This window comes from Arthrobacter sp. BB-1, from assembly GCF_006151685.1.
Taxonomy (GTDB): domain Bacteria; phylum Actinomycetota; class Actinomycetes; order Actinomycetales; family Micrococcaceae; genus Arthrobacter.
Genome location: NZ_VDEV01000030.1, coordinates 1 through 54,253, shown reverse-complemented (window position 1 = coordinate 54,253; position 54,253 = coordinate 1). Strand labels below are relative to the sequence as shown.

The following is a 54,253-nucleotide window of genomic DNA, read 5'->3' as shown; positions in this document are numbered from 1 at the left end:
CAAGGCAAAACCAAGACCGGTCCCGTCACCGCGGTGATCAGCGGAAACCGTCCCCTCGCCACGATGCAGGCGGAGGACCAGAGGTTCGGGTTCTACGACGGCCGCGCGAGCGACCTCAGCTCCGGGATGCCCGCCACCCTGATGCCGCTGGTCAGCAACAACTGGACGAAGCTCTTCACCTGGCAGGGCGTCGGCCCTATGCCGGAGCTGGAGCGGGCCAAGCTGCACGCCTACGTGGCGACCGCGCACGCCAACGGCTACCGCGTCCGCTTCTGGGCAACCCCGGACCAGGCCGGCGACGCCCGCGACGCCGTCTGGAACGAGCTCTACAACGCCGGCGTGGACCACATCAACACGGACGACCTTGAGGGGCTGCAGCAGTTCTTGACGGCCCGCACGCAGTAACCGCCGGCAGTAACCGCCGGCAGTAACCACCCCGCGCCAGCAGACAGGAAACATCGTGGCTTTGAAGACCCTTGCAACCACAACGACGACGGCGGCCCTCCTTGCGCTCGGCCTCCTGGCCTCCCAGCCGGCAAACGCCGCCGACAACGCCCCCAAGAATGCCGACGGGCACGAAGCCTTCAGCTTCGGAGTCATCGGCGACATCCCCTACGGCGAACAGGAAATCGCGAAGTTCCCGGCCCGCATCCAGGACCTCAACGCGGACCGCAGCCTCGATTTCGTGGCCCACGTCGGTGACATCAAGAACGGATCGTCCGTCTGCTCGGACGGGTACTTTGCCTTCATCCGGGAACAGTTCGACACGTTCGAGCTCCCGCTGGTGTTCACGCCGGGCGACAACGAGTGGGTGGACTGCCACCGCACCAACAACGGCGCCTACAACCCGCTCGAGCGTCTGGACAAGCTGAGGGAAGTGTTCTTCAACGAACCCGGCAAGACCCTCGGCGCCACCATGCCGGTCAAGTCCCAGGAGGCCCTCGGGCTTCCGGAAAATGTCCGCTTCACCGAGAACCGGGTTGCCTTTTCCGTGGTGAACGTCCAGGGCAGCAACAACTCGCTCCAGCCGTGGAGCGGCCTCGGCAAAACTGCCGTGACGCCCGAACAGCAGGCCGAAGTCGAATACCGCACGGAAGCAGTCCTGGACCAGATCCGCGCCACTTTCAGTGACGCCGCCCGGCGCAACGACAGGGCAGTGGTGCTGATGGCCCAGGCCGACATGTTCGATCCCTCGCTGCTGGCTGCCGCCACCGCCAACCCGGCGGCAGTTTCGGGCTTCCGGGAGATCGTGGACGCCATCGTTGAGGAAACGAACCGGTTCGACGGCCCGGTGTACCTCATCAACGGAGACAGCCACGTCTTCGCCGAGAACCAGCCCCTGGCGCCGGGGTCGCCGTGGCTGGATATCTACGGCCAGGATGCGGCAGCTGATGATCTTCAGCGAATCACGGTGGACGGCTCTGCCAACGCCACCAACTATGTGCGGTTCACGGCGTCGGGGAACAGCGCGGCCGGGCCGGTCCTGTCATGGGAAAAGGTTCCCTTCACGCAGTAGTCCCACACCACTGGAGCGGACGACGGCGGGACCTCCCGCCGTCGTCCGCTTGCCTTGTGGAGGGGTGCTGTGACGAAGCCTGCCCGCCCTGTTCAATGCCCTTGTTTCAGGTGGTTCTGCAGGACGTAGACGGTCCGCTGGGCGCACTGCTTGATCCGCCGGAGGTGGTCCGCCGCGACCAGCGGCAGGGCGACGGCCGGGTCCGTGCTCGCGGCCTCGCGGCGCAGGGACTGTTCAAGTTCGGCGGCATACGCTGCCAGCCTCTCCGCCCCCACCATCTGGCTGGAGGTCTTCAGGCTCAGCACCGCGTCCATGGAACCCGTCACGTCGCCGGTAGTGAGCGAAAGGCGCACTTTCTGCAACCGTTGGGGCATCTGCGCGATGAAGTTCTCCACGAAGACCTTCCACACTCCCTCGTCATCCTCGAGATCGTCGCGCAGGCGCTCCAGCACTGCGGGGTCCAGGAGTGGCCGGGCATAGGCGTCCGGCTGCGTCACCGGAGGGCCTCCGTGCCATTCATGACCGCCCCCTTCACAGCCGGAACACCCGCGGTGTTTTCCCGCAGGGCTTTTGAAGGACGGTACGTGCAGTCAGGGTGGAGGGCACGAGTGGTGGGTACTCGATTTTTCGCGCGTACTGTTCGCGCCCGCCGGCATCGTCGGTCCTTGCGCACCTCCGGTAGCCTGATGCAATGGTGGGTGGAATTGCCGAATTGGGTGCAGAGGCCATCCTGCTTGCCGGAGCAGGGCGGGCCATTCTGCTGCAGCTTGCCGAACCCGGGGTGGCGCGCGGCGTCGCCGAGCACAGCACGTTTACCGACCGCCCCGTCAACAGGCTCAAGGGCACGCTGACCTATGTCTATGCCGTGGTTTACGGCACCGACGAGCAGGTGAGGGAGGTCCGGCGCAGGGTGAACCGTGCCCACGTCCCCGTGCACGGGACCGCCGACGGCAGGTCACCCGGCTACAACGCCTACGATCCCGAGTTGCAGTTGTGGGTGACGGCCACGCTCTACGACACCGCCGTGACCATCATCGAGAAGATCTACGGACCGCTCGACGACGAATCCGCCGACGCCATGTACCGCGACTACGCGAAGCTTGGGACAGCCCTCCAGCTGCCCGAGCAGATGTGGCCCGAGGACAGGGCGGCGTTCGCCCGCTACTGGGACGGGCGGATCCGCGCACTCCGGGCCGACGAGAATGCGGTGCGCTTTGGCCGGGGCCTGCTGTACCCCAGGCATGCAGCGCTGTGGTACCGCGCCATCATGCCGTTCGCCAGGTTCCTCACGGCGGGCCTCCTGCCGTACCAGTTGCGCAGCGATTTCGGCCTGCCATGGAGCGACAGCCGTGAGCGGCGCTTCAAGCGCACCTTCCAGATCCTGGCCGTGACCTATCCGAAGCTGCCCCAGGGCATCCGGCACTGGTTCAAGGACTACTGCCTGGACCAGCTCAAAACCCCGTCCCGCCAGGCAGTGGATGCGTAGCTCCACACCGCTGGAGGACCGGCTCCACGAACGCGCCCGCGGAACAAGGTAAGGTTGCTTACTAACTTCTGATCTCCCGCAGGGAAGGGCCAAACGACATGGCTGCAGGCAAGAATCCGCCCCACACAGCTGCGGCCCAGACAGGGGTTAAAGGCGAAGTCCACCAGGACCGCTTTGTCGGCGGGCAGGACCTCACCCGGTGGGATACCCGGCCCGGCCGGCTCCTGGCGTCCATGGCCCAACGCATCAGCCGCCTGTTCGGGTCCCATGCGGTGCTGGTCCTCACCTTGGCTGTCGGGGCGGCGCTGGCGGTGTCGTTGGCCGCGGTTTTTGCGCAGGTCTACGAATCCGTCGTCGAAGCCGATGGCGTGGCCGGGCTCGACCATCCCGTCCTGGACGGCGCAAAAACGCTCAGGTCTCCGGGCCTGGACCTCCTCATCACCGCCTACACGGACATTGGCGGAACTGTCGGCATGCCAGTGCTGGCCTTGGCCGTCATGGCCGGGCTCGCGTTGAAGCGCCGGTCCCTGACCCCTGTCATCCTCATGCTCGTTGCCGGGCTGGGTTCACTGCTGATGACCATCGCGGGCAAAGAACTGGTGGGCAGGACCAGGCCGGACCTGGCAGATGCCGTCCCGCCCTACGAGTACTCGGCCTCATTCCCCAGCGGCCACTCCCTGAACTCGGTGGTGATCGCCGGGATCGTGGCTTACCTGGTTATCCTCCGGCTCACCACGGCCAGCGCCCGGGTACTTACGGCAGTGGTGGCGGCGGTTTTTGCGGCGACCATGGGGCTAAGCCGCGTCTACCTCGGCCACCACTGGCTTACCGACGTGCTGGGCGCGTGGGCACTTGGAGCGGCCTGGCTGGCCCTGGTAATCACTGCCCACCGCCTCTACCTCACCACCCGGGTGCACCCAGCGGCCCAGGCTCCGGCGTCCAACCCCTGACCCGCCCAGCCATACCCTGCCCTGCTAATCCGCAGCGTGCCCAGGGACAGGCCGCCCCATGCCCAACCAGGTAGCGCTAAGTGTCGTTTTGAAGGGTCAAAACGACAATTAGCGCTACTTAGTTGGGAGGGGTCAGCTGATGAGGACCTGGGTGGAGCTTTCCTTGAGCTTGGCGTTGGCCCACTTGGCCTGGCGGAGCGTTTCCGGGTGGCACCTCTTCGCCACCTCAAGCAGGCCGGTGTGCTTGATTCCCTGTGCGGCCTGCGCCAGCATCTCCCAGTCCAGGGATACCCCGGAGGCCTTGAGGTAGATTTCCCGCAGGTCCTGCAGCAGGAGCAGCCCGGCGTCCTTGTCGCGTCCCAGGAGTTCGCTGCCCTTCTCCCGCAGCTTCATGCCCACGTTGCTTTCATCCGCAGGCTCCGGATCCAGGTCCTGGCCGTAGTCGTTTGCGACGGCGGCCAACTGCCGGAGGTGGTCCCGCGACCAGTCCGCCAGGTCGCGGGCCAGGTAAAAGACTTCGTGGTCCACCTTGTGGCGTTCCGAAACGTGCAGCAGTGCGTGCACCAAGTCTGTCTCGGAACGGTGCAGTTCTTTCAGGACCAACCCGATCTTCACTGCGCACCCCCGGCTGCCGGCGCCTCCACAGGGGCGGATGCGGTGATGGCCGGTGCGGGCGCCGGGCCGTCCCCGGTCCCGACCCGGACCAGCCTGGCCGCAGCCGTCTTGAAGATGGGCTGTTTGGAGGCTGCGTCCCAGTCCGTGATGGTGAGCTCGTTGGCTGCCCGCCCGTGGCCCGCCGGTTCCTTCCCGCCCGCAGTGTCCCAGTAGCCGTAGTGGAACGGCAGGAAGACCACCCCGCGCCGGATTCCGCTGACCCTGGCCTGGGCACGCACCGTGCCCCGGGGAGTGGTGATGTCCACAACGTCTCCTTCCGCGACTCCATACGTGCCGGCGTCGGCCGCGGAAACCTCAGCCCATACCTCCGGTGCCGCTGACTGCAGCTCCGGCGCCCGTCCCGTCTTTGTCCTGGTGTGGAAGTGGTAGAGCGTGCGGCCGGTGATCAGCTGCAGCGGGAAGTCCTCGCTGGGCAGCTCGTGCGCCGGCAGGTACTTGGCGGCCTTAATGATGGCTTTCCCTTCGGGGTTCAGGCCCTTGTATTCGTCCGGCTCCACGGGCGCTCCAGTGACCAGGTCCCGGCCATACGTCTCGCAGTAGTCAGGCTGGGCCCAGAATTTGCCGTCAGCGTAGAGCCGTTCTGTCCCCTCGGGGTTGGCGGAATTGCAGGGCCATTGGATTCCGGTCCCGCCGCGCAGCTTCGCGTAGCCCAGCCCGGTGTAGTCGCACGGACGGCCCCGGCTGCATTCCTTCCAGGCCTCGAAGGCCGCTTCCGGGTTGTCCCACTTCACCAGCGGCCTGCCGTCCTTGTCCTTGAGTTCCATCCGCCGCGCGTAGTCCAGGAAGATGTCCAGGTCCGGCTTCGCTTCGCCCGGCGGGTCCACTGCCTTCTCCGAGAGGTGGACTGTGCGGTCCGCATTGGTGAAGGTTCCGGTCTTTTCACCCCAGGTGGCGGCGGGAAGGACCACATCGGCCAGCTGCGCGGTTTCGGAGAGGAAGATGTCCTGGACCACCAGGAACAGCCGGTCCTGGGAGAGGATGGACCGGATGCGCGCCAGTTCCGGCAGCGACACCGCTGGGTTGGTTCCGCTGACCCACAGCATCCGGATGGAGCCGTCCTCCGCGTAGCGCATCATCTGCATCACGTGCGTTGGCGGTGACTGGTGCGGGATGGCCATCGGGTCAACGTTCCACACCCGGGCCAGGTCCTCGACGTGGGAGTCATTGGACCAGTTGCGGAAGGCGGGAAAGTCGCCGTCCGCGCCGCATTCGCGGGTGTTCTCTGCGCTGGGCTGCCCGTTCATCTGCAAAATGCCGCAGCCCGATTTGCCCAGCATGCCCCGGATGATGTTCAGGTTGTTCACCTGGACCGCGGCGGCCGTTGCCTGGTGGGACTGGTAGAAGCCCTGCAGCACAGTGGAGAGGAGGCGTTTAGCCTGGCCCAGGATCCGTGCAGCTTCGCGGAGGTCTTCTTCCGGCACGTCACAGATTCCAGCCACGACGGCGGGGGTGTAGTTCTTCACCCGTTCCACCAGGTCCGGGTACCCCACTGTGTGCTCCCGGATGTAGGAAGAGTCCACCCACCCGTTGGCGATGATCTCGTGGAGCAGGGCATTCATCAGCGCCACGTTCGTTCCCGGCCGCGGTGCCAGGTGGACTGTTGCTGCCTTCGCCACGGGCGTGGGCCGGGGATCAACGCAGATGATCTGCGGCGGGTTTGGTCCTGCGAGGCGGTCCAGGATCCGGGTCCAGAGCACGGTCTGCGTTTCCGCCATGTTGTGGCCGAAGAGGGCGATGACGTCCGCGTGGTCGATGTCCGTATAGCTGCCGGGCTGCCCGTCGCAGCCGAACGATTCCTTCAACGCCTCAGCCGCCGTCGCCGTGCACAGCCTGGTGTTGCCGTCCACATGGCTGGTGCCCAGTCCGCCATGCGCAATCAGGCCCAACGTGTAGTACTCCTCAGCGAACAGCTGGCCCGTGGTGTAGAAACCGATGGCGCTCCCGCCCTGTTCCGCCATCAGCTCCTTGCTCCTGGCCACAACACGGTCCATGGCCGTGTCCCAGTCGGTTTCCACCAGGCGCCCGTTCTCACGGACCAGGGGCGTGGTCAGCCGGTCCGGGGACGCATTCGCCTGCCACCCGTATAGGTCCTTGGGCCCTAGCCTGCCCCGGTTCACCCGGTCCCCGGCCCGCCCCCTGACCCCGGCAATCTTCCCGTCCTTCACGGCGATGTCCATCGCGTCACCGTTGGAGTGGAGCAGGGAGGCCGCCTGGACCCACCGGTCCACGCCAGAGGGTTCCAGGCCCTCCGCAAGATGCGAATCCACGCGCACGGGCCACTCCTGGCCCGGGCCATACGGGGTCCGGGTTCCCCACGGTTCGGTGATCCTGTCCACTCCGGCCACAGCAGTCCTCCGGTCATCCAGCTGGAACACTCGGCCCGGGCGGCGCCGGAGCCACTTGTGCCCCGACTCTACGGAGGCAGGCGATGCGCCACAAGAGCCCGGGCCCGGCCACCCTGGACAGCTGCTCTTGGCCCTATTGCTGTACCGGCTTTTCGGACGGTCCAGGCCGAAGGGCCCACGCAGGGCCCCACTGGTGTATTCAGTGCGGAAGAGTCCGCGGGACTGCAGGATGGGAACCACTTCGTCCGCGAAAGCCTCGAAACCACCGGGCAGCCACGGCGGCATGATGTTGAACCCATCCGCTGCCCATCTTCGAACCAGCGCTGGATCTCGTATGCAACCTGCACCGGTGTTCCGGCAAAGACGTAATGCCCGCGGGCACCGGCAAAACGGTGCAGCAGCTGGCGGACCGTGGGGTTCTCCCGGTGGATGACGTCGAGGAGCAGCTGGCTGCGGCTTCCAGCCCGCCCCACTTCAGCGAGGAGCTCCGGCGGGAAGGCCTTGTCCAGCGTTACGCCGTCCAGGCCGACGCCCAGCAGCTTGCGCAGGATGCCCAGCCCCGTACGCCGGCTGCGTCAGCTCGTCGAGCTCCTGCTTGAGGGCGCGGGCCTCCGCCTCGGTGGAACCCAGGTAGGGGCTCATGCCCGGCAGGGCCAGGAGCTGCTTGGGGTTCCGGCCGTTGGCGGCCGTCAAAGCCTTGATGTCGGCGTAGAACCCCTGGGCGCCATGCAGGGTCTGGTGGGCGGTGAACACAGCCTCGGCGTGCTGGGCTGCAAAAGCCTTCCCGTCGACGGAGGACCCGGCCTGCACGAACACCGGCCTGCCCTGCGGGGACCGCGGCGTGTTCAGCGGACCAGCTACCCGGAAGAACCCGCCCTCATGCTCAATCGGGTGGATCCGGGAGGTTTCGGCAAAACTCCGGTGCCGGCGTCGGCCACAACAGTCGCGTCCTCCCAGCTGTCCCGCAACGCCTGTTAGCGTGACGGGCGGCGGGGGCGGAAGCAGTTTGGTCTGTATGCTGGCCGAATGACGGCACCCCAGATCTATGTCAGCTTCCCCGGTACAGCCCGTGAAGCGCTTGGCTTCTATGCGGACGTTTTCGGCGGAGAGCTCTTCCTGCACACTTACGAGGACTTCGGCCGCACTGACGGGCCTGCCGGCGCCATCGCCCATGGGGTGCTCAAGGGCGTGGTTGCCGTGGCGGGTTCGGATACGGCAGAAGGCCAAAAGAGCGTCCGGCTTGAGGGCGTCATGCTCTCACTGCTGGGAACGGCGGAGCCGGAGGTCCTCCATGAGTGGTTCGACAAACTCGGCGCTGGCGGCCAGGTGGTCGACCCTCTCGGCCCCAAGCCCTGGGGCGCCTCGGACGGCCAGGTGATTGACCGCCACGGGCTCCACTGGCTCATCGGGTATGAATCGGGGCTCCAGCCTGCGGAGCCCGGCCAGGCCGGCGAAGCCTAGCCCCGTGCGTGTGCCTGGGCTGTCTCGGCGATCTTCTCCGTGGCGGCCCAGGAGGCGAGAAGCTTCAGTGCCTCCTCGGAGGGGCTGCCCGGGGTGGCGGGATAGACCGTGAGCGAATGCCCCGGGTCCTCTTCCAGCCCCAGGACCTGGTAGTTCAGGTCGAGCAGACCCACCACCGGGTGCCGGAAAAGCTTTGTCCCGGCGTAGTGCCGCCGGACATTGTGTGCTGCCCAGCGTGTGCGGAATTCGTCGCTGCGCATGGACAGTTCCCCGATAAGTTCCGCGATGCCCTTGTCATGCGGGTTGCGGCCCGCTTCCCGGCGCAGGATGGCCACGTTAGTGCTGGCCGCCCGCTCCCAATCCGTGTAGAAGTTGTGCGCCCGGGGGTCCAGGAAGATGAAGCGTGAATGGTTGGCCGGGCGCGTGGGGCCCCGGTACATGTCCGAGTACAGGGCGTAGCCGAGCGCGTTGGCGGCCACGATGTCCATCCTGTTGTTTCCGATGAAGGCCGGTGCTCCCGTGATTGCGTCCAAGAGGTACTGCAGTTCAGGGCGCGCCCCCGCTGGCGCCGCGCTCGCGGCACGTTTCCGGCCGGACAGGTTGGCAGTCCTTGCCAGGTCATACAGGTGGTCGTGCTCCGCACGGTCCAGTTCCAGGGCACCGGCGATGGCATCGAGGACGCTGTCCGAGACGCCCGTGAGGTTTCCGCGTTCCAGCCGCGTGTAGTAGTCAACGCTGACGCCGGCGAGCCTGGCCACTTCTTCCCTGCGGAGCCCGGGGACGCGGCGGCGCCCGCCGTAGGGTTCAATTCCTGCCTGCTCGGGCGTGATGCGCCCACGGCGGGTGGACAGAAATTGCCGTACCTCGGCTCGGGTATCCATAAAGGACACGTTACGACGAATCGGGTGCCAACCGAGGAGTATCACGGCCGAAGGTAGGACTGCCAAGACTAGGTACAGCAGGGCCACGCTGGCCGGCCCATTCCAGGGTTACATCGAGAACACCCCCCTGTAGCATCGAAATATCCCCCCAACAGACCTCAGGAGACCCATGACCACCGTCAAGGCCTATGTATCCCCGTCCTCGACTGAGGACCTCATTGCCACCACCATCGAACGCCGGGCCGTTGGCCCCAACGACGTCCTGATCGAGATCAAGTTCGCCGGCATCTGCCACTCAGACATCCACACCGTCCGCGGCGACTGGGGCCCGCAGCAGTACCCGCTGGTTCCAGGCCACGAAATCGCGGGCGTGGTCACCGAGGTGGGTTCCGCCGTCACCAGGCACGCCGTGGGCGACCGCGTCGGAGTCGGCTGCATGGTCAACTCCTGCAAGGAGTGCGCCAACTGCCTGGAAGGCGAGGAGCAGTACTGCCTCAAGGGCAACGTCGGCACTTATGGCGCCGTGGACCGCGACGGTACCATCACCCAGGGCGGCTACTCCACCCACGTTGTGGTGACCGAAGACTTCGTGGTCCGGATTCCCGAAGGCATCGAGCTCGACGTCGCCGCGCCGCTGCTGTGCGCCGGCATCACCACGTACTCGCCGCTGCGGCACTGGGGTGCGGGACCCGGCAAGAAGGTTGCCGTCGTCGGACTCGGCGGGCTGGGCCACATGGCCGTCAAGCTTGCCCACGCGATGGGCGCCGAGGTGACCGTGCTGTCGCAGTCGCTGAAGAAGCAGGAGGACGGCCTCAAGCTGGGCGCCGACCACTATTACGCCACCAGCGACGAGAACACCTTCAAGGACCTCGCCGGCAGCTTCGACCTGATCATCAACACGGTCAGCGCCTCGATCGACATCAGCTCCTACCTGCAGCTGCTGAAGCTCGACGGCGCACTGGTGAACGTCGGCGCCCCGGCCGAGCCGCTTCCCGTCAACGCCTTTGCCCTGATTGGCGGACGCCGCTCCTTCGCCGGTTCCATGATCGGCGGCATCCGCGAGACCCAGGAGATGCTGGACTTCTGTGCCGAGCACGGCCTGGGTGCCGAGATCGAGGTTATTCCGGCGGAGAAGATCAACCAGGCCTACGAGCGCGTCCTGGCGTCGGACGTCCGCTACCGCTTCGTGATTGACACCGCCACCCTCTAACCTGAGGCAGGCGTGCGGCGGGCCGGCTCCGGAAGGGGCCGGCCCGCCGTCGTCCGCTGCCAGGTGCACTGCCTAGGGCCGCAGGCTGGCGAGGATCTCTTTGGCAGGTCCGGCGATGGTGCGCCGGAAGCCGGTCCCGGCCCACAGGTTCAGCCAGTCCGGCTCCCCGGCAGCGGCGGCTGCGGCGCGCAGGGGAGTGGTGAGGTGGTGGATCTCCGGATACCCGTAGGGAGCCTCGCCGTCATGGCGGCGCATGAACCCGTTGTGGAGGCCGCGGGCGGTCCTTCCCGAGAAGGCGCGGGTGACGGCCGTGGTGGTGAACTGCTCCGAGGTGAGGGCTGTTCGATGGGCTGCCTTGGTGCCCGCTTCGTCGGCCCGCAGGAACGCCGTACCGGCCTGGACTGCCGCCGCGCCCCGGGAGAGAGCGGCCCGTGTATCCTCCGCGGTGACGATTCCGCCCGCTGCAACCAGGGGTGCGCCGAGGCCGGACAGCTCCGCCAGGATCTCATGGAGCGGTACGTCCGGGGCGGGGCCGGCGGCCTCGAACGTCCCCCGGTGGCCGCCGGCTTCCGGTCCCTGCACGCAGAGCGCGTCAACACCGGCGTCCAGCGCGCGCCCCGCTTCCGGCATGGACGTCACCGTGGCCAGGACGTAAACGCCCCGCGCCTGCAGGGCGGCAACCACTTCTGGGTCCGGAAGATCGAAAGTGAAGGAGACGACGGCGGGCGCCTCCTTCAGCAGGACGTCCACTTTGGCGTCCCAGCCGTCATCGTCGTGGCGAGGATCGCCGAGGGTAACCCCAAAGCGGGCGGCGTCAGGCGCCAAGGAGCGGGCATACCGCTCCACCTCGTCCGGGTTGGCCACCGACGGCTGGGGAACGAACACGTTGACCCCGAAGGGGGCTCCGGTGAGCTCCCTTGTTGCTTCGATCTCAGCGAGCAGGGCGCCGGCGCTCTTGTACCCTGCGGCAAGGAAACCCAGCCCGCCGGCCGAGCTCACCGCCGCCGCAAGCCGGGGAGTGGAGGGTCCGCCCGCCATCGGCGCCTGGATGACAGGCAGCGCCAAGGCGGAGAGGTCGAATCGGGATGTACCCCGGGGTCCAGGCATGGTGCTTCACCGCTTTCGTGTTGTGTTCCGACTGTATGTCAGGCGGCCGCACGGCTGCGCGGTGCCAGCTGATTCACCAGGCTCACCGCGCAGAGGAGCACCGTGGCTGCGCCGTAGGTGACGAGTGCCGGCACCAGGCCAAGCGGCGCGGCAAGCTGGCCCACCAGGATGACTGGAACGCTGAAGGCGAGGTAGGCCACGATGTACAGCGAAGCCACCACGCCTCCCCTTTCCTGTGCGGGCGCCAGCGGAATAATCAGCCGAAGGGCGGCGGTGAAGGCGGCGCCGAAGCCGAGTCCGCCGATGACCTGCCCGGCAATCATCACGCCGAGGCTGCCGCCGGCGATGCCTGCCAGCATCCCGGCCATCCCGGCAGCTGCGGCAACAATGCCCAAAATCAGTCCTTTCCGGGCAGCTGTCCCGGCAAGTGCCAGCCCGGCCACGGCGGCGGCTGCCGGGCCGATGAAGCTGCTGAACCCGTTCAGGAGTCCGCTGTCCAGCTGGAAGACGGTGCGGATGATCGACGGCGCCAGGCCCAGGGACAGGCCGCCCACCATCCAGGCGGCCGCGATGGCGGGGGCGGCTGCGATGAACTCCCGCCGTACGGCGGGCGGGACCGCGGCCTGGGGCAGGAGGGAGCGGAGGGCGCCGGGCATCCGCTGGCCGCCGTCGCGGGTAAAGGCTGCGACGGCGATGCCCAGGACGGTGATGGCGGCCAGGACGGTGAAGATCAGGACGCCCGGCCGGGGCACGAATTCGATGGCAACCCCCGAAAGCAGGGCGCCAACAGCCAGCCCGCCCGCCATTCCCACGCTGCCAAGGATGGTTCCGAGCTTCTTGCGGTGTGCCGGAGCGAGTTCCACCAGGGCAGCCGCGAAGGTACTCGTGGCCGCTCCCGTGGCGATGCCCTGGACAACGCGCGCGGCAATAACCACGCCGATATCGTCCGCCACCAGGAATGCGACGAGGGCAGCAAGCTGGATCAGCAGCGCCCCGAGCAGGACGGGGCGCCGGCCGACATGGTCGCTCAGGGAGCCAACGGTGAGCAGGGCGCCGAGGAACCCGGCGGCATAGACGGCGAAGGCCCAGGCCAGTTCCGGGGCGTCGAAGTGCCACTGCTGCTGGTAGTGCACCAGCAGGGGGACGGGTGCCCCAGCGGCAAGATACAGGCTGATGAAGGCGGCTGCGTTGCCGGTGAAGGCAACGCCTTCGGGCAGGACGTATTGGGGCTTGTGCATGGCGGGTGGTTGATCGGACAGGGCAGGGGCTGACGGCATGGGGAACTCCGGGGTTGGGGGCGCCGGGGGAGCGGCTGCTGCGGTGCGGTATCCATCGGGCGAGGACCGCTTCGCCCAAACTACTAGCTTTCTTTAAGAAAGTAAATAAGCTTGCTCTAAGATAGTTAGTGTCCTGAGGAGGAATGCCATGCCGCTTCGCACCAGTTGGTCAGGTGACAATTGCCCCATTGCCCGCGCAGCTGATGTCTTTGCCGATCCGTGGTCCCTGCTGGTGCTGCGCGAAGTCTTCATGGGGAACAGGAGGTTCGACGGCATCAAGAAAGCGCTGAAGGTGGCGGACAACGTCCTGAGTGAACGGCTGCGGCGCCTGGTGGAGGCGGACATCCTGGTAGCTGAGCCCTACAGCGCCGGAGTCCGGCCGCGGAATGAATACCGCCTCACGGCCGCGGGGGCGGATGCGCTTCCAGTCCTGCACGCCCTCACGGCCTGGGCCCAGCGGAACACCGATTCCCCGAGCGGAAGGGCCCTGCGGATCGTTTGCACCAGGTGCGGCTCCGAGTCCGCTTCCGGGACGTGGTGCCAGTCCTGCGGCAAGGACCTGACGGCGGAAACCACAGCCTGGGACCATCCCAAGACCCCCGGTGAGCTCATCGAGCTCGGCGCGGCGACCTAGGGCTTCATCATTCCGGCGGCGGTGCCCCGGGCAGGTAGCCAGCCCGGCTCTGGCAGCGGAAGTGTACTGCTCCGATGCGCCCATCAGTACAGGAAAATGTTGATCCACTCGCGGTTGTGCGCGTGGATCAGGACCAGGAACAACACAAAGTCGAACAACAGGTGGACGCTCACGATGTAGGACAGTGACTTGGTCACCGTGAAAAGCCGGGCCTGCAGCAGGGCAAACGGGAAGATGAAGAAGGGCGCCCAGGCGTGGAAGCCGAGTTCCCAGAGGAACGACGTGAAAAGGACCGCCTGCAGCAGGTTGGCCTGCCAGTCCGGGAGGTGCCGGCGCAGCAGGGTGAACGCGGTGCAGATGAAGAAGAGTTCGTCCCAGATGCCCAGCACGTTGGTGCCCAGGAAGAGCCGGGCGATGCCGTCCGGGTCGCTGACCGCCGGCCAGTTGTTGTAAACCCCGGTGCGGATCATGTACACGGGCATCAGGGCGTAGCCGATCACCAGGACGGCGGGCAGGTACCATTTTTCGGCGCGCGTCCACGGGGTTCCGGTCCTGATGGGGAACCGGATGGCGTGGTCCTTGGTGACGAAGCGTGAGACAGAGTAGGGGATGCCGACGGCGAGGACCATGGCCGTTCCCATCACCACCATATGCTCGGTGCTGATGTCCGTGGTGATGGGGACCAGGCTCATGGCCGTCAGCCCCACCCCGATCAGCGCAAAGTCAACCAGGAGGCGGCGGCCGATGAAGCCGGCCACGAAAAGCGCGGCGGCCAGGAGCAGGAATCCGAAGAGGCGGTCCTGCCACGCGAAGAGCAGGAAGCCCGACGCCGACACAAGGGCCGCAGGGACCACGGCTAGTGGCGTCGTTGCTGGCTTTTCCGCTCCTGCCGGACCGGTTTCGGCCCGCGCCTGTGGTTGCTGCCTCATGGTTGCCTTTGGTGCTTGGGTGGCGCGCTTCCGCCTGACCCCACAAATTTTACGTGCCGCTCACCAGAGCAGGGCAAGGTCCACCGCTACCGCGGGCCTCGCCGCCGCCCAGCCTGCCACCACCTCCGTCAGCTCCGGTTCCCGTCCCGCAAGCCCCAGCAACGTCCCCTCTGATTGCGCGGGCGGGTGGTCATGGCTTGTGTCCGGGGAGCCGTGGGAACACTCCGGGCACATGGCGCGGATGCCGGACCAGTCGTCCATGCCAAGGCCGCGGATTTCCAGGAGTTCGGACAGCTCCTGGAGGTCGTCCTGCGACGCTCCTGAAACCGCCGCCTGCCAGGTGGGCATGCCGGAGTCCTCTAAGCGCTGGAGCTGGTCAAACACGGCGACTTCGCGGTCGCCAAGCCGCCGTGTTCCCTTCGGCTCGCCATCGTGCAGGATAACGTCCCCGAAGCGGTGGCCGGACTCCGGGAGCGGGACGTTCGAGATCACCGCATGGGCGGGGCTCCTGCGCCGGCACCACACCACCTCCGGGGATCCGGCGGAGGGCATCACCTGGTGCGGAAGGCTGGGCTGGCCAGGGTTCAGCCTCACCGGTGCCAGCCCGAAATCACCGTCGATGGGCTCCGTGCCGCTTCCGAGCCCGTCCACGCCGTACGCAGTCCAGGCCCTTCGCGCGGTGGCCCAGTCGCCCAGTGCCGTTGCCGCAATGCCCAGGTTCCATGCCGCCGGATTTACGCCGTCGAACGCTTCGGCGTCTTCCGGCGTAAAGAGCTCAAGGGCGCGCGCGCTGCGTTCGCAGCTTTCGGCCCAGTTCCCCAGCGCCTTGGAGAGGAGCCCCGCGTAGAACCAGCTGAAATAGGAACGCGGGGTCAGCTCCAGCAGTTCGGCGGCAAGCGCCGCCGCCCGCTCCGCGTCACCGGCCTCGTCCGCAGCCGTCCAGTCCCGCCAGACCTCGCCCGGGCCGCGCCGCTTCCCAAGCCCCCGCCACGTGCGCATCCTCATGCCTCCAGTATGCCGGGCAGCAAGCTTGCGGGGCGGCGCTTAACGGAAGCGGACGACGACGGGAGGTCCCGGCGTCGTCCGCTTGCGTTGTGGGCGTGGCCGCTTAGGCGGAGGCCAGCGCCTGCCCCTCGCCGCGCAGGCTCAGGGTAAAGGTGTTGGGGCCGCTGCAGGTGACCGCGACGCGGCAGGTGGTGGTGTTGTGCCGCGCGGAAAGGTCGCTGACCGCGGAATCCAGAGTGTGGTGGAGCGTGGACCGGTCCCAGATTTTGAGGGTCACGGAGTCATTGGCATCGAACGTCATTATTCAACTTCCATTTCTTGCGGTTGGCGGCCTGGAATCTTCATTGCCCGGGCCGTGTCCTCGTCTATGAGGACGACTGCAGGTGGGAAAGCGCATTCCCCTGCCATAGTGGCGGTTGCCGGAAAGGTTGGCAACTGAATACGGTCCGATGTGACTAAGCACACCGGCCATCGGCGGACTGCGGATTTCTTTGGGTGCAGGGCCGCCGACACCTTCCATAGTGCCCAGTTGGCAGCAGCGCTCTCAACATTGTTGCGAGTGAATCTCATCACGTCCCGGGCGGCGTGGAGTGGTGCCTTCGCCGCCGGGAGGGCTCTCACTCGTCGAAGTAGGTATCGATCTGCTGCTCGCCGGAAATGGAGGCGATCACGGATGCTGCCACCTCGCGGAGTTTGATGTTGCGGGTGCTGGAGGCCTTGGTGAGGATTTTGAATGCCGTGTCCCGGCTGCACCGGTTCTCGGCCATGATGGCTCCGACGGCCATGTCGATGACCGTACGGGACTGCAAGGCGGTGGAGAGATCGGCCTTCGCCTCACTCAGCTGCGTGATGCGGAGGACCAGGCGCAGCGATCCCGCTGCCTGGCTGGCGAAGGTTTCCACAGTGGAGATGTCGTCGACCGAAAAGCCGTGGCTGCGGCCGGAATAGAGGTTCAGGACCGCTTCTGCGTCATCGCCCAAATCCAGCGGCACGGCGAGGATGGAGGCAACCCCCTCGGCCCGGGCCACCTTCACGTACGCGGCCCAGCGGTGCTCGGTTGCCAGCTCGGGGACCAGCAGCGGGCTCTTGCTGCGCAGGGCCGTAAGGCAGGGTCCGTCACCGAATCCGTTCTGCAGCTCGTCCAGGGCACGCGCTTTAGCGTCACTACTGGCCACCGCCTTGGGCCTTTTGTGGCGGATCACAGTGACTCCGGCGTGGACCGGGCTGCCTGGCGTGGACAGCCGGGCAGCGGCAACCACGGCAAGGTCGGTGAGGAAGCCGGCGATGTCCTGGCTGTCCAGGACGAGTTCCTGCAGGGTTCTGTCTATCTCCGCAGAATTGGGTGTGACAGGGCCCGCCGCCCCGTTCGCATGGGTTGTCATTGAGTGTCGCCTTCTGTCAGTTCCGTCATCGCCGTGGCGATCAAGCCCGCCTGCGAAGCCGGTATGTCCAGGGCTTCGTGGAGGAAGGCATCCAGGGACATCTCGTCGAGATCGCCGCCGATGCCGTAGTAGTACGTCCACAGTTTTCCCAGGGGCAGATCCGTATCGCGGAAGCGCTGGGCGACCCCCCGCCGCTGTTCAGCTGCCAGGTCCGGTTTTTCCGGGCCCTCGGCCCCGAGGGGATACATGTCCCGTCCTCAGCTCGCTTGGGCTGCAGGGAGATCGGCACCCTGCACAATATCCTGGGCGATCTCATGGACCCTGCGGTTGCTGGACTGGGCGGCCAAGCGGAGGATCTCCACGGCGCCGTCCCTGCCGCCGCGGTGCTGGAGCATGATCAGTGCCACTGCGGCATCCACCACCGCCCGCGATTTGAGCGCCGCCCGGAGGTGTTCCGGATGCACCTCTGCTCCGTGCAGGCGCAGCGCAATCCGGAGAATCCTGGACATGGATGCTGCATGCTGTTCAAGGAGCGCCACCGTTTCCTCGCTGAAGGCACTCACAGAGTGGGCATAACAGTTCAATCCTGCCCGGGAGGACGCGTCCGTGAGGATGGGGACAGCCAGGACGGACCGCACGCCCTCCTGGAGCGCGGCCTCCGCGTAGCCGCTCCAGCGCCCGTCGCCTTTCAGGTCCGGAACCCACACCAGGCGCTGCTGCCGGGCTGCTGTGAGGCAGGGGCCGTCGTCGAACGCGTATTGCGTTTCATCCAGCCGGCGGCCGCCCTCGCTGCTGCTGGCAACTGTTGTCAGTGCGCCGTCGCGCTCCACCGTAATGGTGCAGATCACCGGACCGTCCGGGGAGAGCAGGGACGCTGAGATGGTGGCAAGGCCCAGGAGGAATTCAGGAAACCCGGGACTTTCGAGCAGCAGATCCTGCATCCGGTCCGAAGCGGCAACAGAGCTTTCCTTGGCCATCAGGCCTCAATCCTTGGTGCGCCAGAAGCAACAGCCCTGGCTGTCGGCCGCCGCTCTCTGCGCGGCGGACCTGGGTATTCAACCTCCGGATCGTTTCTATCCCGAAAATCTCCTACTACCGACACTACGCCCCTGCGGGAGCTATTGAAATGCGGTGGCGGAGTCGCGCTATTCGTCCGGGTCCGGTTGCCGGGTGGTGCTGTCTTCGCTGCCGGCTTCACTGCTGTCTTCCCCGCCCGCTTCCCTGCCCGCCGGCTGCCCGCCTTCGCCGCCGACGTGCTGCCCGCCCGCGGAAGCAGGACCGTCGAAGTCGTCGGAGTAGGGCGCACGTGGCCGGGGGAGGTCGTCAATCAGTTCGTTTGCCGCCAGCGCCAGCAGGTCGCGCTGTATCAGGGGCAGGGAAAGCAAACCCTGCAGGTAGGCCTCCACCTCATATTCGCCCGCGTCGCCCGAGAGGCTGAAGTACTTCAGCCACAGTTCGGATACGGGGATATCGGCTGCCTTCATGGCTGCACGGAGCCGGCGCCGTTGTTCCGGTTCGTTGGGATCAAAGCCCATGGGCAGTTCCTAGGCTCCGGGGGACAGCGTCCCGGCGAGGACGCGTTCACTGATGTTGTGCAAGGCTGCCTGGTCTTCGCGGGCGTGCCTGATCAGCAGCTGGAGCGCAGCTTCGTGGCTTACACCCAGCCGCTCCATCAGCACCCCGCAGGCGCGGTTTACCAGGTCCCGCGTATAGAGGGACGCCTGCAGACCCTCCGTCATCCGGTGCGGAGCCTCGGTGGCCTGGATGTGCGAGAGCAACGTGGCCGCAGGGGCAGCGAAAAGCTGGAGCAGGTCGGCGCTGCCCGGGTCATAGATGTTGGGAGCGGCGGCATAAAGCTTCAGCACGCCTATGGATGCACCGCCCGCCATCAGGGGTGCGCTGACCACTGACAGTACGGGCAAGCCTGCTACCCGGTTGCGCCACTCGGGCCACCGGTCCTCGCTTGTGAGGTCCGTGGCCAGTACTGTCTCCTCGGCTGCCCATGCGGTCAGGCACGGGCCTTCGCCGCACTCGTACTGGATGGCGTCCGCCTGGCTCACGATTCCGTCTGTGTAGCCGCTGCTGGTTCGGCGCCCGCGTGCATCCAGGAGGGAGACGCCCGCTCCGATGGTGCCGGGAACGGACTCCTTCGCAGCCCGGGCCAGGAGGCGGACGGCGGTGTTGGCTTTTTCCTCCGTGAGCAGCAGCCCCTGTATGCGAGCAATGACAGTGCTGAGCTCATCAAGGGGAAGTTGCGCCATGGTTTCAGCATAAAGCCAAGGGCCCATCCCCCGGCCCCTGTTCGTAGTTAGTCAGGGGAATGGATGTAGTCTGGGGGGAAGCGTTTGGAAGTGGGCGTGTTCACGCCGCATGGAAATTGTCAGCGGTTGAAGCCCAACTTCAGGGACGTGCCATGGACGCCTTACCCACCACCGCAACAGCGGCGGAGCCCCACACCGCCGCGTTTAAGGACGGGATCGTTTCCCGCCTTCAGGACCTCGTCCTGGAGGCCGGTGACGCCCAGGACTTCTACCGGGAACTCGCCGTTTTCTCAGCCTCCCTGCTGGCTCCGCCCGGCGTAGACATCTTCTGCAACGTCACTGTTGTGCGCCGCAAGAGGCCTATCACGGTCGCCTGGAGCACGCCCCGCGCAACGGCGATGGACGAACTGCAGTACGCCTTCGGGGACGGGCCCTGCCTGGCTGCAATGCGAAGCGGCGCCACCGTCTACGTCCAGGACGTCTCCACGGAGCCCCGGTGGCCGGACTACACCCACGCTGTTGCGGCCCACGGTGTCTCGTCCATCCTGAGCGTCCCCCTGCAACTGGAGGAGGACTCATCAGCCGCCCTCAACATTTACTCTTCTGCGGCCAACGGATTCTCCATCGAGGACATTGCGCGGGCCGGGATGTTCGGAGAGCAATCCGCCAAAACCCTGAAGCTTGAGCTGCGGCTGGCGCACCTGCGGGAGGCCAAGGAGGACCTGGAAGCGGCAATGAAGTCCCGCACGGCCATCGATGTGGCCGTCGGGGTGATCATGGCCCAAAACCGCTGCAGCCAGGAGGACGCAATGACCATCCTGCGGAAGGCGTCGAACAGCCGCAACATCAAGCTGAGGGAAATTGCCGCCGGCATCATCGCCTCCGTTTCGCCGACTCCGCGCCTGCGCACGCACTTCGACGAATAGCCCCGGTCCCGTTATGGAAGCCATCCCGTCCCGCTGCCCCAAGGGGTGGTGGGGCTCCCGCCGGGTTCAGCAAGCGGGACAGTAGGATTGATCCATGCCGAATTCCATGGAAAACGAGCCGATAGAGCAACTCCAGAGCATTCTGGTGGGTGCAGAAAATGCTGTGGAGTTCCTTACCGGGCTTGCCGGCCTCGCTGCGGCTGCTGTTTCCGAAGTTGCAGGTGACGACGTCGAATGTGCAGTGACCCTCAAGCTGAGGCGCAAGCCCACCACGGTTGCGGGGAGCAGCCAGCGTGCCATGGAACTGGACGAGATTGAGCAGGCTGTGGGTGACGGTCCCTGCATCCAGGCCTTGCGCGAGATGTCCCCGGTGATCATCGACGACGTCTCCGAGGATCCGCGGTGGCCGGAGCTCACCCGCAGGTTCGCGGAAGCGAACGTCCGCAGCTCGCTGGGAGTGCCGCTGGACATCAACGGCGAGGCCAGCGCCGCGCTCAACTTCTTTGCATCAAAGCCCGGCGTCTTCACCGCGAACGTCTACGACAAAGCCGTGGGGTTTGCCGGCGCCGCGCACAACACGCTCCACCTCTCAGTCCGCATCGGGACGGCACAAAGCCGCGCCGAGGACCTGGAAGCAGCCATGCAGAGCCGGACGGCCATCAACCTGGCGTGCGGGGTCATTATGGCGCAGAACAGGTGCTCGCAGGCGGAAGCGATGGAGATCCTCACCAAGGTCTCCAGCAACCGCAACCGTAAATTGCGCGACGTTGCAGCCGAGTTGATCGAACAGCTGTCCGGCGACAGCATCCGCACCCACTTCGACCGGTAGGTCTTCCTGACTCCTCCGCAGGCTTCCTAACTCCTCCGCAGGACCGAAACACTGCAGCCTGGTCCTGACCTGCGGATGTCCCAGCAGTGGCCGCTGCCGAGCACCTCAAAGCTGTGATCTCCAGCTGCCGCCAGGACCAGCGCTGTGTTCTCATCCACCGCTACCGCCCTGTCCACCAGGCCTGCGGCAACCGCCGCCACAGCCCTGCTGAGCGTACCCGCCTGCGCAGCATGCACGTCCACTGCGAACGGGGCCAGGCCCAGTCCGTCCCGGATCTCGACTTCCCCGAGGTCCTCTGAGCATTCCCCGCCGCAGACTTCGGTGCCGTTGATGAGGTAACCCCCGATCAGTGCCCTGCCGGGCGCCACCATGGCCCCGGCGGAGAATCCGAGGTAGGGAACGCCGCCGGCAATCAACCGTGAGATGGCGGCAGCGGAGGCACTCAGTCCGTCCCAGTACGCCGGCGTCAGGCCGCCGCCCACCACCAGGCCGTGGACACCGCCGAACACGGCCGGATCCGCAGGACAACCCGCCCTGAGCAGGACCGGCACTACCTCAAGTGGTCCGCGGGCCAGGAGCGGTTCCGCGTACTCACGGAGGACCTCCCCGGGGTTCCCGCCGCGGTGGTGCACCGCAACGGCGATCCGCGCGGACCGTTCCCCGCCGGTGCGTGCCTGGACGTCCTGGACGAAGCGGTCAAACAGTTCGGGGAAGGCCTCAGGGTCCGGACCGGCGCCCGCCAGGAAGATGCTCATGGGCTTCAAGGTACCGGGGAGTGGGGACTCTGTGGTGGAAAGAAAGCGGTAAGACGTTGACACCGAGGATGCGGGGGACTATCGTACAACCAAATGGTTGTAGATCAGCTCAGGGAAACCGAACTTGACCGCCTCTTCCAGGCGCTCGCCGATTCCACCCGCCGCGACATCGTGCGGCGCGTCACGGTGCAGGAATACTCGGTCTCCGGCCTCGCAGGCCTCTACGCCATGAGCTTCGCCGCCGTTCAGAAACACGTGGCGGTGTTGGAGCGCGCAACCCTAGTGAGCAAGGAAAAGCGCGGAAGGGAGCAGATCGTGCGGGGTAACCATGAAGGCCTGCAAAACGCCCGGCGCCTGCTCGACGAGTACGAGGCAATCTGGCAAGAGCGTGTGGGCCGGATCGCCGACATTCTGGCTGAAGGATAAGGAGGGTTCTGCTATGCCCGTTATTGATACCACCAAGAACGTTGAGGCGCTCAGCTTCACTTTGACAGCAGAGTTCGATGCCGGCGTCCAACGCGTCTGGCAGCTCTGGGAAGACCCGCGCCAGCTGGAGCGCTGGTGGGGTCCGCCCGGCTACCCGGCCACGTTTGAACAGTTCGACTTCGAGTCCGGCGGAAAGGCCGGCTACTACATGACCACTCCCGAGGGTGAGAAGCCCCGCGGCTGGTGGCGCTTCACCTCCATCCAAGCACCCAACAAGCTGGAGTTCGACGACGGATTCGCCGACGAAAAAGGGGATCCGGTCGCGGAAATGGGTGCCGGCCATGTCACGGTGACGCTCGAGGAGGCTGGCGGCAGGACCAGCATGAAAGTAGCCACCGTCTTCGACTCCGAAGAGCAGATGGAACAGATGGTGCAGATGGGTATGGAAGAAGGCATGCGCGAGGCTGTCGGCCAGATCGATGCCATCCTCACCGAACACGCAAACGCCTGACCGGCCACGCCTTCAGGCACCCGGGGAAGCGTACGACGGCGGGACGTCCCGTCGTCGTACCCTTTCCTTTGTCCACGTGCCGGCTGCGTCCTGCAGGCGTTGAACGGGCCGGAAAGCTTCTGAATACTGGAAGGAAGCATCATTCAGAAGTGAGGCGGTGGCAGCTATGGGCGGCGGCGCGGAGGATTTCCGGAGGCGCCTGGAGCGCGCGGCTGAGGCCCGGTCCTACCGCGGAGCCGGTATCAGCGCCGAGGAGGAGGCCGCGCTCGACGCCCTCGAGGCGCAGGAGCGCGAAAAGCGCAAGAAGGTAAGCGACGCCGCCCGGGCTGAATACCTGGTCCGGGATGCGATGGCGCAGGGAAAATTCGACAACCTCAAGTACGCCGGCAAGCCAATTCCGGGGCTGGGGGAGCGGTACGATCCCGATTGGTGGGTCAAGGGGCTCATCCAGCGGGAGAACATCAGCGGGCTTGGTCCTGCGGCGATCCTGCTCCGCACCGAGGATTCGGAGCTGGATGCCAAGCTCGATGCCCAGTACACGGAGCAGCAGGTGCGGGACATCCTGCAGGACTTTAATCGGCGGGTCATCGATGCCAGGCGCCAGCTTCAGGGTGGTCCGCCGGTGGTCACCAAGACCCGCGACGTTGAAGAAGAGGTGGCGCGCTGGCGCGAACGCCGTGCCGCCCGTCCCGTCGAGGCACCGCCGAAAGCTGAACCGCGGACCTCGTGGTGGCAGCGGCTGTGGAAGGGGACGGGCTAGCTCGGCGCTTCCGCCTCGTAGAGCTCACACAGCGCATTGTAGTACCGCCTCGTTTGTCCGCGGTGGGCCATGCCGATCCGCCGGCAGACCTTTTGTGATGCCGTGTTGGCCGGGGCTGTGACTGCCACTACTTTGTCCGGCCCGGCCTTGTTTGGCCCGGCCGCAAGGGCGTAGGCGAGGACCGCGGCGGCAGCTTCCGCTGCGTAGCCGTGGCCCCAGTAGTCGGGGTGGAAGTGCCAGCCGATCTCGGTGTCGCCGGAGGGCAGGAGCGGCAATGTGTCGCCCGACGCCGGTATGGACTTAAGGAGCAGGGTTCCGGCCAGAGGGCCGGACTGCCGTTCCAGCTCACCGCGTCCTTTCAGCTGGACGGCCCAGATTGCATGGATGGGGTGGTCCATGTTCCGCCACGTGCGGATGCGCTCCTCGGCTTCGGCACGTTCCCTCATCACCTGCGGGTGGTTGCCGATGAAGCGCTGCACTTCCCAGCGTGAGTAGAGGTCCAGCACGAAGTCCGCGTCCTCCAGCTTCCAGGGACGGAGGACCAGCCGCTCGGTTTCGAGGCTCTTCACTCCGCCAATCCTGCCACCTCGCTGTGCTCCTGGGCTGGACCGCGCGGGTTATCCACATAGGGCTGGAGGGTTGGTGTCCTGGCGCGGGTGTGCTGGAAGACTTTGGGTATGGGTTTGGATCGGGGCCTGGCCAGGGCAACGGACCCACCACCAGCCACACCGGCCACACCTACCACTCCACCCCACCACCACTGCGTTCCGGACGGCGGGAGGCAGAGATATTCCCGCAGGTCTCAAGTGATGCCTGCGCGGCTGTTCAGCGACCCGAACCACGCATGCGGAGGCCGCACCTGGACGGGGAAGCTGCGGTTATCGGGGGCTGGGCGAGGGGCTCGGCCCGATCATGGAAGGGGGAGGCGGCGGGAATGGAGCGGCCGGGTAGAGCGGGGCTACGTTCAGCATGTAGTTGGCCCACTGCGGCCCGGCAATCATGTAGCCGTCCAGGCGGGGATAGAAAGTCCCGTTGATGGTGACATTCTGCCCGGCACGCTTCTGGCCCTCGAGGGCATCGCCGAAAAACGAAGCTGTCGCCAGGCCGGTGGTGTAGCCGACCACCCAGGTGGCGCCGTTGGTGTTGGACGTACCCGTCTTTGCCGCCACCGGCATCCTGGTGTGCACCTTTGGGTTGATCCAGACGCCGGAACCCACCTTCATCACGTCCTGCAGCACGGAGTTCACTCCGCGGGCCACGTCGGGCTTCACGGCATCACGGCATTCCACGGGCTGGGCGGGAAGACTGCCGCCGGTTGCATCCTTGACTTCCACGAGCGCGACGGGCGTGCAGTAGCGGCCATCGCTGGCAAAGGTCGCAAAGGCATTCGCCATATGGAGGGGGGCCACACCGGTGCCGCCCAGGAGGTTGCCCAGTTGGTGCATGTTGATTGGGGCCCCATCGAGTCCGCTGTGGAGGCCCACAGCGTCCACCATCTTCTGGATGCCGCAGAAATCCAGCTGGGTGGCTGACGCGAACGTGGCCGTGTTGATCGAGTTGTACAATCCGTAGTTGATGGGCATCTTCCGGTAGAAGCCCTCCTCGGCATTCTGCAAGTCATCAGCCGCGCCCAGTTCCGGGTTGTTCTGGGCGGTGCTGTAGGCGCCCATGACCTTCCCGCAACTGGACTTCCACGGGAATCCCAGCGGATAGACGCGCCGGGACGCGTCCACCTCTGCGGTCAACGACTTGCCCTCGTTGAGCCACTCGGCAAAGGTGAACGGCTTCATGGTGGACCCGGGCTGGAAGCCGCCGGCTCCATTGAGGTCATTACCCTGCGGGTCCTTGGCGTCGACATTGAAGTTCAGTTGGGTGTCGAACTTGCCCGGTTCAGGGAGGAACACGGTGTTCTGGGCCATGGCCAGGATCTTGCCCGTCCCTGGCTGCACCGTCACCAGTGCCGCTGCCCACCGGTCCGGGTTGGGCCCGGCGGTACCGTCCACCTGCGCCTGGGCGGCAGCCTGAAGCCGGCTGTCCAGGGTGGTGACGATGGTGAGGCCCCCGCGGTACAGCTTCCGCTGGCGTTCTATCAGGCTGGCCCCGTAGGCGGGGTTGTTCAGGATGAGGTGCGAGATATAGTCGCAGAAGTAGGGCGCCAGGGAGGCATTGGCGCAACCTTGCCGCTCGGGACTGACCTTGAGTTCAATCGGCGTGGCCACGGCCTCATCATGCTGGGCCTGGGTGATCATGCGTTGGCGGAGCATCTCCCCGAGCACCTGGTTCCGGCGGACAATCGACTTGTCAGGGTTGAGCACCGGGTTGTAGAACGTGGGGCTGTTGACAAGTCCGGCCAGCAGGGCTGCCTGGGGAAGGCTGAGGTCCTTGGCGGTGGTGCTGAAGAAGTAGCGCGAGGCAGCTTCGATGCCGTACGCGTCGCTGTTGAAGAACACAATGTTCAGGTATCCCTCAAGGATCTGCTGCTTGGTGAACTTCTTCTCCAGGGCAATGGCCAGCTTCATCTCGCGCAGCTTGTCGCCGACGTCCTTTTGCCCGCTCAGGATCACTTCGTCGGGCCTGTCCTGGGACAGCCGGGCCTCATTGACCACGTTGGTGACATATTGCTGCGTGATGGTGGAGGCACCCTGCTGGCTGCCCTTGGTCAGGTTGGAAACCAATGCCCGGATGATCCCCTGGGGATCAATGCCGGCGTGCTCGTAGAACCTGCTGTCCTCAATAGCCACGATGGCATCCCTGATGTACGGCGACATCTGGTCCAGGGGGATCCTGACACGGTTCTCGGCAAAGAAGGTAGCGATTGGCTGGCCGTCGGAGGTGAGGACCTTGGTGGATTGCGACGGCGGCTGGACGGTGAGCTCCTCCGGCAGGCTGTCGAAAAAGCCAATGGAGTTGCTGACGCCGAAGCCGGCGGCCGCCACGGCCGGGACCACCAGGCTGGCGGCCAGGACGCCACACAGGGCACTCGCCGCCAGGAACCCGAAAAATCTTCCCAGGGCAAGGCTGAAGCCGCGCCCGCGCTTCCGTTTCTTCGCCATTCTTCAGCCCTCATGCCTAGGGGTGCCAAAAGAATACGCCGGTGGGCGGGGGCGATCCACACATTGCAGATCAGGATTTGGTCACGCTTCTCCCTTGACGAGGCGATAGTTAGCGACATATCGTTAAATATCGCTGAAGTGACCAGCGAAAATTACAAGTGAAAGGAGAATGCCACCATGAAAGGCATTCCTGAAGGAAAATTTCCGGGACCTGAATTCAGCAGGGGACGGTTTGAGCGCGGGCGGGGCCGGAGGGGACCGCACGGGCACCGGGGCGGCGGCTTTGGTCCCGGCTTTGGCCCGGGTTTTGGCCCCGGTTTTGGCCCCGGTTTCGGACCGGGCTTCGGCCCGGGGTTGGGCCGTGGGCCACGAAGGGCCAGCAGGGGGGATGTCCGTGCGGCCATCCTCTCGCTCCTGGCGGAAGCCCCCTCCAACGGTTACGGACTGATCAAGACGATCGCCGAGAAAACGGAGGGAGCGTGGCGGCCCAGCCCCGGATCCATCTATCCGACGCTTCAGCAGCTCGTTGACGAGGACCTGATCTCAGCCCTCAGCGAGGGCCGCGGGACGGAATTCGCGCTCACGGACGCAGGCCGGGCCTACGTGGCAGAGCATGCGGAGGAGATGGAAAACGCGTGGAACGCCGGGCAGGACAACCCGGACCGGGACTTCCACCAGAGCATCGGGAAACTGATGGGCGCCATTCACCAGTTCCGCAGCGGGGTCACCGAGGAACAGCGTGCCGCCGCCATTGAAAAGATGGATGAGACCCGCCGGGCGCTGTACAAGATCCTGGCTGACTGATCAGGCGAAGGAGTCTTCCTTGCTGTGCCGTTCAGCCTTGCTGGACACTGAGCCGGCCGGGATTTCACGGGCGGTCGCTGCGGCATGGAAGGGGGATGCGGCATGGGGCAGCGGGTTGAAGCCCGCCCCGATTTCCCCGAATGCGTAGGCGCTCTCGGCATGTTCGGCCAGGTCCACACCGGCGGTTTCCGCCTCGTGGCTGACCCGGAAGCCGATGGCCTTGTTGATAGCCCGGCCAATCACGAGGGTTCCGAGACCGGAGAGCAGCAGGGTGATCACCACGGCTGCGGTCTGGGCGATGAGCTGCTGGATGCCGCCGCCGTAGAAGAGCCCGCCGCCCTGGCCGTCTGCCGGGAGGGCGATAAAGCCCAGCGCAAGGGTTCCGATAAGCCCGGCGCCGAGGTGGACACCCACCACGTCCAGGGAGTCGTCCAGGCCGAACCGGTACTTCAGGTCCACGAAGACCGCGCAGGCGGCTCCCGCCACCAGGCCCAGGCCCACCGCAGCAAGCGGGCTGATGTTGGCGCAGGACGGCGTGATGGCCACAAGCCCGGCCACCACGCCGGACGCCGCCCCGAGGGAGGTGGGGTGGCCGTGGCGGATCTTCTCCGTCACAAGCCAGCTGAGCATTGCAGCGGCGGGGGTTACCAGGGTGTTCACCCAGATCAGGCCGGCCTGTTCCGCCGTAGTTGCCGCTCCGCCGTTGAAGCCGAACCAGCCGAACCACAGGATGGCGGCGCCCAGCATGATGAAGGGGACATTGTGCGGGCGGTGGTTGGGGTCTTTCGCGAACCCGTGGCGCTGGCCCACGATCAGGGCCAAGACCAAGGCGGCGGTTCCGGAGCTGATCTCCACTACGGCGCCGCCGGCGAAGTCGATGACCTGGCCGAACACGGCAGTCACTGCGCCCCCGGCGCTCATCAGGCCGCCGCCCCAGACCATGTAAGCAAGGGGGCAGTAAACCACGGTGATCCAGATGGGTACGAACAGGGCCCATGCGCCGAACTTGGCGCGGTCGGCGATGGCGCCGCTGATCAGGGCAACGGTGATGATGGCGAAGGTGGCGCTGTATCCGGCCTTGATCAGGTCCGGGGAGCCCATCAGGTTCTGCAGGCCGAAGTTGGCGAACGGGTTGCCGAAGAGGCCCAGGACGCCGTCGCCCGTTGTCATGGAGTAGCCCCACAGGACCCAGACAACCCCGACGATTCCGGCGGAGATGAAGCTCATCATGATCATGTTCAGGGCGGCCTTGGCACGTGTCATGCCGCCGTAGAACAGGCCAAGCCCGGGGGTCATCAGCAGTACCATCGCGGCTGAAATCATCAGCCAGACGTGTTGGGCAGAAATCTCCACCTGCGGGTCCCTTCGCGTTGCGCCTCGAAGCGGGGCGCTCTTCCGGGCCCTCGCATTTCCCCCGCAGTCCATCTTTCGCGTTTTGTGTTTCGGGAAACGCGCCTAAAAGTTGCGCCCACGTTACAGAAACGGCCGCCGTGTGAAGTCCCCGTGTCGGTTTTGTTTCGGCCATGTAAACAGCCGCCATCCGGCAGGGTGGCGCGGCCGCCGGGCTTCGCCCTGTTTTTCCCGCGGCACACGGGCGGGCGGGGTGGGGAAGGTGAGAAGCCGCCGTCGACCGCTGGAATGGGGGAGATTACGGCGCGGTGAACGGCAGCTCACCGCGCCGGCGCGCTGGAATCCGCAGTTTAGAACTGGCGGGCGTTGGCCAGGACCGGCAGCTTGCTGCGCACCTCGTCCACCAGGGATGGGTCAATGTCCACGACGGCGAGTTCCGGCTTTCCGCCCAGTGCCGCCACAGCACTGCCCAAGGGAGTTATGACGGCGCTGTGGCCGATGCCCGTGGGTGCGGTGCCCGCAGGGCCCGCTCCCATGGTTTCGGGATCGCCCTGGCCGCAGGCCACCACGAAAGTGGTGCTGTCCAATGCACGTGCCCGCACCAGGAGGTCCCACTGCTCCGCCTTGCCCTCGCCGGCGCCCCACGACGCGCACACGATGTTCACCTGCGCCCCCGCGCGGGCATTGGCGGTGAAAAGGGCGGGGAAGCGGACGTCGTAGCAGGTGGCAAGGCCGAACACCGTGCCATTGAGTTCAAACGTCACCGGAGCCTCGCCCGCGTCCACGGTCCGGGATTCGGCGAAACCGAAGGCGTCGAAGAGGTGCACCTTGTCGTACGACGTGTCCAGCCCGGGGCCGGTGACCAAGAGGGTGTTGCGGACCTTGCCGTCCGTCCCGGGGGTGAACATCCCGGCCACGATCGCTATCCCCAGTTCCCGAGAGATGGCCCGGACTTCGCCGGCCCAGGGACCGTCCAGCGGTTCGGCGATGTCCCGGAGGGAATGGCCAAACGCGCGCATGGCGGCCTCGGGGAACACCACCAGCTCCGCGCCGGCGGCACTGGCCTGCCTGGCATAGTCCCGGATCAGTTCCAGGTTGGCTGCAGGGTCTGCGCTGCTGATGATCTGGGCGACTGCCAGGCGCATGGAACTCCTATCTGTCTGCGGCGTCTACTGCTTGTAGCCCTCGACTTCGTTGACCGGGCGGGCTTCGGCGTCGTTGGGGTTCTCGCCGGAATCGGCCTTTGCCCGGCGCTGGCGCAGCAGGTCCCAGCACTGGTCCAGGCGCTCTTCCACCTGCTTCAGCCGCGCCTTGTCCGGTACCTGGCCGTCTCCGGATGCGTCGCGGAGGGAATGCTCCTCCTCCACAAGGGACTGGATACGTGCCAGAAGATCTTCATCGTTCATGTCTACCCCTTAGGCCGGTACGGTTTTCCCCCAGCGTACGCCTGTACCATCAGAATCATGCCCACTGTGCTTGATATGGCAGGTCCAATCCTCGAGATGCTCACCTGGCTGTGCCTGCCCGCCGGGCTCGGATTGCTCTTCTATACCGGGTTCCTCCGCCGCTTCGTTCATCCGTGGGCCGTCGCCGAAGCCGTGGTGTATTCCGACAGCTCCGGGGTGGGCTTCCGGTGGTTCGACCGCAAGTTCCAGGTCCACCACGCGCCCATGTCGCCGCATGACATCCGGGACCTGGCCGTGGGAGATACGCTCCCCATCTACTACCACCCCAAGCGGCCAACCCAGTGGCAGACCACGGCGCCGGAAGAGGCAGGCAGGACAGCGTCCGTGCTTGGCCGCTGCCTTACCGCCATCGGCGCAGTGGCCTTGCTTGCCGGTTTTGTCCTGCCTATGTTCTAGGGGTTTACGGCCCAACCTCAGCCGGCAAGGACCACGCCGATGCCCAGGCCGCCCAACACTACCCCCGCAAAAGCCGTCCAAAGCACTGCCGTGATGTCGGCGTCGAACCTTTCCCTGGAAAGCCCCCGGGACCTGGCACTGTACCGGCGGCGTTGGGTCAGGTAGATGGCCAGCGCTGCGGCCGAGGAGACTGCGAACAGCAGCAGGATGGGGAGGCCGTGCTGCGGGAGCCAGCGCAGGAAGATGGCACTCACCGTCACCAGGGCCAGCATGGTCCGGCCCCAGGCGAGCGAGGTCCGCTCGGGCTGCAGGCCGGGGTCGCCGTGGCCGCCGGCGGTGCGGGACGCCGCCACAGGTCAGCGCCAGAGGATAAAGATGAGGACGACGGCGGCTGCCAGCGCGCCTGCCCCGGCCAGCAGCGGGACAATGAGCGGCAGCGGCAGCGGGGCCTTGTTCCGCATGCTGCGCTCAACCCGGAGCCACCGCACGGCTGATCCCGCGCTCAGCAGCATCCCCAGCAGCAGCAGCACCACCGCCAGGCCCTTGCGCACCGGCTCGAGGAAAAGGCCGGCGGTGAACGCCTCGATGGCGATTCCTCCGGCCAGCAGCGCAAGCGAGGTACGGATCCACGCCAGGAAGGTGCGCTCGTTGGCGAGGGTGAACCGCGGGTCCGGCTCCTCGCCGCCGGGCAGCAGGCGCTCGGCGATTTTCCCGCGCGACGGCGGGACGGAGGCGTTGCCGGGCTGCTCACTGTTGGTCACGGTGCCAGTTTAGCCACGCGGCGGGGCTGTGCCGGCCGGCGGCCAGGCGCTGGCTCAAGGCAGTTCGCCGCCGGCGGGAATGCCCGGAGCGCCCGGTCGGTTGGGGCAGGTATGGAGCGCATCGGATTTCTTTCCTTCGGCCACTGGGGTCCCGGGCAGGGCTCCCGCACCCGGACCGCCGGCGACGCCCTCCTCCAGGCCATTGACCTTTCGGTTGCCGCGGAGGAGTTGGGGCTGGACGGGGCGTTTTTCCGGGTTCACCACTTCGCCCGGCAGCAGGCCTCGCCGTTCCCACTGCTTTCTGCGATTGCCGCGCGGACCAGCAGGATCGAGGTCGGCACCGGCGTCATTGACATGAGGTACGAGAACCCGCTGTATATGGCCGAAGAAGCCGCAGCCACAGACCTGATCAGCGGCGGCAGGCTGCAGCTCGGCATCAGCCGTGGTTCACCCGAACCCGCCCGCCAGGGTGCGGCCGCCTTCGGGTACGTGCCCGGGCCGGGGGAGACCGACGCCGACATGGCCCGCCGGCACACAGCCCTCTTCCGGAAGGCAATCACGGGAGCCGGGGTGGCGGAAGCGGACCCGCGGTACGCAGGCGGAACCAGGGGACTCCTGCCCGTCCAGCCCCAGTCGCCCGGGCTCGCGGAGCGCATCTGGTGGGGAGCCGGAACCAGGAAGACGGCGGTCTGGGCGGCGGAGCTCGGCATGAACCTGATGAGTTCCACCCTGCTCACTGAAGATACCGGTGTTCCCTTCCACGAACTGCAGGCCGAACAGATCCAGCTGTTCAGGGATGCCTGGGCCGCAGCAGGCCATGCCCACCAGCCGCGGGTCTCGGTGAGCCGCAGTGTGCTCCCCATCGTGGACGCTGAGGACAGCATGTACTTCGCCGGCAGCGCCCTGCGCGACAGCCGGGACCAGGTGGGAATCATTGACGGGCTGACTGCCAGGTTTGGGAAGAGCTATACAGGCGCCCCGGACGTCCTGGCCGAGCAGTTGGCTGCCGACACCGCAGTGCAGGCCGCGGATACGCTCCTGCTCACCGTCCCCAACCAGCTGGGAGTGGACTTCAACGCCAAGCTCCTGGGGAACATCGCCCGCTACATCGCACCGGCACTGGGCTGGAGGGCGGCCCGCCCCTGAGCCGGTAACCGCTGGCTGTAATCTCGACGCTTCCCCCGTAAACATCAGCGGGCCCGGGCGGAAGGCGGTAAAATAAGCATGCTTACTGAAGACTGGGGAACCTTCTGCACACCGCAGCCGTTACTCTTATAGTGCGGCTTTGGGGGCTTAGCGCCTTTCATTACAGCGTGACTGCGGAACGGTCATATAACGAAGAGAGAGAAATATGGCCCGCGCCGTTTTAGGCTTTATCCCATGATCCGGCTACGTCAGCTGGCCCAGGCGGCCTCTGTCCTCACCACGCCCTTGGCGCCGGAGGACATCCTGGCGCTGTTCAACCCCGTCTACTCTGCGCGTCAGCTTCGCGGCGTGGTCACCCGCGTGGTCCAGGAGACCGCGCAGTCCGCCACGATCTTTTTCCGGCCCGGCCGCGGCTGGCACTCCCACCTGGCAGGGCAGTGGGCGCGCATCGGCGTCGAACTTGATGGCGTCCGCCACTGGCGCTCCTACTCCCTAAGCGCCCCCGCGGGCAAGGACCCGGCCATCACCGTCACCGACGTCGGCGCGGTCTCCGGCACGCTGGTGCGCACCACCAAGCCGGGAGACGTCCTCTTCCTTGCCCCTCCGCAGGGCGACTTCGTGCTCCCCGAGCACCCCCGCCCCCTGCTGATGGTTACGGCCGGAAGCGGCATCACTCCGGTGATGTCCATGATCCGCACCCTTGTTCCGCGGCGTCCGGATGCCGACGTCGTGCTGGTCCATTCTGCGCGCACGCCCGGTGACAGCCTGTTCCGCGAGGAACTTGCCGAGCTGGCGGACCAGTTCCCCAACTTCCGCCTGGCCCACTGGTACACCGGCGAACAGGGCCGGATGGACCTCACCAACACGGACCAGCTGGACGAGATCTGCCCGGACTGGAAGGAACGCGCGGCGTATGCCTGCGGTCCGGACAGCTTCCTGGACGACGCCGAGGCCCTGTGGAAGCGGGCGGCGCTGACCACCGCCGCACCCGGCTCCGAGATCGCAGTTGCCGGCAGCGCCGGGAACTTGATGATTGAACGCTTTAACACCACCTTCGCCGGCGGCGTTGGGCACGACGGCGGCCTGGTCACCTTCGAAGCGTCGGACCGGGAAGTGGAAGCCGACGGCGACACCCCCATCCTGGACGTCGGCGAGGACGCAGGGGTGCTGATGCCCAGCGGCTGCCGCATGGGCATCTGCCACAGCTGCCTCACTCCGCTCCTGTCCGGGCAGGTGCGCGACCTCCGTACCGGGGAAGTCCACGGCGAACCCGGCCAACTGATCCAAACGTGTGTCTCGGCAGCCGCCGGACCCGTCAACCTCGAAATCTGAGGAGCACAACGGTATGTCTGTAGTTACACCCAGCAAGGCCACGCCCGCACCCAAAGGCACTTCTACCGGAGGGTCACGGACGCGCCCCGGAAAGCTGGCCGAATCCGGCAGCCCCACCGTGCGGCCACCGGCCGCCGCCCACCTGACTGATGAACAGGTGGCCGAACTCGGGCGCGAACTTGACGCCATCCGGGACGACATCCTGGCCAAGCGCGGCGCCTCGGATGCCGCCTACATCCGCCGCGTGATCAAGATCCAGCGCGGACTGGAGATCTCCGGCCGCGCCGCGCTGCTGGTCAGCAAGAACAAGGCAGCCTGGGTCACCGGGACCACGCTGCTGAGCCTGGCCAAGATCCTGGAGAACATGGAGATCGGCCACAACGTCCTGCACGGCCAGTGGGACTGGATGCGGGACCCGGACATCCACTCCACCACCTGGGAATGGGACTTCGTCACGCCGTCGCGCTCCTGGCAGCACACGCACAATGACCTGCACCACCGCTGGACCAACGTGGTGGGCAAGGACAACGACGTCGGATACAACCTCCTGCGGATGGACGAACAGCAGCCGTGGAAGCCCATTAACCTGGCCAACCCGCTTTTCAACGCCATCCTGGCGCCGCTCTTCGAGTGGGGCATCGCTATTTACGACCTTGAGCTCACGGAGTTCAAGGAAGGCAAGAAGTCCAAGGAAGCACTGCTCAAGGACCTCAAGGCCCTCGGCAAGAAGGTTGTCACCCAGTTCACCAAGGACTATGCCGCAACCCCCGCAGTCGCTATGCTGACCGGCTCCGGCAAGCAGGCACTCTACGGAACCCTGACCGCCAACGCCGTCCGCAACGTCTGGGCCCACGCCGTCATCTTCTGCGGCCACTTCCCCGAAGGCACAGACACCTTCACGGAGGAAATGGCTGAAGGCGAAACCCGCGGCGACTGGTACATCCGCCAGATGATCGGCTCCGCCAACATCTCGGGGTCCAAGTTCATGCACATCATGACCGGCAACCTGTCGCACCAGATTGAGCACCACCTCTTCCCGGACCTGCCCTCCAACCGGTACGCCGAGGTGGCGCCCAAGGTTCGTGAAATCTGCCAGCGCTACGGTTTGAACTACACCACGGGACCGCTCCTGAAGCAGGTTGGCTCCACGTGGGGCAAGATCTTCAGGCTGGCCCTTCCCGGCAAAACCGCCAAGGCCTGATCGGCCACCTTTGCAAGCACGTCAACGCACCCCCGGTTCCGGCTCATCCCGGAACCGGGGGTGCATTTGTGTTCCCCTTCGCTCTCGCATTTTTCGAGGTCAACGGCGCATAATTGATCCACACCCGCCGCCGTGGCCAATGGAGGACTCATGCGGATCATCGGAGCACTGATTGTCATCTGGCTGATCATCGGCGGCGTCGCTGCCTGGCAGCGAGGCTACTTCGGGGGAGCACCCGGAAACTGTGCGGAGGCTGGCACCATCGCCATCACCATCGCCGCCGGCCCGTTGAACTACATGGGAGCCAATCCGCAGGTCAACTGCGAGCTTCCGCAACCTTCCCAGTAGCGGGATCGCAGCGGGCCCGGGCAGCAGTGGGGCTCCACGGCCGGGGCTGGACTGGATGGCGGACCGTCCTAGAGTAGGAACTGCGTGCCGTGGCACCCGCCAGCGCGCCGATCCCACAGTCTCGAAAGGACCCGCCGCGATGGCTTTCATCACCGTAGGAACCGAAAACAGCACTGACGTCGAGCTTTACTACGAAGACCACGGCTCAGGCCAGCCCGTCGTGTTGATCCACGGCTACCCCTTGGACGGCTCCTCCTGGGAAAAGCAGACCGCCGCCCTGCTGGACGCCGGCTACCGCGTTATCACCTACGACCGCCGCGGCTTTGGGAAGTCGAGCAAGACCACGGAGGGCTACGACTACGACACGTTCGCCGCGGACCTCAACACCGTGCTGACAACCCTGGACCTGAACAACGCCGTGCTGGTGGGCTTCTCCATGGGCACCGGCGAGGTGGCCCGCTACCTGGGCACCTACGGCTCTGCCCGGGTGGCGCGGGCAGCTTTCCTCGGTTCGCTTGAACCCTTCCTGCTCAAGACCGATGACAACCCCGATGGCGTTCCGCAGGAAGTCTTCGACGGGCTGAAGGAAGCCGTCATTGCCGACCGGTATGCGTTCTTTACCGAGTTCTTCAAGAACTTCTACAACTCCGACACCTTCCTGGGTACGCCTCGCCTCAGCCAGGAAGCAGTCGATGCCAGCTGGAACCTCGCCGCCGGCGCCGGTGCCACCGCTTCCGTGGCGGCCCAGCCCACCTGGCTCACCGATTTCCGCGCAGACATCCCCAAGATCGACGTTCCGGCACTCATCCTCCACGGCACTGCGGACAACATCCTGCCCATCGATTCAACGGGCAGGCTCTTCGCCAAGGCGCTGCCCAGCGCCGAGTACGTGGAGATCGAGGGCGCCCCGCATGGCCTCCTGTGGACGCACGCTGCCGAAGTGAACGAAGCCCTGCTGCGCTTCCTCGCCAAGTAAGGCACACATGGAAAAACTTCCGGCGACGGCGGCGGGAGGCCGCCGTCGCCGGAAGTGATAGACCGTTGGGGGATACGCCGCGTTAAGTGGAAGAGCGTGGGGTGAAAAGCCGCGTTAAGTGAGAGAGCGTTGGGCCTGTGAAAGCTATCCGTCGTAGTGTGTCCGGGCCGGCCCCTGGCCCAGCGAGTTGACCACTATGGCGGCAACGTCATGCAGCTTTGAATTGCGGGTGCTGGACGCCGTCTTCAGGATCTCGAAGGCGTCCTGCTGGCTGCACCGGTTCTGCGCCATGATGATCCCCACGGCCATGTCGATCACAGTGCGGGACTCCAGTGTGGCGCGGAGGTTTGCCGCCGTCTCGCTGTAGTGGGCAAACCGGACCGCAAGCCGCAGGGCAAGGGAAGTCTGGCCCACGAAGTCCTCGGCGAATTCAACGATGCGGGACTCAAAACGGTGGGGCCGGGGGGAGTAGAGCAGCAGCGCGGCCTTTGTTCCGCCCTCCAACTGGAAGGGCAGGGCAAGGACGGAGCGGACGCCCTGGGCCAGGACGGCAGTGGAGTACTCGGGCCAGCGGCCGTCATGCTGCGCGTCCGGGACGTTGATGGTCTCCTGCATGGTGGAAGCCGTCAGGCTGGGCGTCTCGCTGAACTCGTACTCAAGCTGCGCGATGGCCTTCGCCTCAGGGCTGCTGCTGGCCACCGTGGCGGCCTTGCGCTGCCGCAGCAGGGTGATGGCGCACATGATTTCGTCGCCGGGCTCGGAAAGGTTGCGTGCGGACACCTGTGCCAGTTCATTGAGGAAGTCCTCAACGTCAGGGCTGCTGAGGACCAGCTCATGCAGGTGCTCGGTAATGGATGTATCGGGTTTTGCTGTTGACTCGCTGGCCACGGTTTCTTGGTGCCATTCGCTCAGGACAACCCGGCTGCTTCCAGCAGCCACCGCAGTGCCGGCAGGCTGTGAAGGTCGCTGGATCGAAGAACTTTCCAACGGCCTGCTGCTAAACCGATATCCAGAAGTATATACATCCTTCGGCAGGGGGTAGCGTCATGTTGACACACGTGAACTCGAGGTTCTCTGGCGCCCGGCGGGAAGTTACCGGCAGAATGAAGCAGGCGCCGGTGCCCCGGCGGCAGGGCGCAAAACCAGCGGCCGCCACGCCCCGGCGGGGCAGGAAGTGGGACAGGATCATGACCAGGCTGCTCATCATCGGCCCGCCGGGCTCCGGCAAAGGCACCCAGGCGGAACAGCTGGCACGGCACTTCGGCATCCCCGCCGTCTCCACCGGGGAAATCTTCCGGAGCAACGTCAGCGAGGAGACTGAGCTGGGAAACCAGGCTGCCAGCTATCTCGACGGCGGCGACTTCGTCCCGGACCACCTCACCAACGCGCTGGTCAAGGACCGCCTCCTGGACAGCGACCTGCAGGCCGGATTCCTGCTGGACGGCTACCCGCGTACGGCTCCCCAGGTGGTGGAGCTGGACAACATGCTTGCCTCCCAGGGATACGCCCTGGACGCGGTGATCGAATTGTCCGCCCCTGACGAGTTGCTGGAGGAACGGATGCGGCGGCGCGCGGCGGACCAGGGGCGCACCGACGACACGGTGGAGGTGTTCCGGCGCCGCCTGGACCTCTACCACCGTGAGACGCATGAAGTAGTCTCGGTCTACGCCGGGCGCGGAATACTCGTGTCCGTGAACGGCAGCGGGGATCCCGGTGAGATCACCGGACTGGCGATCGCCGCCGTCGAAAAGTTCCTTGGAACCCCACGGCGCGGCAGCTGACCGCCACCGGCCAGGCGGCAAACCCGGCGCAAGCCACAAACGGAAAAGGAAACCTGATGAGAATTGCGGTAACCGGCGGTAGCGGAAAACTCGGGCGGCACGTGGTCCGCAGGCTCACGGAGGACGGCCACCAGGTCCTCAACCTGGACCGCGAGGGCGCCCGCAGCCCCGGCCTGGTGGTGGTGGACCTGCGCAACTACGGCCAGGTCCTGGACGTCCTGCTGGGCCTGGACGACAGGCACGAAGGGTTCGACGCCGTGGTGCACCTGGGTGCCATTCCGGCACCTGGCATAATTCCTGACGCCGCGACGTTCGAGAACAACATGCTGTCCACCTACAACGTCTTCCAGGCGGCCCGCCGGGCCGGCATCAAGAAGGTGGTGTACGCCTCCAGCGAGACCGTGCTGGGACTGCCGTTCGACGTCGACCCGCCCTACATTCCGGTGGATGAGGAATACCCTGCCCGGCCCGAAAGCACGTACTCCCTGGTGAAGCACCTTGAGGAGCAGATGGCTGCCGAACTCACGCGGTGGGATCCGGAACTGAGCATCGTGGGGCTGCGGTTTTCCAACGTCATGGACGCCTCGGATTACGGGAAATTCCCTTCGTTCGACTCCGACGCGACCCTCCGGAAATGGAACCTGTGGGGCTACATCGACGGCCGGGACGGTGCCCAGGCGGTGGCAAGGGCGCTGGAGAACGGGAAACCGGGATTCGAGGCGTTCATCATCGCCAACGCGGACACCGTCATGAGCCGGTCCAGCGCAAGCCTTGCCGCGGAAGTGTTCCCGGGGGTCAAGGTGGTAAAGGACCTTGGCGAACACGAGACCATGCTGTCCATTGACAAGGCGCGGCGGCTGCTCGGATTCGAGCCGGAACACACGTGGCGGACGCACGTTTCACCCAGCGCCGGCGGTGCAGAAACCGGCTGAACCGGCCCGGCTCAGGAATCGCCAAGGGTTGCCGCAGGATCGGGCAAAGACCCCGTGGCGGCGCGTTGCGGGCTCCTATCCTTTTGGTAGGGCGGGGGCACCTCCTGCCCCCGCAGCCCGCAAACGCCGAACGAGGACCCCAAAATTCGCACTCCCTTCTTTGCGCTGCCCGCCGCCGCAGTGCTGGTCTCAGCAGTCCTGTCCGCCACCGCCCTTCCCGCCGCTGCCGTTGCGCCGGCTGATCCCGGAGCGTCCGGACGCTACATCGTCCAGTACGCTGCCGGCACCGACGTAGCCGCAGAGGCAGCCGGGCTGCGGGCCCAGGGCCTCGCTGTCGGCCGGACCTTCACCCACGCCTTCCGCGGCGCCCTGGTCACCGCCAACCCTGCCCAGGCGGCAGCGCTCGTGAAGTCCGGCCGGGTGGTATCCATGGAAGCCGACGCCCCGGTCAGCATTTCCGAAACCCAGCAGCCGGCACCCTGGGGCCTGGACCGGGTGGACCAGAGGGCGCTGCCGCTTTCCGGCTCCTACTCCTGGTCATCCTCGGGCGCAGGCGTGACCGCGTACGTGGTGGACACCGGCGTTCTGGCCTCGCACACCGAGTTCACCGGGCGGATCGCTTCCGGATGGACCGCTGTGGCTGACGGACGGGGCTCCAGCGACTGCAACGGCCACGGTACGCACGTTGCCGGCACCATGGGCGGGACCACCTATGGGGTGGCCAAGAGTGCCACGATCGTTCCCGTCCGGGTGCTCGACTGCAACGGATCCGGCTACAACTCGGATGTGGTTGCCGGCTTGGACTGGGTGGCAGCGAACCACGCAGCAGGTTCTCCGGCAGTGGTGAACCTTAGCCTGGGCGGGGCCGCCAGCTCGGCAGTGGACACCGCCATCCAGTCAGTGGTGAATGACGGCGTTGCCGCCGTGGTTGCCGCCGGCAACTCCGCCGTGGACGCCTGCGGAAGTTCCCCCGCACGGGTCCCGGCGGCGGTGACAGTGGCTGCCAGCGACTCCGCCGACAGGCAGGCGTCCTTCTCCAACTTCGGTCCCTGCGTGGACCTTTACGCCCCGGGCGTGGGTATCAGCTCGGCGTACTACACGTCCGCCAGTGCCACCGCGTCAATGTCCGGCACCTCGATGGCCGCGCCGCACGTGGCCGGCGCAGCAGCCGTACTGCTCTCCCAGAACCCGGCGCTCACCCCCGCCCAGGTCTCCGGCGCACTCACATCCAGCGCCACGGCAGGGGTGGTGGTGGGAGCCACCAGCGGCACGCCGAACCGCCTGCTGTACTCCGCTGCGGCCGCTCCCGCACCGGCACCCGCACCGGCACCCACGGTCACAGCCGTGACGCCCGGCGCCAATGCCACTGCCGTTGCGGCAGGCGCCAATATCACGGCCACCTTCAGCACCGCTGTGCAGGGCGTGAGCGGCGGGACCTTCCTGCTCAAGGACGCTGCGGGCGCCACCATCCCCGCCGCTGTCTCCTACAACGCCACCACCCGGACGGCAACCCTGGACCCCGCAGCCGCCCTTGCCGCGGACACCACCTTCACGGCCACGCTGGTTGGCGGTACCTCCGCCATCAGGGACAGCGCCGGCACCCCGCTGGCCTCCGCCAGCTGGAGCTTCCTCACCGGCCCCGCCCCCGCCATCACCGCCTACACCCCCGGCAGCAACGCCCTGCTGGTGCGCCGCGGCAACAACGTCAGCGTCACTTTCAGCGAGGCCGTCCAAGGCGTCAACGGAACCACGTTTACGGTAAAGAATGCCGCCACCGGAGCCCAGGTTCCGGCCAGCGTGTTCAGGAACGGCACCACCAACCAGTGGATCCTGGATCCCCAGCAGCCGCTGGCGGCCAAGACCAAGTACACCGTGACGGTCACCGGCGGCGGAACGGCCATCCGGGACCTGGCCGGGAACCAGCTCACCGGCCGGACCTGGCAGTTCACCACCGGTTCCTACTAGCCGGTTTCGAGCATGAACTCCACGCGCCCGTGCACGGCGCCGTTGACCTGAAGTTCCAAGGCATGCAGGCCGGGATGGTGCACCCGGGTGGTCATCTGCCTGAAGGCATGGCGTTTGGACAGGCTCCTGCTCTCGCCGGGTGCAAGGGCCACCGTTGAGGCCTTGAAAACCTTGGCCGAATGGCTGCCGTTGGCTTTGCGGTAGTGGATCAGGTAATCCACCGCCAGGCGCACATCCTCCGTGCCGGTGTTGGTGATCTCGAAACTGAAGGCCAGTTCGCCGGGCAGATTCAGGACATCCCGGTCCAGGTAAGGCCCGGCCACCGCTACCTGAGCCGGCGCGAAGCCAAGGAGCGCCAGGGCGCCGGGATGTCCTTTTTTGACGAGCGTGCGAAGGCCGTGGCGGACCACCCGTCCCGTATTGGCATCGGCCGCGGAGAGCCAGTCCTGGGCAGTGGACACCACGGCCGAGGGCGCGTGCCGGGCAAGATCGTTCAGGTGGTTGGCCACGGACCGCCGCACATACTCGGACGGGTCGCGGTACAGGGAGCCGAGGATGGGGAGGGTGGCCTCAGGCCGCTGGACCAGGGCCGGGACCCGCACCGCCCACGGCAAATAGGGGCGCGTGCCCTCGCTGGCCAGGCGGCGGACATGCTCGTCCGGATGGGCCGTCCAAACCTGGATGATCGGCAGTGCCCTGTCCGGGTCCTGGCGGAGGAGGCGGCGGATGGCGAACTCACTGGTAAGCCTGGGCGTCAACTCCGCCAGCAGGGCCATGGCGTCGTCGAAGTCCCTGCCGGAGCCGGACGCGACGGCAAGTGCCGCGGCAGCCTCGGACACCGGCCACAAGATCCAGCCTGTGAACTCCGGGAAGGCGAGTGCGGCCCGGAAGCTGCCCGCCGCCGTCGTATACCCCGCGCCCGGGACGTTCTCAATGTCATCCTGCAACGCCTGGGCCACCAGGTCAGTCCTGGCGCGCAGGTTGAGTCCGCCCAGCAGGCGGGCGGCGGCAGCCGTGCGGTCCCACCGCACCTCCGGAGCGGACTCCGCCAGGATGGCGGCAACGGAATTGACGGCAGGCGCGTCAATCAGTTCGTTCATGGCACCCATGCAGACAGGCTACCGCGGGGGCAGGACATGGCCCGGCTGGCAGGAGGCTGCCCGGAAACTGCAGGCAAACAGCGCCAACGCAGCCCAGCCGGGATAATCTTCACCCTAGGCAAATCTTCACGGCGCAGGGACGGGCATGACAGTGGGACAACAGGGATCAGCAGGTTCGGGAACCACCAGGCAAAAGACCGGCAAATGGCGTGCCTTCCACGACAAGTTCGTGGTGGAGGAGCGCTACCTGGACCCCGCAGACCGGCGCGGGCTGTACCGGACGGCCATCATCCTGGCGGCGGTGGGAACCGTCCTGTTCATTGCCACCCTGGTCAGCGTGGTGCAGGCCGACGGCCTGTCCGCAGCCGACGTGCCCGTCCGCGATTGGCTGCTCGGGCTGAGGTCCCAGGCACTGACAGTCATCATGATCGTCCTTGCCGTGGTCTTCGGCCCGATTGCCCTGCCCATCATTGTCCTGGTGGTGATCCTGGCCTGGGGGTTCGCCGCGAAGCATGCCTGGCGGCCCATCCTGCTGGCATCCGCGATGGTCACCGGCGTCATCGTCTCCCAGGTCATCCTCCAGATCGTGCGGCGCTCGCGGCCGCCCGTGGAGCAGATGCTGTTCGGGATCGACCACACCTTCTCATTCCCCTCAGGACATGTCCTGGGAGCCTGCGACTTCCTCCTGGTGGGTGCCTTCCTGATCTTTTCCCGGCGCCGCAATCCCCGGGCCGCCGTCCTGGGCTTCGTGGGTGCAGGGATCGGCATTTTCCTGGCTGCCGTGAGCCGGCTGTACCTGGGTTACCACTGGCTCAGCGATGCCCTCGCGTCCTTGTCCCTTTCGCTGATCATCCTCGGCGGGGTCATAGCCCTGGACACCTGGCGCACTGCCCGCATCCCGGGGGAGCGGATCACCGGCGAGCTGTCCAAGGCCGATTCGCCCAAGGACTGAGCCGGAACCGGGCTCTGGCCTGGCGGCTGTGACCGGGCCCTAGCCTGGCGGCCGTGACCGGGCCCGCTTCAGCGCCCGGTGCAGCTTGACGTTGGCGGCCTCGAGTTCCAGTACTTTGGCCACGCCTGCAAGGTTGAGGCCCTGTTCAAGCAGTTCGCCGATCCGCAGCAGGACGGCAATGTCGTCGTCGCTGTACTGCCGTGTGCCGCCGGACGTCCGCGACGGGGTCAGCAGGCCCTTTGTCTCGTAGAGCCGGATGTTCTGCTGGCCGGTCCCCGCCAACTTGGCCGCAACGGAGATGGCGTACAGCGCGCGGCTGCTGCTGTTGGGGCCGGGTGGCCGCCCGGCTTCCTGGTTTGCCATAAGTTCTCCAAATTCCGTCCAGTGGTCTTGCCTCAGTTTCCCACGGGTGCTATAAAAAATCTATATCCATCACCATAGATTAAGGGGTTGTGGATATGGCACGGGTTACATCTACAAAGCTGAAGGAGTGGGAAATGATGTTGATGCGCACGGATCCGTTCCGTGAGCTGGACCGGCTCACGCAGCAGGTCTTTGGTACCGCGGCCCGCCCGGCTGCCATGCCCATGGACGCCTGGCAGGAGGACGGCGAGTTTGTGGTGGCGTTCGATCTCCCGGGCGTGAAGATTGATTCGCTGGACCTGAACGTTGAACGCAACGTCCTCACGGTCCGGGCGGAGCGCAAGGACCCCACGCAGCCCAATGTGGAGCTGGTGGCCTCCGAGCGTCCCCGCGGCGTCTTCAGCCGGCAGCTGATCCTCGGCGACACCCTGGACACTGACAACATCAAGGCCAGCTACGACCAGGGCGTCCTGACCCTGCGGATCCCGGTGGCGGAACAGGCCAAGCCGCGCAGGATCGAGATCCAGACGGAGCAAAGCGAGAAGCACCAGATCGGAACCTAGCCACAGCCGGCGGGCACGGGCAACAACCGGTGCTGCCCGTGCCCCGGCATTCCTGCAGCCATGACAAACACCCCCGACTACTACGCCACCCTGCGGGTCCAGCCACACGCCACCCAACAGGAGATCTCGCGCGCCTACCGGGCGTTGATGCGCAGCCACCACCCGGACGTCGACGGCGGCACCACGCCTGAGGGGGAGCTCCTGGAGATCATGCAGGCATTCAATGTCCTGCGGGATCCCCAGCGGCGCGCCGCCTATGACAGGCAGCTGGCAGCAGCTGCTGCGCAGGCCATACCCGTCCGTAAGGTCCGCAGCCGTGGCGGTTCCTCCGAACCCGCCATCCGGGTCACTCCTGTGCGGTGGGAGAGCGGGCCCTGGTCTTGATGCAGGGCGGATGAAACACGATGACAACCGCGAGGAGGCGGAGAACCGAATGAGCGAGTGGCGCCGCTACGACTCACCCCTGATCCCGGCATTCCACGAACGCTTCGAACAGCGCTGGGGCCCCGGCACCGCCCCCTTCCTGGACCCCGAGGCGCATGAGCAGCCGCTTCCCCGTGCCCAGTGGATCAATCCGGCCACCGGCGCTGCACTTGCCGTTGTGCCGGTCTGGAGCGCGGAGGAAAAGCAGCAACGGTCCTTCGGGGTTTTCTACCTTCCGCCCGCCGGGGACATCTGGGTATTGCGGCCCGGCTACACCGGCTACCTGGAACCTGCCGACGGCGATTCGGAGCACCTGGTGACCCTCCGGAACGACGCCTTCCGCAAAGCAGTCTCGCACGCCAAGGAGTTCCTGTTCGGCACCCAATAGCGTCCGGAGGTTCCGCTCGTCAGTTGCCGCCAGCTGTGCAATCCTGAGACGTACTCACACGCTCCGTCACAAAAGGCCCGCCCATGCACATCACCGCCAAAGACCTCGCCGCACTCATCCCGCCCGGATTTACCCTCGGCGTGGCCACCGCAGCCTTCCAGATCGAAGGGGCCCTGGACGAGGACGGCCGCGGGCCTGCAGGCTGGGATGTCTTCGCGGCCAAGGACGGCGCCATCGTCGAAAACCACAGCCCGGTGACGGCTTGCGACCACTACCACCGCATGCCCCAGGATGTTGCCCTCATGAAGCAGCTGGGCGTGGACTCCTACCGGTTCTCCTTCGCCTGGCCGCGGATCCAGCCCACCGGGCGCGGGCCGGCCAACCAGGCGGGCCTGGACTTCTATGACCGGCTCCTGGACGAGCTGCTGGAAAACGGCATTTCCCCCATGGCCACCATCTACCACTGGGACACGCCCCTGGCCCTGGATGAAGCCGGCGGCTGGCTGAACCGGGACACCGCCTACCGCCTGGGCGAGTACGCGGGGATCCTTGCAGAGGCATTCGGGGACAGGGTGGCCAGGTGGGTGACCATCAATGAACCAGCCACGGTCAGCACCAACGGCTACACCCTCGGCCTGCACTCGCCCGGCAAGGAACTGCTCCTGGCCGCGTTCCCCACGGTCCACCACCAGCTGCTGGGGCACGGCCTGGCGGTACAGGCACTGCGCGCCGCCAAGGTGCCGGGCGAGATCGGCATGACCAACGTCTACTCGCCCATGGTTCCGAACTCCATCAACCCGCTGGACTACATCAGCGCGGGACTGATGGACCTTGCCCAGAACCGGCTCTACGCCGATCCCGTCCTCACCGGAAAGTATCCGGACCTCATCCGGGCCGCCAAGTTCTTCAGCTCGTTCGAGCATCCAGAGGAGGACATGGAGCTCATCTCCCAGCCCCTGGACTTCTACGGGCTCAATTACTACATGCCCACCAAGGTGGCTGTGGGGCCGGGCGGCGGTGCCGTGCCGGCGAGCATGGCCGAGGCCATGGGCAGCGACCTCAGCGCGGCCGGCAGCGGCGGAACGCCCTTCCATGTGGAGACTTGGCCGGAAGCGGACATCACCTCCTACGGCTGGCCCGTGAAGCCTGAATACATGGCCGTGGCCCTGAAGGAGATGGGGGAGCGGTACCCCAATCTCCCGCCGGTCATCCTCACCGAGGGCGGTGCCAGCTTCGAGGACATCATCGTCCGGGACAAGTCCACCAACACCAGGTTCATCCCGGACGAGCGCCGGCTGAAGTACCTTTCGGACCACCTGGAGGCTGCCCTGCGGGCAACAGCCCCGGGCGGAGAGGCGGAGAAGGTGGACCTGCGGGGCTACTACGTCTGGTCGCTCATGGACAACTTCGAGTGGTCCGCGGGCTACAACCAGCCCTTCGGGCTCCTGCACGTGGACTTCGAAACCCTGGAGCGCACGCCCAAAGCATCCTACTTCTGGCTCCAGGAACTCATCGAGGAGCGTGACCTGGCCGCTGCTGCGGGCGCCGCAATCGCTGAGGCCATGGCGGCCGACACCATTGACGTTGACGTCATCGGCACCGACGTTGTTGGAGCGGACGCGCCCGACGACGACGTCACGGCTTTGGGTGCCAGCGCCTAGGAACGTCCAGCGCAGGCAGGTCCAAGGCGGGTAGGTCCCGTGAGGGCCGGTTCAGCGCAGGTTCAGAGCAGGTCCAGCGTGGCGAGCTGTTTGGCGATGCCCGCCCCGTCCGGTGAGTAGATCCATGGCACCTGGGATGCCGTGTGGTCGCCGTCCTCCGAGTGGCCGCCGGCGAACACGGACTCGCTGATGGACAGCTGGCGGATGGCGATCGCGGCTACCTTGTCCGGGTTCTCCTGGGCGAAGCCGGAATAGATGGCTTCGTCGTGCTGGCCGTTGTCGCCGATCAGGAGCCAGCGCATGTCGGGGAATTCCTTGGCCAGCCGTTCCAGGTTGCGGTGCTTGTGGTCCTGGCCGCTCCGGAACCACCGGTCCTGGGTCAGGCCCCAGTCGGTCAGCAGCAGGGCCCCGGAAGGGTACATGTTCCGGGACAGGAAGCGGGCCAGGGTGGGGGCGGCGTTCCACGGCCCCGTGGACAGGTAGATCACCGGCGCGTCCGGGTGTTCGATGGTCAGCCGGTCCAGCAGGACCGCCATCCCGGGGGTTGCCATGCGGGCCCGCTCGCTGAGGACGAACGTGTTCCAGAGGGCCAGGAAAGGCCGGGGCAGGGCAGTGACCATGACCGTGTCATCAATGTCGGAAACGATGCCGAACTTGACGTCCGGGGCAATGACCCGGATCTTTGCCTCAACCGGTTCCGTGCCCTCGGCCCGCAGGACCGCCGTGTGCCAGCCCGGCTCGAGCCGCACGTTGACCTCGGTGTCGATCAGTCCGCCGCGGTCAGCCCGGACATGGGTGACAACATCGCCGATGGTGATTTCGACGTCGGTGAACTGCAGGGGAACGCTGGTGAAGGCGCGCCAGCCGCGCACGTTCTGGTTGCCGTTTTGCGCCGCGTGTTCGGCCTTGCTGCCAGGCAGCGGCTTCTGGGTCAGCAGGACCCGGCCCAGCACGCGCACCATGCTGGTTGAGCCGTAGCCCTGGTAGGCGATGGTCTGCGGAACGAACTTCCAGCGTTTGGCCACCTGGATGCGCACCGTGTTGACGGCATCGGAGATCCGGTGAGCAAGCCTGAAGACCTGGTTTCCGTAGAGCTGGGTGTGGTCCGTCTTGCTCTGGGCCGTGGGCGCTGCTGCATGCTCTGGCGGGGTCTGGGGAGCCGTGTCCATGGGACCACTCTGCCACAGGCTGCACCGGTCGGGGCCACTCCCGGCCCCTTGCCGTCGCTCCGTGACGTCACCCTTCCCCAAGGATCCAGCGCAGGGTCTCCGCGTTGCGCACTGCGTTGCCGCCGCCGTCGTTATTGAAATACGCATACACGTCCAGGCCGCTGCTGGCCCACTCCCGGATGCGGTCCGCCCACCAGTGCAGGTCAGCGTCAGAATAGGAGCCTGCATAGAGGTGCTGGTGGTCGGGGCCGTGCAGGCGCACATACGTGAACGGGGCGGTGGTCCGCAGGATGCAGGGGAGGTTGGCTCCACTCATGATGCAGTAGGCGGCCCGGTGCCGTTCCAGCAGGGCGTACACCTCTGGGCAGTCCCAGCTCGGGTGCCGGAACTCCACGGACACCCGGATCCACTCCGGTACCGAGGCCAGGAAGTAGTCCAGCCGGGCGTCATCGCGTTCCATCCCGGGCGGCAGCTGCACCAGGAGGACCGCCCGTTTGTCACCGAGCTCATGCCAGCACCGCTCGATCCGCTCCAGCCACACCTCCGGCTGGTGCAGCTTCCGGGCGTGGGTCAGCCCGCGGGGAGCCTTGACGGACATGGTAAAGCCGTGCGGCAGGCGCCGGTTCCAGCCCGCAAACGTGGTGTCACGGGGCCAGCGGTAGAAGCTGGCGTTGAGTTCGACCGTGCTGAAGCGGGAGACGTAGTGGGCCAGCCTGTCCCTGACGGGCAATTTGGGCGGATAGAGGACGTTTTCCCAGTGGTCGTAGCTCCAGCCGGAGGTGCCGATGTGGATTGCCATAGTTCCTCCCGTGGGGCGTTCTTTCAGGCTACACCGGCGGATGCCCTTCCTTTTCGGGACGGCTGTGGCAGGGTAAGGACATGGCGCGCATTGAAGATTACGCGGTGGTGGGCGACCTTCAAACAGGGGCCCTGGTCAGCAAGGACGGCTCCATCGACTGGCTGTGCCTTCCCCGGTTCGATTCGCCGGCCTGCTTCAACTCCCTGCTGGACACGCCCGAGGCCGGCCGCTGGCTGTTGGCGCCCCAAAGCGGCGGGCCATGCACCCGGAGGGGCTACCGTGAAGGCACGCTGGTGCTGGAAACGGAGTGGGAAACACCCGAGGGGACTGTGCGGGTCATCGACTTCATGCCGCCCCGCGACTCCGTGGCAGACATCGTCCGCATCGTTGAGGGCGTCAGCGGCAGCGTGCCGATGCACTGTGAGCTGGTCCTCCGCTTTGACTACGGCCACATCATCCCGTGGGTCCGCCGGGATGAGCTGGGGCTACACGCCATCGCCGGCCCGGACGCGGTCTATTTCGTAACGCCGGCGCCCCTCCAGAGCGAGAACATGCACACCGTCAGCGACTTCACGGTCAGCGCCGGGGAGCGCGTTCCGTTCGTGCTCACCTGGGCGCCAAGCCATGTGGCCCGGCCGCACACCGTGGACGCCGAGGAAGTCCTGGGGACCACCACCGCGTTCTGGCGCGGCTGGGCTTCCCAGTGCACCGTCAAGGGGAAGTACCAGGACGCGGTTTTGCGCTCCCTGGTGACGCTGAAGGCGCTGACCTACGCCCCCACGGGCGGCATCGTCGCGGCCGTGACCACATCCTTGCCGGAGCAGCTGGGCGGCCCGCGCAACTGGGACTACCGCTACTGCTGGCTCCGGGATGCCACCATGACGCTTCAGGCGCTCCTGGCCGCCGGCTACACGGCGGAGGCTGCCGCCTGGCGGGACTGGCTGCTCCGGGCGGTGGCCGGCGACCCCGCGGACCTGCAGATCATGTACGGCATCCACGGCGAGCGCCGCCTGCCGGAGATGGAGCTGCCCTGGCTGAAGGGCTACGAAAATTCGTCCCCGGTCCGCATCGGCAACGGAGCGGCGGAGCAGCTGCAGCTGGACGTCTGGGGCGAAGTGCTGGACTGCCTCGCGCTGACCCGGAATTCGCTGCTGACGCATCCGGACGAGGCCTGGGATGTCCAGCTTGCCCTCATGGAGCACCTGGAGACCATCTGGGACCAGCCGGACAACGGCCTCTGGGAAATGCGGGGCCCGCGCCGCCACTTCACCCACTCGAAGGTTATGGCCTGGGTGGCTGCGGACCGGATGGTGAAAGGCGTCCGGGAATCCGGCCTGCCGGGGCCGGCCGAGCGTTGGGAAAGGCTGCGGGACACCATCCACCAGGACGTCATGGCCAACGGGTTCGACGCTTCCCGCAACACGTTTGTGCAGTCCTACGGCCGGTCCGGGCTGGACGCCAGCCTCCTCCTGATCCCGCGCGTGGGGTTCCTGCCGCCCGATGACCCGCGGGTGATCGGAACCATCGAGGCGATCCAGCGCGACCTCACGCAGGACGGGTTCGTCCTGCGGTACCGCCCGGAGGAGAGCGACGATGGCCTGCCGGGTGACGAGGGCGTCTTCCTTGCCTGCTCCTTCTGGCTGGTGGAGGCGCTGCTGGGCGCGGGCCGGCACGAGGAATCGCGGGAACTTTTCGAGCGGCTTCTGGACCTGCGGAACGACGTCGGCCTGCTGAGCGAGGAATGGGCCGTGAAGGCCGGGCGGCAGCTGGGCAATACGCCGCAGGCATTCAGCCACTTCGCCCTTGTGACTAGCGCCTTGGAGCTTCATCAGGATACCGTTCGCCGGAGTGACACCCCCATTCCGCCGGAGTCGGCGGAACCGCGCTGAGGCGGCGCGGCCAGGGGTGGCTTCTCCTTCGCAGAATAGATAAGTATACTTACTAACACCTCATGGAGTGCTCCAACAAAGCACGACGCGGTGACTGACGGAGGAGTGATTTGTATGGCCGGGTATTTTGAGCTCGTGGATGCGCCTGACGGCGGCTACAGGGTCCGGATGCTGGATGGTGCCGGGAGCCTGATGGCCATCTCGGTCACCTTTCCCACGAAAAGGGCGGCAGTTGCGGGCGTGGCAATGGCGCGGGAGATTGCCGGTACCGGGTTGATCCGGGACAAGAGCCACGACGGCGCCGGGAGTGTCCTCCGGGAACGCGTCCGCCCCGTGGCCACTCCCAAGGAGGAAGCTGCCCGCCACAGGAAGGCCCCTGCGGCCAAGAGGGCAGCGGTACGCTGATGGTGCCCCAAGGAACCACACCCCCTGGCGGGCGACGCCGGGGGGTTCTTTTTGACGTCGACGGCACGCTGATCGACTCGTCCTACATCCACACCATTGCCTGGTGGGGCGCCTTCCGGGAGCACGGCTACGACATCCCGATGGCCTCCATCCACCACTATGTGGGCATGGGGGGCGACCGGCTGGTGGACAGCCTCCTGCCCGAGGGGCGGGAGCGGTCCGCGGATAAGGAGGTCATGGCCAGCCACGGGGCGCTCTACGCTTCCCACTGGCCTGCGCTCCGCGCCTTCAAGGGAGCAAAGGATCTGCTGGCCCAGTGCCACGCCGGCGGGCTTGCTGTTGCGCTGGCCTCGTCCGCACGCAAGAAAGACCTTGAGGTCATGGGGTCCGTCCTCGACGCCCATGCCTTCATCGATGCCGCCACCAGCGCCAATGATGCCAAGGAGAGCAAGCCCGCCCCGGACATTCTGGTGGCGGCGCTTGATGCGATTGGCGTGGCGGCGGCGGATGCCGTCTTTGTCGGGGACGCCGTCTGGGACATGATGGCCGCCGGAGCCCTGGGCATCCCCGCCATCGGTGTCACCTGCGGCGGGGTCAGCGCCGCCGAGCTCCGGGAAGCCGGGGCGGCAGAGGTCTACGACGGGCCGCAGGACCTGCTGCACAACCTGACCTCAAGTACCATAGGCCGGCTGCTCGCCAGGCCCTAAACTCTTGAAGCCTGCCCGCACCGTCCGACTACAGCGCCTGGCCGCCCGTCACGGCGTCCTCATCGCCCGCATTCGCGGGCTTGTCCCACACCACCGCAACCCGGACCGAACCATCGTCGTTCCGCTCAATGTCCGTACGCACTTCCGCCATGTTGGCACCCATCTCCATGATGCGGGTCCGGTAGGTGCCCACAAGCTCCTCCAGGCTGGCTTCCGTCCATTCCCCGGGCCGAATGCGGGTGGAGATCTCAACGGGTTCCGGCTGGTAAAGCGTCATGGCGTTCCTCTTTCACACGTAGCTGCGGAGCTGGCCCTTCCCACGCTAGAAGCCCGGGGCTGGGACGGCAAGTATTTAGTCAGCCTGCTTACTTTTTTCCGCTGAAGTCGATACGGTCGAGTGATGGGCTCCAGCCCGGACTGAAGGCAAAACCTCCAGAAAGGCGAATTGTGAAAGCACTGACATGGCAAGGAAAACGCTCGGTAAGCGTGGAAGAAGTACCGGACCCCGTGATCCAGGAGCCGACGGACGCCATCGTGCGGATCACCTCTACGGCCATCTGCGGATCCGACCTGCACCTGTACGAGGTGCTGGGCGCATACATGCACAAGGGTGACGTGATCGGCCATGAACCGATGGGCATCGTGGAAGAGGTGGGAAGCGCCGTCACCAACCTCCGCAAGGGCGACAGGGTGGTGGTTCCCTTCAACATCTCCTGCGGCCACTGCTTTATGTGCAGCCAGGGGCTGCAGTCGCAGTGTGAAACCACGCAGGTCAAGAGCAAGGGTTCCGGCGCCGCGCTCTTCGGCTTCTCGGAGCTTTACGGTTCGGTTCCCGGCGGCCAGGCAGAATACCTGCGCGTACCGCACGCGGACTACGGGCCGGTGAAGGTGGGAACGGAACTGCCGGATGAGCGCTACCTTTTCCTCTCGGACATTCTGCCCACAGCCTGGCAGGGGGTGGAATACGCGGACGTCCGGCCGGGAGGCACCCTGGCGGTGTTCGGACTGGGCCCCGTGGGGCAGTTCGCCAGCCGGATCGGCGTCCAGCGGGGCCTGCGGGTCATCGGCGTGGATCCGGTCCCGGAGCGTCGGGAGATGGCCGCCCGGCACGGGGTGGAAACCCTTGATTACACCAAGGACGTGGCGGACGAACTGCGGGAGAGGACGGCCGGAAGGGGCGCGGACGCGGTGATTGACGCCGTCGGAATGGAAGCCCATGGTTCCCCGGTGGCCGGCTTCGCCCACCAGGCGCTGGGCCTCCTGCCGGACAAGCTGGCCCAGAAAGCGATGGAGACCGCGGGCCTGGACAAACTCGCTGCGCTCCACACCTCCATCGACGCCGTACGGCGCGGCGGGACCCTGTCCCTAAGCGGCGTGTATGGCGGCCAGGCCAGCCCGATGCCCCTGCTGACGATGTTCGACAAGCAGATCCAGGTGCGGATGGGGCAGTGCAACGTCCGGCGCTGGACTGATGACATCCTGCCGCTGGTGGAGGACGACGCCGATCCGCTGGGTGTGATGGACCTGGTCACCCACCGCTCGGGCCTGGAGGGCGCGCCGGCCCTGTACGAGAAGTTCCAGAAGAAAGAGGACGGCTGCATCAAGGTGGTCCTGAATCCCGGAGCCTGATGTCCCCGGAAAGCTTCCAGCGGGAGGCCCTCAGCACAGCGTGTTGAGGGCCTCCTGTGCGACGTCCTGCATCTCAAGGATCAGTGGGTTGAGTTCGAGGGTGGGCGGTGCGGGAGGGTATGCCACGGCCAGCGCAAGTTGGCTGCGGCCGTCCTCGCTGGTCATGGCGACCATGCCGTAGCCGTCGGTGTCACCGGGAAGGCCATAGTAGAAGCGGTTGTTGCAGGTGTTGTTCCAGCGCCGCAGGGCAAAACCGTAGTACTGCGAGTAGCCGCCCTTCATGGCGGTCACGCTGTCCGGTGGGAGCAGCCTGCCCTCCAGCAGGGCGGCGTAGAAACTGTTCACTTCCTCCACAGTGGACAGGGTGCCGCTTGAGGGGGACTCCGCCTGCCATGCCGGCATGCTTACGTCGGTGCGCCTGCCTTCAAAGGTGACGTAGCCGTGGACCATGCCCGCCGGCGTCGGGCCGCCAAGCCGGGTCTTCGCCAGGCCCAGGGGTGCGGCCGTGTCCTCGGCGAGGACCTGCCCGATCCCCTCGCCGCGGAGCCGCTCAACAATGAGGGCAAGCGCTGCGTAGTTCGAGCGGGAATAGTCGAAGATCCGTGCCAGCCGGGCGTTCCACGGCACGGTGGCGGCCAGGGCCAGCTGCTGTTCGAGGCTGAGCGGCCGGTTCATGGTCTCCGCCCAATTCCCGGACGCCAGCAGGGGAACGGAAAAGTCGGGAAGCCCGGATTCGTGCGTCAGGAGTTGGCGGACAGTCACAGGGCCGGGAGGATGGAGCACGGTGCCGAACTCGGGGAGATAGCGGTTTACCTCGGCGTCCAGCTCAAGCTTGCCCTCCGCCGCCAGCTTCATCACCGAGACCGCGATGAAGGATTCCGTGATGCCGCCTATGCGGACAGGATCTGAAACCGTTGCCGGCTCGCCGGATTCCAGGCTCCGGACCCCGGCAGCGTGCGTCCAGGTGGCACCCCGGCTGCGGACGGCGACCAGGACCGCGGGAGCGCCTTCCGCCAGCATCCGGGCACTGAAGTCTTCCAGGAGTGCGAAGGCGGCAGGCTTGTCCGGCTCGGGCTCCGGAGGTGGCGGCTCCGAGGTGCAGGCGGTCATGGACGCCGACAGCAGGATTGCGCACAGGCCAGCCATGACCCGCGTCCACGTGCCACCCCGGCGTGTGCCCATGCCACCAATTTTCCCCCAACCAGGTAGCGCTAAGTGTCGTTTTGGAGCCTCAAAACGACACTTGGCGCTACTTAGTTGGGGGGGGGGGGGGGGGGGGGGGGGGGGGGGGGGGGGGGGGGGGGGCGGCGGGGGGGGGGGGGGGGGGGGGGGGGGGGGGGGGGGGGGGGGGGGGGGGGGGGGGGGGGG

The 54,253-nt window shown here is 66.3% G+C and carries 61 protein-coding genes (1 of these 61 cut by a window edge); 31 read left to right on the top strand and 30 right to left on the bottom strand.

Translation table 11 applies throughout. The features are described from left to right. Together FHJ30_RS16980 and FHJ30_RS16975 are read left to right on the top strand one after the other, a co-directional pair. A protein-coding gene (locus FHJ30_RS16980; protein ID WP_139030440.1) for a phosphatidylinositol-specific phospholipase C/glycerophosphodiester phosphodiesterase family protein crosses the window boundary here: on the top strand, positions 1-405 show its end. It extends 471 nt beyond the left edge of the window; the window shows 405 of its 876 coding nt (coding positions 472-876); its start codon lies beyond the left edge, outside the window; the stop codon is at positions 403-405. Positions 406-460: 55 nt separating this feature from the next. Next, entirely contained in the window at positions 461-1,516 is a 1,056-nt protein-coding gene (locus FHJ30_RS16975) for a metallophosphoesterase (RefSeq protein ID WP_139030439.1), read from the top strand. A 92-nt stretch (positions 1,517-1,608) separates the two neighbouring features. Here FHJ30_RS16975 and FHJ30_RS16970 read toward each other — a convergent pair whose 3' ends face one another. After that, positions 1,609-2,013, bottom strand: coding sequence for an Hpt domain-containing protein (locus FHJ30_RS16970; protein WP_139030438.1), 405 nt, complete (start codon positions 2,011-2,013; stop codon positions 1,609-1,611). Between the two features lie 194 nt (positions 2,014-2,207). On the opposite strand from FHJ30_RS16970, the gene FHJ30_RS16965 reads away from it, so the two are divergent. Both FHJ30_RS16965 and FHJ30_RS16960 read left to right on the top strand, forming a co-directional pair. Then, positions 2,208-3,002, top strand: a complete 795-nt coding sequence (locus tag FHJ30_RS16965; RefSeq protein WP_139030437.1) for an oxygenase MpaB family protein — start codon at positions 2,208-2,210, stop codon at positions 3,000-3,002. 98 nt (positions 3,003-3,100) lie between these two features. After that, positions 3,101-3,952: a phosphatase PAP2 family protein gene (locus tag FHJ30_RS16960; protein ID WP_139030436.1), complete on the top strand. Its 852-nt coding sequence runs from the start codon at positions 3,101-3,103 to the stop codon at positions 3,950-3,952. A gap of 132 nt (positions 3,953-4,084) precedes the next feature. Here the strand turns inward: FHJ30_RS16960 and FHJ30_RS16955 are convergent, their stop codons facing one another. From FHJ30_RS16955 to FHJ30_RS22040, 3 genes are all read right to left on the bottom strand, one after another. Next, positions 4,085-4,567 (bottom strand): hypothetical protein, encoded by a 483-nt coding sequence (locus FHJ30_RS16955; protein WP_139030435.1) that lies wholly within the window; start codon positions 4,565-4,567, stop codon positions 4,085-4,087. Beyond that, complete coding sequence (locus tag FHJ30_RS16950; RefSeq protein ID WP_139030458.1) at positions 4,564-6,972, bottom strand: molybdopterin oxidoreductase family protein; 2,409 nt, start codon at positions 6,970-6,972, stop codon at positions 4,564-4,566. Before FHJ30_RS16950 ends, FHJ30_RS16955 begins: the two co-directional genes overlap by 4 nt. 474 nt (positions 6,973-7,446) lie before the next feature. Next, positions 7,447-8,094: an LLM class flavin-dependent oxidoreductase gene (locus tag FHJ30_RS22040; RefSeq protein ID WP_205677054.1), complete on the bottom strand. Its 648-nt coding sequence runs from the start codon at positions 8,092-8,094 to the stop codon at positions 7,447-7,449. Between FHJ30_RS22040 and FHJ30_RS16940 the strand changes: the two genes are divergently transcribed. Further along, on the top strand, positions 7,999-8,433 hold the full coding sequence (locus FHJ30_RS16940; RefSeq protein WP_139030434.1) for a VOC family protein: 435 nt from the start codon (positions 7,999-8,001) through the stop codon (positions 8,431-8,433). The two genes, FHJ30_RS22040 and FHJ30_RS16940, sit on opposite strands and share 96 nt — an antisense overlap. On the opposite strand, the gene FHJ30_RS16935 is transcribed toward FHJ30_RS16940, so the two are convergent. Then, positions 8,430-9,314, bottom strand: a complete 885-nt coding sequence (locus FHJ30_RS16935; protein WP_139030433.1) for a helix-turn-helix transcriptional regulator — start codon at positions 9,312-9,314, stop codon at positions 8,430-8,432. The genes FHJ30_RS16940 and FHJ30_RS16935 overlap by 4 nt on opposite strands. 169 nt (positions 9,315-9,483) lie before the next feature. Here FHJ30_RS16935 and FHJ30_RS16930 point away from each other — a divergent pair, with 169 nt between their 5' ends. Continuing rightward, positions 9,484-10,524, top strand: a complete 1,041-nt coding sequence (locus FHJ30_RS16930; RefSeq protein ID WP_139030432.1) for an NAD(P)-dependent alcohol dehydrogenase — start codon at positions 9,484-9,486, stop codon at positions 10,522-10,524. Between the two features lie 72 nt (positions 10,525-10,596). Here FHJ30_RS16930 and FHJ30_RS16925 read toward each other — a convergent pair whose 3' ends face one another. Next, complete coding sequence (locus FHJ30_RS16925) at positions 10,597-11,631, bottom strand: nitronate monooxygenase (RefSeq protein ID WP_139030431.1); 1,035 nt, start codon at positions 11,629-11,631, stop codon at positions 10,597-10,599. Positions 11,632-11,669: 38 nt separating this feature from the next. Then, positions 11,670-12,869, bottom strand: a complete 1,200-nt coding sequence (locus FHJ30_RS16920; protein WP_171059110.1) for an MFS transporter — start codon at positions 12,867-12,869, stop codon at positions 11,670-11,672. Positions 12,870-13,056: 187 nt separating this feature from the next. Here FHJ30_RS16920 and FHJ30_RS16915 point away from each other — a divergent pair, with 187 nt between their 5' ends. After that, positions 13,057-13,542, top strand: a complete 486-nt coding sequence (locus FHJ30_RS16915) for a helix-turn-helix domain-containing protein (protein ID WP_139030430.1) — start codon at positions 13,057-13,059, stop codon at positions 13,540-13,542. Between the two features lie 83 nt (positions 13,543-13,625). On the opposite strand, the gene FHJ30_RS16910 is transcribed toward FHJ30_RS16915, so the two are convergent. The 8 genes from FHJ30_RS16910 to FHJ30_RS16875 all read right to left on the bottom strand — a co-directional run bounded on the left by FHJ30_RS16910 (position 13,626) and on the right by FHJ30_RS16875 (position 19,119). After that, entirely contained in the window at positions 13,626-14,471 is an 846-nt protein-coding gene (locus FHJ30_RS16910; RefSeq protein WP_370633146.1) for a CPBP family intramembrane glutamic endopeptidase, read from the bottom strand. Between the two features lie 60 nt (positions 14,472-14,531). Next, complete coding sequence (locus tag FHJ30_RS16905; protein ID WP_139030429.1) at positions 14,532-15,476, bottom strand: tetratricopeptide repeat protein; 945 nt, start codon at positions 15,474-15,476, stop codon at positions 14,532-14,534. Between the two features lie 103 nt (positions 15,477-15,579). Next, positions 15,580-15,777: a hypothetical protein gene (locus FHJ30_RS16900; protein ID WP_139030428.1), complete on the bottom strand. Its 198-nt coding sequence runs from the start codon at positions 15,775-15,777 to the stop codon at positions 15,580-15,582. Positions 15,778-16,093: 316 nt separating this feature from the next. Then, complete coding sequence (locus FHJ30_RS16895; RefSeq protein WP_139030427.1) at positions 16,094-16,858, bottom strand: ANTAR domain-containing protein; 765 nt, start codon at positions 16,856-16,858, stop codon at positions 16,094-16,096. Beyond that, positions 16,855-17,106: a hypothetical protein gene (locus FHJ30_RS16890; protein ID WP_139030426.1), complete on the bottom strand. Its 252-nt coding sequence runs from the start codon at positions 17,104-17,106 to the stop codon at positions 16,855-16,857. Before FHJ30_RS16890 ends, FHJ30_RS16895 begins: the two co-directional genes overlap by 4 nt. 9 nt (positions 17,107-17,115) lie before the next feature. Continuing rightward, entirely contained in the window at positions 17,116-17,835 is a 720-nt protein-coding gene (locus tag FHJ30_RS16885) for a GAF and ANTAR domain-containing protein (protein ID WP_139030425.1), read from the bottom strand. Positions 17,836-18,003: 168 nt separating this feature from the next. After that, the gene (locus tag FHJ30_RS16880; protein ID WP_139030424.1) at positions 18,004-18,393 is read right to left on the bottom strand and encodes a hypothetical protein; all 390 of its coding nucleotides are present in this window, start codon (positions 18,391-18,393) and stop codon (positions 18,004-18,006) included. Between the two features lie 9 nt (positions 18,394-18,402). Then, complete coding sequence (locus FHJ30_RS16875; RefSeq protein ID WP_139030423.1) at positions 18,403-19,119, bottom strand: GAF and ANTAR domain-containing protein; 717 nt, start codon at positions 19,117-19,119, stop codon at positions 18,403-18,405. Positions 19,120-19,271: 152 nt separating this feature from the next. Here FHJ30_RS16875 and FHJ30_RS16870 point away from each other — a divergent pair, with 152 nt between their 5' ends. Then, positions 19,272-20,045 carry a GAF and ANTAR domain-containing protein gene (locus FHJ30_RS16870; RefSeq protein WP_139030422.1) on the top strand — a complete coding sequence of 258 codons (774 nt, stop codon included), beginning with the start codon at positions 19,272-19,274 and terminating at the stop codon, positions 20,043-20,045. A gap of 94 nt (positions 20,046-20,139) precedes the next feature. Beyond that, positions 20,140-20,874, top strand: a complete 735-nt coding sequence (locus tag FHJ30_RS16865) for a GAF and ANTAR domain-containing protein (RefSeq protein ID WP_139030421.1) — start codon at positions 20,140-20,142, stop codon at positions 20,872-20,874. A 26-nt stretch (positions 20,875-20,900) separates the two neighbouring features. Here the strand turns inward: FHJ30_RS16865 and FHJ30_RS16860 are convergent, their stop codons facing one another. Further along, complete coding sequence (locus tag FHJ30_RS16860; protein ID WP_139030420.1) at positions 20,901-21,629, bottom strand: hypothetical protein; 729 nt, start codon at positions 21,627-21,629, stop codon at positions 20,901-20,903. 93 nt (positions 21,630-21,722) lie between these two features. On the opposite strand from FHJ30_RS16860, the gene FHJ30_RS16855 reads away from it, so the two are divergent. From FHJ30_RS16855 to FHJ30_RS16845, 3 genes are all read left to right on the top strand, one after another. Further along, positions 21,723-22,055 (top strand): metalloregulator ArsR/SmtB family transcription factor, encoded by a 333-nt coding sequence (locus FHJ30_RS16855; protein WP_139030419.1) that lies wholly within the window; start codon positions 21,723-21,725, stop codon positions 22,053-22,055. Between the two features lie 13 nt (positions 22,056-22,068). After that, entirely contained in the window at positions 22,069-22,566 is a 498-nt protein-coding gene (locus FHJ30_RS16850; protein WP_139030418.1) for an SRPBCC domain-containing protein, read from the top strand. Between the two features lie 166 nt (positions 22,567-22,732). Beyond that, entirely contained in the window at positions 22,733-23,326 is a 594-nt protein-coding gene (locus FHJ30_RS16845) for a DUF1992 domain-containing protein (protein WP_139030455.1), read from the top strand. On the opposite strand, the gene FHJ30_RS16840 is transcribed toward FHJ30_RS16845, so the two are convergent. Beyond that, complete coding sequence (locus FHJ30_RS16840) at positions 23,323-23,895, bottom strand: GNAT family N-acetyltransferase (protein WP_139030417.1); 573 nt, start codon at positions 23,893-23,895, stop codon at positions 23,323-23,325. The two genes, FHJ30_RS16845 and FHJ30_RS16840, sit on opposite strands and share 4 nt — an antisense overlap. Before the next feature lie 309 nt (positions 23,896-24,204). Continuing rightward, a complete protein-coding gene (locus FHJ30_RS16835; protein WP_139030416.1) occupies positions 24,205-26,379 on the bottom strand; it encodes a transglycosylase domain-containing protein in 2,175 nt (724 codons plus the stop codon). A 177-nt stretch (positions 26,380-26,556) separates the two neighbouring features. Between FHJ30_RS16835 and FHJ30_RS16830 the strand changes: the two genes are divergently transcribed. After that, positions 26,557-27,183 carry a PadR family transcriptional regulator gene (locus FHJ30_RS16830; protein WP_139030415.1) on the top strand — a complete coding sequence of 209 codons (627 nt, stop codon included), beginning with the start codon at positions 26,557-26,559 and terminating at the stop codon, positions 27,181-27,183. On the opposite strand, the gene FHJ30_RS16825 is transcribed toward FHJ30_RS16830, so the two are convergent. The 3 genes from FHJ30_RS16825 to FHJ30_RS16815 form a co-directional block, all read right to left on the bottom strand. Continuing rightward, complete coding sequence (locus FHJ30_RS16825) at positions 27,184-28,536, bottom strand: ammonium transporter (RefSeq protein WP_139030414.1); 1,353 nt, start codon at positions 28,534-28,536, stop codon at positions 27,184-27,186. It abuts the gene before it with no gap. Positions 28,537-28,883: 347 nt separating this feature from the next. Next, a complete protein-coding gene (locus tag FHJ30_RS16820) occupies positions 28,884-29,678 on the bottom strand; it encodes a carbon-nitrogen hydrolase family protein (RefSeq protein ID WP_139030413.1) in 795 nt (264 codons plus the stop codon). Positions 29,679-29,702: 24 nt separating this feature from the next. Beyond that, positions 29,703-29,939 (bottom strand): DUF2630 family protein, encoded by a 237-nt coding sequence (locus tag FHJ30_RS16815; RefSeq protein ID WP_139030412.1) that lies wholly within the window; start codon positions 29,937-29,939, stop codon positions 29,703-29,705. 57 nt (positions 29,940-29,996) lie between these two features. Between FHJ30_RS16815 and FHJ30_RS16810 the strand changes: the two genes are divergently transcribed. Beyond that, complete coding sequence (locus tag FHJ30_RS16810; protein WP_139030411.1) at positions 29,997-30,395, top strand: hypothetical protein; 399 nt, start codon at positions 29,997-29,999, stop codon at positions 30,393-30,395. A gap of 17 nt (positions 30,396-30,412) precedes the next feature. On the opposite strand, the gene FHJ30_RS16805 is transcribed toward FHJ30_RS16810, so the two are convergent. Together FHJ30_RS16805 and FHJ30_RS16800 are read right to left on the bottom strand one after the other, a co-directional pair. Continuing rightward, positions 30,413-30,748, bottom strand: coding sequence for a DUF202 domain-containing protein (locus FHJ30_RS16805; protein ID WP_139030410.1), 336 nt, complete (start codon positions 30,746-30,748; stop codon positions 30,413-30,415). 3 nt (positions 30,749-30,751) lie between these two features. Next, a complete protein-coding gene (locus FHJ30_RS16800) occupies positions 30,752-31,156 on the bottom strand; it encodes a YidH family protein (RefSeq protein WP_139030409.1) in 405 nt (134 codons plus the stop codon). Positions 31,157-31,267: 111 nt separating this feature from the next. Between FHJ30_RS16800 and FHJ30_RS16795 the strand changes: the two genes are divergently transcribed. The 5 genes from FHJ30_RS16795 to FHJ30_RS16775 all read left to right on the top strand — a co-directional run bounded on the left by FHJ30_RS16795 (position 31,268) and on the right by FHJ30_RS16775 (position 36,159). After that, positions 31,268-32,302, top strand: coding sequence for an LLM class flavin-dependent oxidoreductase (locus FHJ30_RS16795; protein WP_139030408.1), 1,035 nt, complete (start codon positions 31,268-31,270; stop codon positions 32,300-32,302). A 234-nt stretch (positions 32,303-32,536) separates the two neighbouring features. Beyond that, positions 32,537-33,634, top strand: coding sequence for a ferredoxin reductase (locus tag FHJ30_RS16790; RefSeq protein WP_139030407.1), 1,098 nt, complete (start codon positions 32,537-32,539; stop codon positions 33,632-33,634). A gap of 13 nt (positions 33,635-33,647) precedes the next feature. Beyond that, entirely contained in the window at positions 33,648-34,835 is a 1,188-nt protein-coding gene (locus FHJ30_RS16785) for an acyl-CoA desaturase (RefSeq protein ID WP_139030406.1), read from the top strand. Positions 34,836-34,985: 150 nt separating this feature from the next. Continuing rightward, a complete protein-coding gene (locus tag FHJ30_RS16780; protein WP_139030405.1) occupies positions 34,986-35,183 on the top strand; it encodes a hypothetical protein in 198 nt (65 codons plus the stop codon). Positions 35,184-35,322: 139 nt separating this feature from the next. Next, on the top strand, positions 35,323-36,159 hold the full coding sequence (locus FHJ30_RS16775; RefSeq protein ID WP_139030404.1) for an alpha/beta fold hydrolase: 837 nt from the start codon (positions 35,323-35,325) through the stop codon (positions 36,157-36,159). 144 nt (positions 36,160-36,303) lie between these two features. Here FHJ30_RS16775 and FHJ30_RS16770 read toward each other — a convergent pair whose 3' ends face one another. Further along, positions 36,304-37,047, bottom strand: a complete 744-nt coding sequence (locus FHJ30_RS16770; RefSeq protein ID WP_139030403.1) for a GAF and ANTAR domain-containing protein — start codon at positions 37,045-37,047, stop codon at positions 36,304-36,306. A gap of 299 nt (positions 37,048-37,346) precedes the next feature. Here FHJ30_RS16770 and FHJ30_RS16765 point away from each other — a divergent pair, with 299 nt between their 5' ends. The 3 genes from FHJ30_RS16765 (at position 37,347) to FHJ30_RS16755 (ending at position 40,837) form a co-directional block, all read left to right on the top strand. After that, positions 37,347-37,940 (top strand): adenylate kinase, encoded by a 594-nt coding sequence (locus tag FHJ30_RS16765; RefSeq protein ID WP_139030402.1) that lies wholly within the window; start codon positions 37,347-37,349, stop codon positions 37,938-37,940. A gap of 56 nt (positions 37,941-37,996) precedes the next feature. Beyond that, positions 37,997-38,872: an NAD(P)-dependent oxidoreductase gene (locus FHJ30_RS16760; protein ID WP_139030401.1), complete on the top strand. Its 876-nt coding sequence runs from the start codon at positions 37,997-37,999 to the stop codon at positions 38,870-38,872. Positions 38,873-39,052: 180 nt separating this feature from the next. Further along, positions 39,053-40,837: a S8 family serine peptidase gene (locus FHJ30_RS16755; RefSeq protein WP_240793745.1), complete on the top strand. Its 1,785-nt coding sequence runs from the start codon at positions 39,053-39,055 to the stop codon at positions 40,835-40,837. Here the strand turns inward: FHJ30_RS16755 and FHJ30_RS16750 are convergent. Next, positions 40,834-41,946 (bottom strand): DNA alkylation repair protein, encoded by a 1,113-nt coding sequence (locus FHJ30_RS16750; RefSeq protein ID WP_139030399.1) that lies wholly within the window; start codon positions 41,944-41,946, stop codon positions 40,834-40,836. The genes FHJ30_RS16755 and FHJ30_RS16750 overlap by 4 nt on opposite strands. Positions 41,947-42,082: 136 nt before the next feature. On the opposite strand from FHJ30_RS16750, the gene FHJ30_RS16745 reads away from it, so the two are divergent. Next, entirely contained in the window at positions 42,083-42,889 is an 807-nt protein-coding gene (locus tag FHJ30_RS16745; RefSeq protein WP_139030398.1) for a phosphatase PAP2 family protein, read from the top strand. Between the two features lie 39 nt (positions 42,890-42,928). Here the strand turns inward: FHJ30_RS16745 and FHJ30_RS16740 are convergent, their stop codons facing one another. After that, positions 42,929-43,252 (bottom strand): MerR family transcriptional regulator, encoded by a 324-nt coding sequence (locus FHJ30_RS16740; protein ID WP_139030397.1) that lies wholly within the window; start codon positions 43,250-43,252, stop codon positions 42,929-42,931. A gap of 137 nt (positions 43,253-43,389) precedes the next feature. Here FHJ30_RS16740 and FHJ30_RS16735 point away from each other — a divergent pair, with 137 nt between their 5' ends. From FHJ30_RS16735 to FHJ30_RS16720, 4 genes are all read left to right on the top strand, one after another. Further along, a complete protein-coding gene (locus FHJ30_RS16735; protein ID WP_139030454.1) occupies positions 43,390-43,815 on the top strand; it encodes an Hsp20/alpha crystallin family protein in 426 nt (141 codons plus the stop codon). A 60-nt stretch (positions 43,816-43,875) separates the two neighbouring features. Next, entirely contained in the window at positions 43,876-44,199 is a 324-nt protein-coding gene (locus FHJ30_RS16730; RefSeq protein WP_139030396.1) for a J domain-containing protein, read from the top strand. A gap of 49 nt (positions 44,200-44,248) precedes the next feature. Beyond that, entirely contained in the window at positions 44,249-44,626 is a 378-nt protein-coding gene (locus tag FHJ30_RS16725; RefSeq protein WP_139030453.1) for a hypothetical protein, read from the top strand. 83 nt (positions 44,627-44,709) lie between these two features. Beyond that, positions 44,710-46,287 carry a glycoside hydrolase family 1 protein gene (locus FHJ30_RS16720; protein WP_139030395.1) on the top strand — a complete coding sequence of 526 codons (1,578 nt, stop codon included), beginning with the start codon at positions 44,710-44,712 and terminating at the stop codon, positions 46,285-46,287. Positions 46,288-46,349: 62 nt separating this feature from the next. Here the strand turns inward: FHJ30_RS16720 and FHJ30_RS16715 are convergent, their stop codons facing one another. After that, on the bottom strand, positions 46,350-47,456 hold the full coding sequence (locus FHJ30_RS16715; protein ID WP_139030394.1) for an App1 family protein: 1,107 nt from the start codon (positions 47,454-47,456) through the stop codon (positions 46,350-46,352). Between the two features lie 67 nt (positions 47,457-47,523). Beyond that, positions 47,524-48,255, bottom strand: a complete 732-nt coding sequence (locus tag FHJ30_RS16710; RefSeq protein WP_139030393.1) for a DUF72 domain-containing protein — start codon at positions 48,253-48,255, stop codon at positions 47,524-47,526. A gap of 80 nt (positions 48,256-48,335) precedes the next feature. On the opposite strand from FHJ30_RS16710, the gene FHJ30_RS16705 reads away from it, so the two are divergent. The 3 genes from FHJ30_RS16705 (at position 48,336) to FHJ30_RS16695 (ending at position 51,256) form a co-directional block, all read left to right on the top strand. Beyond that, positions 48,336-50,144 (top strand): glycoside hydrolase family 15 protein, encoded by a 1,809-nt coding sequence (locus tag FHJ30_RS16705; protein ID WP_139030392.1) that lies wholly within the window; start codon positions 48,336-48,338, stop codon positions 50,142-50,144. Between the two features lie 114 nt (positions 50,145-50,258). Further along, the gene (locus tag FHJ30_RS16700; protein ID WP_139030391.1) at positions 50,259-50,549 is read left to right on the top strand and encodes a hypothetical protein; all 291 of its coding nucleotides are present in this window, start codon (positions 50,259-50,261) and stop codon (positions 50,547-50,549) included. Next, the gene (locus FHJ30_RS16695) at positions 50,549-51,256 is read left to right on the top strand and encodes an HAD family hydrolase (RefSeq protein ID WP_139030390.1); all 708 of its coding nucleotides are present in this window, start codon (positions 50,549-50,551) and stop codon (positions 51,254-51,256) included. The genes FHJ30_RS16700 and FHJ30_RS16695 overlap by 1 nt, the downstream gene beginning before the upstream one ends. A gap of 28 nt (positions 51,257-51,284) precedes the next feature. Here FHJ30_RS16695 and FHJ30_RS16690 read toward each other — a convergent pair whose 3' ends face one another. After that, positions 51,285-51,533 (bottom strand): hypothetical protein, encoded by a 249-nt coding sequence (locus FHJ30_RS16690; RefSeq protein ID WP_139030389.1) that lies wholly within the window; start codon positions 51,531-51,533, stop codon positions 51,285-51,287. 170 nt (positions 51,534-51,703) lie between these two features. Between FHJ30_RS16690 and FHJ30_RS16685 the strand changes: the two genes are divergently transcribed. Next, positions 51,704-52,885, top strand: coding sequence for a zinc-dependent alcohol dehydrogenase (locus FHJ30_RS16685; RefSeq protein WP_139030388.1), 1,182 nt, complete (start codon positions 51,704-51,706; stop codon positions 52,883-52,885). Between the two features lie 30 nt (positions 52,886-52,915). On the opposite strand, the gene FHJ30_RS16680 is transcribed toward FHJ30_RS16685, so the two are convergent. Beyond that, positions 52,916-54,067, bottom strand: a complete 1,152-nt coding sequence (locus FHJ30_RS16680) for a serine hydrolase (RefSeq protein ID WP_139030452.1) — start codon at positions 54,065-54,067, stop codon at positions 52,916-52,918. Positions 54,068-54,253 lie beyond the last annotated feature (186 nt).

Coding starts and splice junctions, on each gene's coding strand:
- FHJ30_RS16745 (WP_139030398.1), top strand. CDS start 42,083: ATGACAGTGGGACAACAGGGATCAGCAGGTTCGGGAACCACCAGGCAA.
- FHJ30_RS16730 (WP_139030396.1), top strand. CDS start 43,876: ATGACAAACACCCCCGACTACTACGCCACCCTGCGGGTCCAGCCACAC.
- FHJ30_RS16910 (WP_370633146.1), bottom strand. CDS start 14,471: ATGAGGCAGCAACCACAGGCGCGGGCCGAAACCGGTCCGGCAGGAGCG.
- FHJ30_RS16690 (WP_139030389.1), bottom strand. CDS start 51,533: ATGACGCTTTACCAGCCGGAACCCGTTGAGATCTCCACCCGCATTCGG.
- FHJ30_RS16935 (WP_139030433.1), bottom strand. CDS start 9,314: ATGGATACCCGAGCCGAGGTACGGCAATTTCTGTCCACCCGCCGTGGG.
- FHJ30_RS16900 (WP_139030428.1), bottom strand. CDS start 15,777: ATGACGTTCGATGCCAATGACTCCGTGACCCTCAAAATCTGGGACCGG.
- FHJ30_RS16715 (WP_139030394.1), bottom strand. CDS start 47,456: ATGGACACGGCTCCCCAGACCCCGCCAGAGCATGCAGCAGCGCCCACG.
- FHJ30_RS16710 (WP_139030393.1), bottom strand. CDS start 48,255: ATGGCAATCCACATCGGCACCTCCGGCTGGAGCTACGACCACTGGGAA.
- FHJ30_RS16865 (WP_139030421.1), top strand. CDS start 20,140: ATGCCGAATTCCATGGAAAACGAGCCGATAGAGCAACTCCAGAGCATT.
- FHJ30_RS16960 (WP_139030436.1), top strand. CDS start 3,101: ATGGCTGCAGGCAAGAATCCGCCCCACACAGCTGCGGCCCAGACAGGG.
- FHJ30_RS16890 (WP_139030426.1), bottom strand. CDS start 17,106: ATGTATCCCCTCGGGGCCGAGGGCCCGGAAAAACCGGACCTGGCAGCT.
- FHJ30_RS16785 (WP_139030406.1), top strand. CDS start 33,648: ATGTCTGTAGTTACACCCAGCAAGGCCACGCCCGCACCCAAAGGCACT.
- FHJ30_RS16820 (WP_139030413.1), bottom strand. CDS start 29,678: ATGCGCCTGGCAGTCGCCCAGATCATCAGCAGCGCAGACCCTGCAGCC.
- FHJ30_RS16845 (WP_139030455.1), top strand. CDS start 22,733: ATGGGCGGCGGCGCGGAGGATTTCCGGAGGCGCCTGGAGCGCGCGGCT.
- FHJ30_RS16875 (WP_139030423.1), bottom strand. CDS start 19,119: ATGGCGCAACTTCCCCTTGATGAGCTCAGCACTGTCATTGCTCGCATA.
- FHJ30_RS16860 (WP_139030420.1), bottom strand. CDS start 21,629: ATGAGCATCTTCCTGGCGGGCGCCGGTCCGGACCCTGAGGCCTTCCCC.
- FHJ30_RS16765 (WP_139030402.1), top strand. CDS start 37,347: ATGACCAGGCTGCTCATCATCGGCCCGCCGGGCTCCGGCAAAGGCACC.
- FHJ30_RS16740 (WP_139030397.1), bottom strand. CDS start 43,252: ATGGCAAACCAGGAAGCCGGGCGGCCACCCGGCCCCAACAGCAGCAGC.
- FHJ30_RS16940 (WP_139030434.1), top strand. CDS start 7,999: ATGACGGCACCCCAGATCTATGTCAGCTTCCCCGGTACAGCCCGTGAA.
- FHJ30_RS16795 (WP_139030408.1), top strand. CDS start 31,268: ATGGAGCGCATCGGATTTCTTTCCTTCGGCCACTGGGGTCCCGGGCAG.
- FHJ30_RS16680 (WP_139030452.1), bottom strand. CDS start 54,067: ATGGGCACACGCCGGGGTGGCACGTGGACGCGGGTCATGGCTGGCCTG.
- FHJ30_RS16760 (WP_139030401.1), top strand. CDS start 37,997: ATGAGAATTGCGGTAACCGGCGGTAGCGGAAAACTCGGGCGGCACGTG.
- FHJ30_RS16915 (WP_139030430.1), top strand. CDS start 13,057: ATGCCGCTTCGCACCAGTTGGTCAGGTGACAATTGCCCCATTGCCCGC.
- FHJ30_RS16790 (WP_139030407.1), top strand. CDS start 32,537: ATGATCCGGCTACGTCAGCTGGCCCAGGCGGCCTCTGTCCTCACCACG.
- FHJ30_RS16775 (WP_139030404.1), top strand. CDS start 35,323: ATGGCTTTCATCACCGTAGGAACCGAAAACAGCACTGACGTCGAGCTT.
- FHJ30_RS16750 (WP_139030399.1), bottom strand. CDS start 41,946: ATGGGTGCCATGAACGAACTGATTGACGCGCCTGCCGTCAATTCCGTT.
- FHJ30_RS16895 (WP_139030427.1), bottom strand. CDS start 16,858: ATGACAACCCATGCGAACGGGGCGGCGGGCCCTGTCACACCCAATTCT.
- FHJ30_RS16835 (WP_139030416.1), bottom strand. CDS start 26,379: ATGGCGAAGAAACGGAAGCGCGGGCGCGGCTTCAGCCTTGCCCTGGGA.
- FHJ30_RS16725 (WP_139030453.1), top strand. CDS start 44,249: ATGAGCGAGTGGCGCCGCTACGACTCACCCCTGATCCCGGCATTCCAC.
- FHJ30_RS16815 (WP_139030412.1), bottom strand. CDS start 29,939: ATGAACGATGAAGATCTTCTGGCACGTATCCAGTCCCTTGTGGAGGAG.
- FHJ30_RS16920 (WP_171059110.1), bottom strand. CDS start 12,869: ATGCACAAGCCCCAATACGTCCTGCCCGAAGGCGTTGCCTTCACCGGC.
- FHJ30_RS16705 (WP_139030392.1), top strand. CDS start 48,336: ATGGCGCGCATTGAAGATTACGCGGTGGTGGGCGACCTTCAAACAGGG.
- FHJ30_RS16700 (WP_139030391.1), top strand. CDS start 50,259: ATGGCCGGGTATTTTGAGCTCGTGGATGCGCCTGACGGCGGCTACAGG.
- FHJ30_RS16930 (WP_139030432.1), top strand. CDS start 9,484: ATGACCACCGTCAAGGCCTATGTATCCCCGTCCTCGACTGAGGACCTC.
- FHJ30_RS16735 (WP_139030454.1), top strand. CDS start 43,390: ATGTTGATGCGCACGGATCCGTTCCGTGAGCTGGACCGGCTCACGCAG.
- FHJ30_RS16905 (WP_139030429.1), bottom strand. CDS start 15,476: ATGAGGATGCGCACGTGGCGGGGGCTTGGGAAGCGGCGCGGCCCGGGC.
- FHJ30_RS16695 (WP_139030390.1), top strand. CDS start 50,549: ATGGTGCCCCAAGGAACCACACCCCCTGGCGGGCGACGCCGGGGGGTT.
- FHJ30_RS16810 (WP_139030411.1), top strand. CDS start 29,997: ATGCCCACTGTGCTTGATATGGCAGGTCCAATCCTCGAGATGCTCACC.
- FHJ30_RS16855 (WP_139030419.1), top strand. CDS start 21,723: ATGGTTGTAGATCAGCTCAGGGAAACCGAACTTGACCGCCTCTTCCAG.
- FHJ30_RS16780 (WP_139030405.1), top strand. CDS start 34,986: ATGCGGATCATCGGAGCACTGATTGTCATCTGGCTGATCATCGGCGGC.
- FHJ30_RS16885 (WP_139030425.1), bottom strand. CDS start 17,835: ATGGCCAAGGAAAGCTCTGTTGCCGCTTCGGACCGGATGCAGGATCTG.
- FHJ30_RS16720 (WP_139030395.1), top strand. CDS start 44,710: ATGCACATCACCGCCAAAGACCTCGCCGCACTCATCCCGCCCGGATTT.
- FHJ30_RS16880 (WP_139030424.1), bottom strand. CDS start 18,393: ATGGGCTTTGATCCCAACGAACCGGAACAACGGCGCCGGCTCCGTGCA.
- FHJ30_RS16965 (WP_139030437.1), top strand. CDS start 2,208: ATGGTGGGTGGAATTGCCGAATTGGGTGCAGAGGCCATCCTGCTTGCC.
- FHJ30_RS16850 (WP_139030418.1), top strand. CDS start 22,069: ATGCCCGTTATTGATACCACCAAGAACGTTGAGGCGCTCAGCTTCACT.
- FHJ30_RS16870 (WP_139030422.1), top strand. CDS start 19,272: ATGGACGCCTTACCCACCACCGCAACAGCGGCGGAGCCCCACACCGCC.
- FHJ30_RS16830 (WP_139030415.1), top strand. CDS start 26,557: ATGAAAGGCATTCCTGAAGGAAAATTTCCGGGACCTGAATTCAGCAGG.
- FHJ30_RS16925 (WP_139030431.1), bottom strand. CDS start 11,631: ATGCCTGGACCCCGGGGTACATCCCGATTCGACCTCTCCGCCTTGGCG.